Annotated in this window: 37 protein-coding genes, 1 other RNA gene and 1 pseudogene; 25 read left to right on the top strand and 14 right to left on the bottom strand. The window is 38.3% G+C overall.

Annotated features, from left to right (window positions below; translation table 11 throughout):
* Nucleotides 1-108: 108 nt before the first annotated feature.
* Nucleotides 109-1,542: pseudogene (locus tag H6G68_RS21500) on the top strand (FAD-dependent oxidoreductase); the annotation flags it as partial.
* A 101-nt stretch (nucleotides 1,543-1,643) separates the two neighbouring features.
* A complete protein-coding gene (gene patX / locus H6G68_RS21495; RefSeq protein ID WP_071189122.1) occupies nucleotides 1,644-1,880 on the top strand; it encodes a heterocyst-inhibiting protein PatX in 237 nt (78 codons plus the stop codon).
* A gap of 562 nt (nucleotides 1,881-2,442) precedes the next feature.
* Here the strand turns inward: patX and H6G68_RS21490 are convergent.
* Nucleotides 2,443-3,501, bottom strand: coding sequence for a class I SAM-dependent methyltransferase (locus tag H6G68_RS21490; RefSeq protein WP_190908460.1), 1,059 nt, complete (start codon nucleotides 3,499-3,501; stop codon nucleotides 2,443-2,445).
* A gap of 463 nt (nucleotides 3,502-3,964) precedes the next feature.
* Between H6G68_RS21490 and gifA the strand changes: the two genes are divergently transcribed.
* Complete coding sequence (gene gifA / locus H6G68_RS21485) at nucleotides 3,965-4,165, top strand: glutamine synthetase inactivation factor IF7A (RefSeq protein ID WP_127056145.1); 201 nt, start codon at nucleotides 3,965-3,967, stop codon at nucleotides 4,163-4,165.
* 93 nt (nucleotides 4,166-4,258) lie between these two features.
* Here gifA and glnA read toward each other — a convergent pair whose 3' ends face one another.
* Nucleotides 4,259-5,692, bottom strand: a complete 1,434-nt coding sequence (glnA, locus tag H6G68_RS21480; protein ID WP_190908459.1) for a type I glutamate--ammonia ligase — start codon at nucleotides 5,690-5,692, stop codon at nucleotides 4,259-4,261.
* Between the two features lie 362 nt (nucleotides 5,693-6,054).
* On the opposite strand from glnA, the gene apcB reads away from it, so the two are divergent.
* The 5 genes from apcB to H6G68_RS21455 all read left to right on the top strand — a co-directional run bounded on the left by apcB (nucleotide 6,055) and on the right by H6G68_RS21455 (nucleotide 10,784).
* Nucleotides 6,055-6,564 carry an allophycocyanin subunit beta gene (gene apcB / locus H6G68_RS21475; RefSeq protein WP_190908458.1) on the top strand — a complete coding sequence of 170 codons (510 nt, stop codon included), beginning with the start codon at nucleotides 6,055-6,057 and terminating at the stop codon, nucleotides 6,562-6,564.
* A gap of 205 nt (nucleotides 6,565-6,769) precedes the next feature.
* The gene (locus H6G68_RS21470) at nucleotides 6,770-7,246 is read left to right on the top strand and encodes a hypothetical protein (RefSeq protein ID WP_190908457.1); all 477 of its coding nucleotides are present in this window, start codon (nucleotides 6,770-6,772) and stop codon (nucleotides 7,244-7,246) included.
* Nucleotides 7,243-9,420, top strand: coding sequence for a Z1 domain-containing protein (locus tag H6G68_RS21465; RefSeq protein ID WP_190908456.1), 2,178 nt, complete (start codon nucleotides 7,243-7,245; stop codon nucleotides 9,418-9,420). Before H6G68_RS21470 ends, H6G68_RS21465 begins: the two co-directional genes overlap by 4 nt.
* 110 nt (nucleotides 9,421-9,530) lie before the next feature.
* Entirely contained in the window at nucleotides 9,531-9,965 is a 435-nt protein-coding gene (locus H6G68_RS21460; protein ID WP_190908455.1) for a DUF29 family protein, read from the top strand.
* Nucleotides 9,966-10,784, top strand: a complete 819-nt coding sequence (locus H6G68_RS21455) for a TlyA family RNA methyltransferase (protein ID WP_190908454.1) — start codon at nucleotides 9,966-9,968, stop codon at nucleotides 10,782-10,784.
* A 126-nt stretch (nucleotides 10,785-10,910) separates the two neighbouring features.
* Here H6G68_RS21455 and H6G68_RS21450 read toward each other — a convergent pair whose 3' ends face one another.
* The 3 genes from H6G68_RS21450 to H6G68_RS21440 all read right to left on the bottom strand — a co-directional run bounded on the left by H6G68_RS21450 (nucleotide 10,911) and on the right by H6G68_RS21440 (nucleotide 14,170).
* Nucleotides 10,911-11,186, bottom strand: coding sequence for a Calvin cycle protein CP12 (locus H6G68_RS21450; RefSeq protein ID WP_190908453.1), 276 nt, complete (start codon nucleotides 11,184-11,186; stop codon nucleotides 10,911-10,913).
* 283 nt (nucleotides 11,187-11,469) lie between these two features.
* Complete coding sequence (locus tag H6G68_RS21445; RefSeq protein WP_199332682.1) at nucleotides 11,470-12,873, bottom strand: GTP-binding protein; 1,404 nt, start codon at nucleotides 12,871-12,873, stop codon at nucleotides 11,470-11,472.
* A gap of 964 nt (nucleotides 12,874-13,837) precedes the next feature.
* A complete protein-coding gene (locus H6G68_RS21440) occupies nucleotides 13,838-14,170 on the bottom strand; it encodes a hypothetical protein (RefSeq protein ID WP_190908452.1) in 333 nt (110 codons plus the stop codon).
* Between the two features lie 673 nt (nucleotides 14,171-14,843).
* Here H6G68_RS21440 and H6G68_RS21435 point away from each other — a divergent pair.
* Nucleotides 14,844-15,776 (top strand): cobalamin-binding protein, encoded by a 933-nt coding sequence (locus tag H6G68_RS21435; protein ID WP_190908451.1) that lies wholly within the window; start codon nucleotides 14,844-14,846, stop codon nucleotides 15,774-15,776.
* Nucleotides 15,777-15,857: 81 nt separating this feature from the next.
* Here H6G68_RS21435 and H6G68_RS21430 read toward each other — a convergent pair whose 3' ends face one another.
* A complete protein-coding gene (locus tag H6G68_RS21430; RefSeq protein ID WP_190908450.1) occupies nucleotides 15,858-18,134 on the bottom strand; it encodes a RelA/SpoT family protein in 2,277 nt (758 codons plus the stop codon).
* A 297-nt stretch (nucleotides 18,135-18,431) separates the two neighbouring features.
* On the opposite strand from H6G68_RS21430, the gene patD reads away from it, so the two are divergent.
* From patD to H6G68_RS21400, 6 genes are all read left to right on the top strand, one after another.
* Nucleotides 18,432-18,785 carry a heterocyst frequency control protein PatD gene (gene patD, locus H6G68_RS21425; protein ID WP_190908449.1) on the top strand — a complete coding sequence of 118 codons (354 nt, stop codon included), beginning with the start codon at nucleotides 18,432-18,434 and terminating at the stop codon, nucleotides 18,783-18,785.
* 183 nt (nucleotides 18,786-18,968) lie between these two features.
* The gene (locus H6G68_RS21420; protein ID WP_190908448.1) at nucleotides 18,969-20,210 is read left to right on the top strand and encodes a hypothetical protein; all 1,242 of its coding nucleotides are present in this window, start codon (nucleotides 18,969-18,971) and stop codon (nucleotides 20,208-20,210) included.
* Nucleotides 20,211-20,409: 199 nt separating this feature from the next.
* Complete coding sequence (locus tag H6G68_RS21415) at nucleotides 20,410-22,059, top strand: dipeptide ABC transporter ATP-binding protein (protein WP_190908447.1); 1,650 nt, start codon at nucleotides 20,410-20,412, stop codon at nucleotides 22,057-22,059.
* Between the two features lie 62 nt (nucleotides 22,060-22,121).
* Entirely contained in the window at nucleotides 22,122-22,841 is a 720-nt protein-coding gene (locus tag H6G68_RS21410) for a class I SAM-dependent methyltransferase (protein ID WP_190908446.1), read from the top strand.
* Between the two features lie 180 nt (nucleotides 22,842-23,021).
* Nucleotides 23,022-23,534 carry a GNAT family N-acetyltransferase gene (locus tag H6G68_RS21405; protein WP_190908445.1) on the top strand — a complete coding sequence of 171 codons (513 nt, stop codon included), beginning with the start codon at nucleotides 23,022-23,024 and terminating at the stop codon, nucleotides 23,532-23,534.
* 38 nt (nucleotides 23,535-23,572) lie between these two features.
* Entirely contained in the window at nucleotides 23,573-24,553 is a 981-nt protein-coding gene (locus H6G68_RS21400; protein WP_190908444.1) for a magnesium transporter CorA family protein, read from the top strand.
* 115 nt (nucleotides 24,554-24,668) lie between these two features.
* Here H6G68_RS21400 and H6G68_RS21395 read toward each other — a convergent pair whose 3' ends face one another.
* Nucleotides 24,669-25,895, bottom strand: coding sequence for a DUF4336 domain-containing protein (locus tag H6G68_RS21395; protein ID WP_190908443.1), 1,227 nt, complete (start codon nucleotides 25,893-25,895; stop codon nucleotides 24,669-24,671).
* 392 nt (nucleotides 25,896-26,287) lie between these two features.
* On the opposite strand from H6G68_RS21395, the gene H6G68_RS27345 reads away from it, so the two are divergent.
* Nucleotides 26,288-27,076, top strand: a complete 789-nt coding sequence (locus H6G68_RS27345) for an S-layer homology domain-containing protein (protein ID WP_242045353.1) — start codon at nucleotides 26,288-26,290, stop codon at nucleotides 27,074-27,076.
* A gap of 3 nt (nucleotides 27,077-27,079) precedes the next feature.
* A complete protein-coding gene (locus H6G68_RS21390) occupies nucleotides 27,080-28,972 on the top strand; it encodes a WG repeat-containing protein (protein WP_242045352.1) in 1,893 nt (630 codons plus the stop codon).
* Between the two features lie 171 nt (nucleotides 28,973-29,143).
* Here H6G68_RS21390 and H6G68_RS21385 read toward each other — a convergent pair whose 3' ends face one another.
* The 4 genes from H6G68_RS21385 to H6G68_RS21370 form a co-directional block, all read right to left on the bottom strand.
* Nucleotides 29,144-30,124 (bottom strand): aldo/keto reductase, encoded by a 981-nt coding sequence (locus tag H6G68_RS21385; RefSeq protein WP_190908442.1) that lies wholly within the window; start codon nucleotides 30,122-30,124, stop codon nucleotides 29,144-29,146.
* A 153-nt stretch (nucleotides 30,125-30,277) separates the two neighbouring features.
* Complete coding sequence (locus H6G68_RS21380) at nucleotides 30,278-30,685, bottom strand: hypothetical protein (protein ID WP_190908441.1); 408 nt, start codon at nucleotides 30,683-30,685, stop codon at nucleotides 30,278-30,280.
* A 20-nt stretch (nucleotides 30,686-30,705) separates the two neighbouring features.
* Complete coding sequence (locus tag H6G68_RS21375) at nucleotides 30,706-31,581, bottom strand: hypothetical protein (protein WP_190908440.1); 876 nt, start codon at nucleotides 31,579-31,581, stop codon at nucleotides 30,706-30,708.
* Nucleotides 31,582-31,751: 170 nt separating this feature from the next.
* Nucleotides 31,752-32,243: a deaminase domain-containing protein gene (locus H6G68_RS21370; protein ID WP_127056165.1), complete on the bottom strand. Its 492-nt coding sequence runs from the start codon at nucleotides 32,241-32,243 to the stop codon at nucleotides 31,752-31,754.
* 136 nt (nucleotides 32,244-32,379) lie between these two features.
* On the opposite strand from H6G68_RS21370, the gene H6G68_RS21365 reads away from it, so the two are divergent.
* Complete coding sequence (locus tag H6G68_RS21365; protein ID WP_190908439.1) at nucleotides 32,380-34,275, top strand: GTPase family protein; 1,896 nt, start codon at nucleotides 32,380-32,382, stop codon at nucleotides 34,273-34,275.
* A gap of 269 nt (nucleotides 34,276-34,544) precedes the next feature.
* Here the strand turns inward: H6G68_RS21365 and H6G68_RS21360 are convergent, their stop codons facing one another.
* Nucleotides 34,545-34,868 carry a slr1957 family protein gene (locus tag H6G68_RS21360; protein ID WP_177176138.1) on the bottom strand — a complete coding sequence of 108 codons (324 nt, stop codon included), beginning with the start codon at nucleotides 34,866-34,868 and terminating at the stop codon, nucleotides 34,545-34,547.
* Nucleotides 34,869-35,596: 728 nt separating this feature from the next.
* Between H6G68_RS21360 and H6G68_RS21355 the strand changes: the two genes are divergently transcribed.
* The 7 genes from H6G68_RS21355 to H6G68_RS21325 all read left to right on the top strand — a co-directional run bounded on the left by H6G68_RS21355 (nucleotide 35,597) and on the right by H6G68_RS21325 (nucleotide 41,933).
* Nucleotides 35,597-36,085: a pentapeptide repeat-containing protein gene (locus H6G68_RS21355; RefSeq protein ID WP_190908463.1), complete on the top strand. Its 489-nt coding sequence runs from the start codon at nucleotides 35,597-35,599 to the stop codon at nucleotides 36,083-36,085.
* Nucleotides 36,076-37,224, top strand: a complete 1,149-nt coding sequence (locus H6G68_RS21350; protein ID WP_190908438.1) for a 5-(carboxyamino)imidazole ribonucleotide synthase — start codon at nucleotides 36,076-36,078, stop codon at nucleotides 37,222-37,224. Before H6G68_RS21355 ends, H6G68_RS21350 begins: the two co-directional genes overlap by 10 nt.
* A 50-nt stretch (nucleotides 37,225-37,274) precedes the next feature.
* Nucleotides 37,275-37,458, top strand: a non-coding RNA gene (gene ssrS, locus H6G68_RS21345) — 6S RNA.
* 663 nt (nucleotides 37,459-38,121) lie between these two features.
* Nucleotides 38,122-39,363, top strand: a complete 1,242-nt coding sequence (locus H6G68_RS21340) for an insulinase family protein (protein ID WP_190908462.1) — start codon at nucleotides 38,122-38,124, stop codon at nucleotides 39,361-39,363.
* Between the two features lie 62 nt (nucleotides 39,364-39,425).
* Nucleotides 39,426-40,700, top strand: coding sequence for a M16 family metallopeptidase (locus tag H6G68_RS21335; RefSeq protein ID WP_190908437.1), 1,275 nt, complete (start codon nucleotides 39,426-39,428; stop codon nucleotides 40,698-40,700).
* 75 nt (nucleotides 40,701-40,775) lie between these two features.
* Nucleotides 40,776-41,552: a peptidoglycan-binding domain-containing protein gene (locus tag H6G68_RS21330; RefSeq protein WP_242045351.1), complete on the top strand. Its 777-nt coding sequence runs from the start codon at nucleotides 40,776-40,778 to the stop codon at nucleotides 41,550-41,552.
* A gap of 27 nt (nucleotides 41,553-41,579) precedes the next feature.
* Entirely contained in the window at nucleotides 41,580-41,933 is a 354-nt protein-coding gene (locus H6G68_RS21325) for a phage holin family protein (protein WP_190908436.1), read from the top strand.
* A 237-nt stretch (nucleotides 41,934-42,170) separates the two neighbouring features.
* Here H6G68_RS21325 and H6G68_RS21320 read toward each other — a convergent pair whose 3' ends face one another.
* Together H6G68_RS21320 and H6G68_RS21315 are read right to left on the bottom strand one after the other, a co-directional pair.
* Complete coding sequence (locus tag H6G68_RS21320; protein ID WP_190908435.1) at nucleotides 42,171-42,623, bottom strand: cobalamin biosynthesis protein; 453 nt, start codon at nucleotides 42,621-42,623, stop codon at nucleotides 42,171-42,173.
* Nucleotides 42,624-42,986: 363 nt separating this feature from the next.
* On the bottom strand, nucleotides 42,987-44,270 hold the full coding sequence (locus H6G68_RS21315) for an ankyrin repeat domain-containing protein (protein ID WP_190908434.1): 1,284 nt from the start codon (nucleotides 44,268-44,270) through the stop codon (nucleotides 42,987-42,989).
* Between the last annotated feature and the right edge of the window lie 202 nt (nucleotides 44,271-44,472).

Raw genomic sequence — 44,472 nt, 5'->3', positions numbered from 1 at the left:
GGAATCTGTTTACTTCTGTTATCCGTGAGCATATTTTTGCCAACATTGGCAAGGATGCCATTATTTAGAATACATAGATGATCTTTTTTGTCAATGCGTAAGTCCTAGGAATTACCTAATCTCCAATGGATATCAGGAAAAGTCCCTTTAGAAGTTTTGCGAACAGAAGACTGTATTACAGGTGTACGCTTTGCAGACTTCACCGTCACCGCCAAAATTATTGTCGATGGTACAGAATTGGGTGATTTATTAGCTTTAGGGGAAGTACCTTATCGTTGGGGTTGGGAACTAAAGTCAGAGTGGGGAGAACCTAGCGCCCCAGAAAGTTTTAACTCTCTCACCGAAAAATACCCTGTACAAGCGCCAACTTGGGTGGTGGTAATGCAAGATTTTGGGGAACCTGTCGCCCCACAAATTCCACCTGCCCCTAACTATAATTCATCATTGTTTACAGGCGCTTGGGATGACTATGGGGCGGAGAAATTTTTAAATTATGGTCGCTTACCAGGAGGTCGGTTTATGATTAATTGGCCTATTTGTGGCAACGACTACGGCCAAAAAGCTAACCGTTTGATAGAGTCAGATTTAACTAGACGTGAGTTTGTCCAAGAATGTTTCTGGCATAGTCAAAACTTTGCCCATTTTATCCAAACTCAGCTTGGTCGGCGTTACGGTTTAGCAGAAGGTGTTTTTCCTAGCCTCTCTCCAGCTTTTGCGCTGCATCCCTATTATCGAGAAAGTCGCCGTTTAAAGGGACTTGTTACTGTCTGTGAGCAGAATATTCTGCCCTTAGCAGGTAGTAGTGTCGCAGCTAAATTTGATGATACGGTTGCTATTGGTAACTACGCCAACGACCACCATTATCCTGGTGATAAGTTCTCACTGCAACCTAAATCTATCCGCTGGGGTGGACGTTGGACTGGAACGCCCTTCACTATTCCCTATCGTTGTCTGATTCCAGTTGCTACGAATGGTTTGCTGGTCTGTGAAAAGAATATTTCTGTGTCCCACATCGCTAATGGGGCTACCAGACTACAACCAGTAGTGATGGGTATAGGTCAAGCAGCGGGTATGGCAGCTGCTCTATGTTGTGAGTTAGAATGTCAACCCAGGGATTTGCCAGTTAGGACGCTGCAAGCAGCTTTATTAACTGATGAGCGATCGCCTGCCGCAATTGTTCCCCTGTTTAACTTATCAACCAATCATCCAGAGTGGCTCAACTGGCAAATTCATTATTTGGACAACCCAGAAACATATCCCACTAGTGGTAATTGTCCTGGTTTATTGGTTAATCCGTATGATTACTTGAATCTTGATTGTTTCATAGGCATTTTTAATCGCCTAGACCAACAACACTACACATTTACTATCACAAACCCAACTGAATTTTCACCGAAAATTTGGCAGATTGTGACTTTGCAATCCCATATTGATGAGCAACTGCAAGCCCTTCCTGCTAAAGAAAAGCTCACTCTCTGGGGAAGGACAAATTCATCTGGTAACTGGCTACTCGTTGAATATATCGACGAAGTATCAAATTGATTTTTTTGCAGTCAAATACAATACTTTTTAATAAATTGTCCGGATGATCATATAAAAGTTAAGTATCAGTGAATTGGAGAGTTCTAAAATAGACATCTACTATGCGTGCTGCCATTTCACTTTTAGTATCGAGTCTGGTATTCGGCTCCTTAGCTTTTAACTGCGAAGCGGTACTGACTCGCCTTTCCTACCTGCTAATTGCTACTTCTGGTTCACAACAGCTACTGGCTGAAAAACCTCAAACTAGTCCTAACCAACCAGAAACGCCAGCACCTCATCGCGGTAGTGGGCGCAAAGAGTCCTTGGGATATTCCAGAAATATCTATTCTGTTGTTTAAAAACCCCAGCCTCAGACTGCTTGTAGGAAAATTAGTTGCCAACAAGGGAATCAAATTACCGGATAAATGGATGTTTAACATCCTTGACACAATTTGTCGAACAGAGACATAGACAGTTAAAGCACTACACAGCTAATCAACCGTTTTCAATGTCATCTTCTTTGACAGAGATATAGACAGTTAAAGCACTACACAACCGTTCCAGATTTAATCTTCTCTGACTACAGACTTAGACAGTTAAGCCACTACACAACTACACCACTCAGCAACCGTTTGGTATTTTCTAAAAACATCTGGTAATTGCGGTAAACCTGACGTGTATTGGTGAATAAGTGACTCATAATATATGTGCTAGTCCAGCCTTCTTTAACCACTTCGGCTTTGCACGGCTTGCGTCTACAGGTTGGGAAGGCCAATGGCAAGTAGGTTGAGCAGGAAAAACGGGTAAGCAGAAGGAACAGGGGGAGAATCAGACTGTTCTTTCTGTAATTAACCCGTAAATATCAGTGTGTTGGAGTGCTAGGAGTCATCAGCCTGAATAAATGAGTATTTATGCGTGACTTTAAGCTGGCTTATGAGCAATAAAATACTTGCTTACAAAGTGAACTTGTGTTTTGATATTCTCAAATCCTGCTTGCTCTAAACGCGCTACCAAGTCATCAGTGATGTAATGGTTATAGTAAGGTTCATGGAACATTTTGGAGAAGTTATTCATTATAGGAGCCAATTCCGGTGAATCACTCATCTGAATCGAGTCACAGATAATAAAGACTCCCCCTGGTTTTGTTACTCGGAAGCATTGCTCTATCACAGGTTGACGTATTGATGCAGGTAACTCATGAAAGAGAAACACAGAAGTTACAGCATGAAAATAGTGATCGAGATAAGGTAATTCTTCGGCATTGGCTTGCAGAAGTTGGGGCAATTCTCCCGGAATCTGCGATAGTAGCTCATTGGCTTTACGCAAATAAGCTGGTGATAAATCTGTACCAAATAAAGAGGCTTGAGGCAAAGCTGCTCGAATCAACTTCAAAGTCCGCCCAGTACCGCAAGCTATATCTAAAATTTTGGTTTGCTTTTGGGGAAGATCATTGAAAATTTCCAACCCATGTTTTAGGGGAGCGAGAATGCGCCTCCGCATAATATCAGCTGCACCACCAAACAGAATTTCCACCTGCAAGTCATATAAATTGGCTGATAGGTCGCTTAAATAGCCATTGGTTTGATGATGGAAGTTCTGCACATAATAGCTGGGATAACCATCTTTCTCTATTTCCTGTGCAAAATCTTGATATCTATTCTGTGTGAGCCGCTCCCAGGTTAGGGGCAAATCTAACCAAAGCATCGGATAATAGCGCAAAAATTCTTCCCACGGGTTGTCAAACAATAAGCTGTGGGGATAGATTCCTTTTTCTCCATCTTGCCAGTCTGTTTCTAGTAGCTGATTTAATCGGTCTTCTAGCCCCACTATTAGCTCTTTGGATATGGGTTGGCTGGTTTGCCCAAGTGTGGGATGTATGAGGTCTCTGAGGCGTAAACTGAAGATTTTGTGCGCCAGACTAAAGTAATTTTTGCTCTGTTGAAGAGTCTTATAGGTCAATTTAGTTAAGGTGTCAGACATAAGTAGGCGTAAATAATTATCGTTGGCATCAGGCAGGGAGCTTTCTAGCAGGGAGAAAAAGGGTTTTAGCCTTGTTTTCCTTTCGTCACATAGTTTGGTTTTATTGTGCTGACTTACTTAAACAATGAATTAAGATTTATTAACCTTTTTTATTTTATGTAAATAAAAGTCAGAAATAAAGCGTTGTATCAAAATCAATACTCATTTTAAGATAAAAAATCTGAAAATTTGGTTGATAATTCCAGAGTTTGGACATCTTGACTAGTATGGGTTTTCCCTATGCTTTTCTTTTTGCTCTAGGTTGTGAAAATAGCGATCGCTATTTCGATTCAATATTTCGATTCAATTATGAATTTATATTAAGAAAATAAATTCCGTAACATAAGCTACAGAATTTTTGCTATATTGGGAAGTGAAAGAATAGTTAACCATATATCAATAAAAAATACAGAGGAGTGTAGTTATGTCTATTCAAGAAAAATCCCGCGCGTTAATGGTGCGTCAACATCAACAAGTTAAGAACCGTCAACAATCAATGCTGATGCGTGCGGCACAAGAACTTGGTCTTCCCGAAGAACTATCCCATTACTGGAACCCCATCCAAGGGAAGATAGATCCTACTACTCAGAGCCTTTATAGCAGCAGTCATGCTTCCATGAGCTAAGGTTGTGCATTTAGTCTGATTCCCAAATGACGATATGCAGAAAAAGCCACCTTGAAGGTGGCTTTAAAATTGACTAATTTTACGTAATTGCCATTAGCAATCGTAGTACAAGAAGAATTCGTAAGGATGAGGACGCAATTGCATCTGCTTAACTTCGTTAGCCAGCTTGTAGTCAATCCAGTTTTGGATGAAGTCTTCTGAGAACACGCCTGTGTCTGTTAAGAAAGCGTGATCATTTTCCAGTGCTTCCAAAGCAAGTTCTAAAGAACCTGGAGTAGAAGGAATCTTCGCCAATTCTTCTGGAGAAAGTTCATAGATATTTTTATCTAAGGGTTCACCAGGATGAATTTTGTTCTTAATACCATCAATACCAGCGCAAAGCATGGCAGCAAAGGCTAAGTAGGGATTAGAAGTAGCATCTGGACAACGGAACTCTAACCGCTTGGCTTTGGGGTTATTACCAGACAAGGGAATCCGCACAGAAGCAGAACGATTACCTTGGGAATAAGCCAAGTTTACAGGTGCTTCATAGCCCGGAACTAGACGCTTGTAAGAATTTGTAGTGGGGTTAGTGATAGCCAACAACGCTGGAGCGTGCTTAAGAATACCACCAATGTAGTATAGTCCCATTTCGCTCATGCCAGCGTACTTGTCACCTGCAAACAAAGGTTGACCACCTTTCCAAATAGATTGGTGACAGTGCATACCAGAACCGTTATCGCCAAAAATGGGTTTTGGCATGAAGGTGACGGTTTTGCCGTATTTTCTAGCAACGTTCTTGATCACATATTTGTAAGTCATCAGCCAGTCAGCAGCTTCGATTAACTTACCAAATCTAAAACCAAGTTCGCACTGACCACCTGTCGCAACTTCATGGTGTTGCTTTTCAATCGGTACGCCACATTCTTTCATTGTTAGCAGCATTTCTGTCCGCATATCTTGAAAGCTGTCAGTTGGTGGAACTGGGAAGTAACCTTCTTTGAAGCGGGTTTTGTAGCCCAGGTTAGGACCATCTACTTCACCAGTTTTACCCTTTCTACCAGTGTTCCAACGACCTTCAACGGAATCTACATGATAGTAGCCTTCGTTGGCGGTTTGGTCGTAACGGACATCATCAAAGATGAAGAATTCAGCTTCAGGACCAAAGAAAGCAGTGTCACCAAGTCCTGTAGAAGCAAGATAATCTATTGCTTTTTGAGCAATAACACGGGGGCAACGGTTATACCATTCGCCTGTGCGGGGTTCTTTAATACTACAAATGATACTTAGAGTTGGCTCTTGCATGAAAGGGTCGATCCAAGCGGTGTTGGGATCGAGTACCATTGTCATGTCAGATTCTTCGATACCTTTCCAGCCCCGAATACTAGAACCGTCGAAAGGAACACCATCAGTGAATGAACTTTCATCAATTTGATCCTGGTACATGGTCAAATGTTGCCAAGTCCCTGGTGTATCGATGAATTTCAGATCAATCATCTGAATGTTTTTGTCTTGAATCATCTTCAAGACTTCTTTTGGTGTTGTCATTGTTACTCCTTCTGTACCCAATTTCCTAAAGTAAAACGAAAATCTGCCAAAGCATCTTCAGCCTGCTATGCTAACCCAAGTTGTGACACACCACCTGGAATATCGTAAATACTTGACTTGAGGTGATTTTGTAGTGTTTGTTACAGATGATCTGGATTACAGGTTATATTAACCTTTCTTCATCATCTGTACAAAACTGGAAATATCATCTCATGGGGGTCAACTTTGGCATAGAATCCTTAAATAGCGGATGGATCGTTTTTGTGCCGCATCTATTGTTTATGGCACAAAAGTTTACTGGTGCATAATTGCAGCCAAATAAATATCAAACCATAGATAGTTAATGATTGGGAGAAAAAAGAATGCGCGATGCAGTTACAACTTTAATTAAGAATTATGACGTAACCGGCCGTTATTTTGACCGGAATGCGATCGACAGCCTCAAGTCTTACTTTGAAACCGGTACAGCAAGAGTACAAGCGGCAGCTGCGATTAATTCTAATGCAGCAGCAATAGTTAAACAGGCTGGTTCTAAGTTATTTGAAGAACTACCTGAATTAATTCGTCCTGGTGGTAATGCTTATACAACTCGTCGTTATGCGGCTTGTTTGCGGGATATGGATTATTACCTGCGCTATGCTACTTATGCCTTGGTTGCTGGCAATATGAATGTGTTGGATGAACGTGTGTTGCAAGGACTACGGGAAACCTACAATTCTTTGGGTGTACCTATTGGTTCAACAGTTCAGGGTATCCAGATTATGAAAGATATTGTCAAGGCGCAAGTTACAGCTGCGGGTGTGGCTAATACTGCTTTTGTGGATGAGCCTTTTGACTATATCACTCGTGAGTTGAGTGAGATTGATGTTTAATAAAAGTCCCGGCGATTAGAAATCGCTGCTACACAACTAAAGTCCGCCGACGCGGACTTAATAGCGATCGCACTTTGGCTTTTTTGGCAAGGTGCGTTTACTTTTTTTTAAAATAAAAATAAGTTACGCCTTCGCCAATATAAAAATGCTGAATACTTTAATGGTAAAATGTATCACGTAACAGATGATTTTTGGCGATACTTCCATGAGTATTAATGATCTAGAATTTTTACATGGTGCAGCTTTTCTTCGACTACTAAAAGGAACATCTGATGTATCTATAAGTTATTTATCTTCCATTCATTCATCTCTTTATATTATAAAAAGCTTAAATACAGTATCTGCTATCCTATTTAAAATATCAAAAAAACCTACTTCTTCATGGTCATTTAGTTTCGGTGAACAGGAAGAAATTGCACTCACAAAGTTTCATCAAACATATCCAGATATCAGACTTTTTATAGCATTAATTTGTCATCGGGATGGTGTTTGTTGTCTATCACAAGAACAACTAGGGACAATTCTTGATTACAGTGAAGGTTTAGCCAATCAGCGTGTTTCTGTAAAAAGGGAACAAAGAGGTAGTTATTATGTTAAAGGTACAGGGAGAGTTCCCTTAGAACGGACAATACCCCAAAATAACTGGCCTGACGTAATTTTATCAAAATCAAATAACCTATGACACATATTCCTATTGAAATTAATGGCGACTGTATTGATAGATTAATTAAAAGATTAGAGAAACAAATTGGACTAAAAGAAGCAAAGCAACTTAAAGAAACTGCTATTGAAGTTGTACAAAATTGTGTCAAAGTTTATTCGGAAAATTTTGGTGATGGTGATGTAGGAAAAAATAGTACAGGATTAGTCAGCCAACCTTACAAAGGAATAAACCCTATTCCTAATGGTACAACAGGACTTATTTATGGTCGAGTTCAAAGTGGTAAAACTAATACAACTATTGCAACTTTAGCACTAGCACATGAAAATAATTTTCGTTGTTTTATTGTCTTAACTTCTAATAATACATGGTTAGGAGAACAAACTGCTAATCGGTTTAATAATCAAATTCAAGGAGGCCCTGTTATTTTTGATTGGGAAGCCTGGAAAAAAGATCCTGTCTATTTTGCCAAAACTAAGGTTATACCCTATATAAAAGATACAGGTGTGGTTTTAGTTACTACAAAAAATGTTTCTCATCTAAAGAGATTATTGATAGTTTTAAAAACAGCTAAAGTTAAAAATTTTCCTACATTAATTTTTGATGATGAAGCTGATAATGCTAGTTTAAATACAAATGAATCTAAACAATCTAAACAAGGGAAAGAAACAATTCCTGATAGCTCAACTTTTGAGCAAATACACAGCAATATTCGTCAAGAAATTCCTAATCACATTTATATTCAAATTACTGCAACTCCCCAAAGTTTATTATTACAAAATCTACCACATCCTTGTAAACCTAAGTTTTGTGCAGCGTTACCAGAACCAGGAGATGCTTATATGGGAGGAGATTTATTTTTCTCAGAACAGAGTAAGCATTGTGTTATTATTGATGCTGAAGAAATTAATCAAATTAAAAAACAAAAAGGTGCAATTAATCCTGGCAACAAATGGATAATTCCTGAAGGAATAAGGTTAGCTTTATGTTGTTTCTTTTTAGGTGCAACTTACAAAATTTTATCATCTGATCATGAAGATGCTACTTATTCCTTTCTGGTTCATATTTGTTACAAGCAAGATATCCATGCAAGCTTAGAACAAGTAATTAGTAATTTTGTGATTAATTTAGATAAAGCAATTCGTGAAAAGAGTTCGCGAACAGACTATAAACAAGCCATAAAATGGTTAGAAGAAGCATATAAAGAGTTAGATAAAACAGCAGATAAATTACCAGCACTGAATAAATTAATAGACGAGTTGAAAATTCAACTTAGACACGCTATTCCTAAAATTATCAATGCAAATAATCCCGATAAAGAACCTAATTATAACCCTGGAATGAATATACTAATCGGTGGTAATAGATTAGGTAGAGGTGTAACAATTGAGGGTTTAATGGTAACTTATTATGGACGTGATGCAAAACAAAAGACAGTAGATACAGTTCATCAACACGCTCGAATGTATGGTTATCGTCCACAATTGAAAGATGTGACTCGTCTCTTTTTAGCAGAACATATATTAGATGCTTTTCGTTCCATTTACGAAGCAGATGAAGCAATGCGTCAAGCGATAGGAGATGATATTCACAATATTAAAGTTCAACCTGTTTGGATAGGAGGACATCTTAAACCAACTCGATCTAATGTTTTAGATCCTTCTGTTATTAATGTATTAAGACCAGGGAAATTAATTTTTGCACAAGATCCAGCTTATAAAAAAGAGGATATAGAGCCTAATTTCAAAGCAATTGAGAATTTTTTAATTAATTATCAAGATGATGAAGAATATGCTGAGGTAGATATAGATTTTATTATTAAAATCATCAGTCATACCAAAAGTTATTATGTTTCATCTGAAGAATGGGAAGATAATCGTATCATTAAAGCCTTAACAAATATGAAATCCAAAGGTATGGACAAAGGACGTTTAAATGTTCGTAGGGGGAAGAAAAATAATAAAGAAGGATTAGATTTGCTAAGGAAAGATCCTTTTAAATGGATGTTTGGCTTTGGATCAGGTGGTTGGTCAATAGAAGCTCAAAAGAAATATCCTGATGTCGCAACTTTAATTATTTGCTATCAAAAAGGTGAAAAAATTAATGGTTGGGATGATCATCCTATTTATCTACCTATGTTAGTTTTACCTAAACAAAAATTTGTTTTTATGTTTAATTATGATGAGGGTGAGTAATGTGTATAAATAATTACTGATTAAGCCAGTTCATAACTTACATAAAATAAACTAAAACTATATATTACGGTATATTAGAAATATTCATACATTAGAAAAAATATGAATTTATGGAAGAATTATTAACCCTGAAAAACTTGCTTCTGCAAGGGAATGTCCAAGAAGCATTAGTTATAGTTGAAGAATTAGAAGAAATGAGCCGAAATGAAATTATCAAGACAATTCGGAGTTATGCAGTGATTTTATTGTTGCACTTGATTAAACAAAAAGCTGAAAATCGCACAACTCGTTCCTGGGAAGTTACAATTAGGAATTCAATTCGGGAAATTCAACGAGAAAATAAGCGTCGTAAAGCTGGCGGTTATTATCTCACGCGAGAAGAATTAGAAGAAGTACTAGAAGAAGCTTATTTAAATGCTATTGATGAAGCTTCGCTGGAAGTGGCAGAAGGTCGTTATGAATCAGAAGAATTAGAAAAGCTGGTTAATGAAGAAGAAATTATTCATTATGCTTTAGGTTTAATCTCACCAGGAGAGTCAAATTAATTGGTTAAACAAAGATTAGATACTTTATTAGTAGATTTAGGTTTATCTCCCTCCCGTCAGCAAGCACAACGGTTAATTCAAGCTGGGGAAGTGACAGTAAATCAACAGATGATTGATAAAGCCGGAACTGAGGTAGATATAACTGCACAAATTCAAGTTAAAGAACGTCCTCCTTTTGTTTCTCGTGGTGGGGAAAAACTCGCTAAAGCTTTAGAATTTTTTGCAATTCCTGTAGCTGGACGCATTTGTTTAGATGGGGGAATTTCTACAGGTGGTTTTACAGATTGCTTATTACAATCTGGTGCAATTCAAGTTTATGGTATTGATGTTGGCTATGGACAAGTTGATTGGAAAATCAGAACTGATGAAAGAGTAATTTTAAAAGAACGCACCAATTTACGTCAACTCCAACCAGAAGATTTATATGCTGAAAATGCGATACTTCCTGATTTAGCTGTGGTGGATGTGTCGTTTATTTCTTTAAATAAAATTTTGCCTGCTTTATGGCAATTAACGCAAGCACCTAGAGAGGCTGTATTGCTGGTGAAACCTCAATTTGAGGTAGGGAAGTCTCGCGTGGGTAAAAAGGGCGTTGTCCGCGATTTTAAAGACCAAGCTGATGCTATTTTCCAAGTGTTACAAGCAGCTTTGGAATTAGGTTGGAAGTATAAAGGTTTAACTTGGTCGCCCATAACTGGCCCTGCGGGAAATATTGAATTTCTGCTCTGGTTGGGAATGGAAAGTGAGACACCAGCACCAGATTTAGAAGCAATTTTGCAAATGACTAAATCAGCAATTGCTAATTTTCGAGATGCTTAAAATTTTCTGAATTTAAAATATAGAACCGATACATATAAGCGATATCTATACCCAAAAAACTGCGAAAATCTCAAAACTATCCCCAATAGCTCAGTGTAGGGTTGGGTTAAACCCAACCTCACAAATTTAAATATCGTAAATCAAACACTCTAATGCATCTGGATACATTTCGCAGTAGGTTTCTAAAGCTGTTTTACGGTGTTTGGCTTGTTTTTGATGCGCTTTTTCTGCTTGCAATTCTTCAACAATATCCCAAGCTACAGCACAATTAGGGGAATGACTTCCATTTTGCTCGCAGGTTACACGAGCTTCTACAATTGCTTCCAGAATTGCTTGCTCAATGGTTTTAGTGCTATTTTTATCTGAGTTAATAGCAGCTAAAATTTCGTTAAAAGATGTCATGATATTTTCACCTTTGTTGTGGAGTAAGATCAAGATTTACTGCAAAGTCTAATGGGTACTTAAGTATTTTTTACTCAGCACTGTTTGGTTCTTGTTGTATGGGAAGATAGGAATGTAGAGAAAGTATGAGAACCAGTTAAGAAACTATTCTCAACGGTAACAATTAAAAAAAATATTTTTAGTTAATTTATATACTTTTTTAGCCATGATAAAGGAGCAATGGCTAATTTATACCACTTCAAAATTAAAAATTTCGTCTGTATTTGGGGACATCAGAGTATGGTTACTGATGTCCAAAATCCCCAAAATTTCCACCCAATTCTTGCTGTAAACGATACAAAATTGTATTTTTGTCAACTTGTGATAGAATTTCTTGAATGACTGTATCAGCACCTAATTGTCCCCAAGTACAGCCTTTTTCTAGATATATTTGTGCGGCTTTACCGACAGTATAAGCACCATAACCAGCAATACTACCTTGAGCGATACCTCCAGTGAGCTTTGCTAACGCACTCCCCGCAAAAGTAGTAATATTCACAGGACTATCACCACTGACTATAGCAGCGGTACTACTGCCTAAACCTAACATTAAACTACTGCTGATTTCTCCTAACAATAAACCACCAGAACTGAATAAAATGGTTTTTAATAATTTACTAGCTTCATAGCTAGTCATGGGTAAACCATATAATCTAGCTAAAGAACGAATTAAAGCTAAATCGGTAATTAAACCACCAATAATATCTAAAATAGGAATGGGATTTAAACCAATAGCGAGGGCTTTATATTTAGTAAATTTCCAAATGATATCTTCTGCTTCCTGTTGACGAATATCAATGGTTTTACTAGCTATAACTGCTTCTGCTTCCCTTGCTTGAATGAGTGCATTTAAAGCTAAAAGTGATCGCCCTTCCCGATTGAGTATATTCAGAATTGTTTGCTTCAGTTCCTCAACCTGTGGTGGTGGTGTTTCCCATTCATAACTCACAGTTCCATCTGGGTATTCTACTCTAACTTCCATTGATGCAGGTTCAGCTGCTACCATGACAATTTCATCAGGTAGTAAGGGTTTTTCTTGAAGATTTCCTGCACCTAATAGTTGTAAATTTTTGTAAATGGTGTTTCTGTCTGTATCTGGGTATAAATCGATTTTGTTAAAAACCAAAATCAGTGGTTTTTGAGATTGTCTTAATTCTAACAACCCTTGATACTCAGTTCTAGTAATATCTCCAGAAACAACAAACAAGATTAAATCGGCTTGACGAGCTACTTCTCGCGCCATTTGCGCCCTAGCTTCCCCGTCAATTTCGTCTAAACCGGGAGTATCAATTAATTCTACTAATACCTTTCCTCCTGGTTTCCAGCGTACCGAACGAGGCCATTGAGTCACACCGTTAAGGGGGCCAGTTTGGAGAATTTTTTCACCTAGCAAGGAATTTAACACCGCTGACTTTCCGCGACTTACTAAACCAAAAGCAGCTATTCTCACCACGTTAGAGTCTAGCTTGTTGAGTGTGGCGGTTAAAATTTCTATTTCCGGTTTTACCAAACCTGCCAGTTTTGGGTTTGATGATAGCTGTCCTGACTTGCGGAGATATCCATACCAAGATAGAGCCTGTCTAAGACTAGCACGGGCGCGGTTCAAATGAGTTTCTTGCAGGTTTCTCACTGCGTTGGGTTGAGACAAGGTGGAGTAAACAATGGGTTACATATCCATTTATATCGAAATTTCTAGTTTTTTATAAATTAACTTTTAGTACTTCAGATATCTTAATTCAGAACGTAGGACTGTGTTCACTATCCCAGCATTTATTATTTTCCCAACTTCTACCAGAATGTTCACATTGCGATGAGTTGTCTATCCAAGGAATAGAAGTAGGGTGGTAGGAGGTTCCCACATTAGTGAATACAGGAGAAGAGAAAACAGGTAGTACTAGACGCAAAAACGCATAAGTATCAATAGGTATGCTTAGTAAAAACACGTATATCATAATATTATAAACAGTCCAATAACGATTATTTGCTGTAGGTTTAGATTTTTTGTCGTTGTTGAACAAGTAATTCTTTTTGTATAAAAACATGATTAGTACTTTGATGCTGCTCAATCGATAGAGAAGAAATTTATTTCTTGAAAAATCATTATTAAGCATTTCCACTTAAAAGTCAAAAATAAAAATCACAATTACTTTTGTACGCAAATAGTTTTAGCTATAAAAATGACTTACAACTGCGAATATAATAATAAGTAAAATATCTACAAGTCTTGATAATCAAAGATTAAATTAGATACTTAAGTAAAGTAAACTAGAAATAAATAGCAATATAATATACTTTAAATTTGGCGATTTACCTCTCAGTACGTCACTAAGACTTTTCGATAAAGGTAAATGCTCGCTTTTTTGCGATATGTTTTCTATATATGTATATTTTGATATATTAAAAAGGTTTAATTGGAATAAGCAGCAATCCCTTTCCTAGTGAAGAAGGAGAAATTAAAAGCCTCTCCCCTCCCAGGGGAGAGATTTACCATTTAATTAATCCCACCTGACTTGAAAATAAGACCCCACCCCTAACCCCTACCCGCTGTTTCGTGGAGGGGAATAAGAAGTTTTTTTTCATGTGTTCTGGTGTACGCAGTTCATGATGGCTACTTACCACCAAATACGTTCACCTTTCTCATTAACTCGTGCTTGACGAATGACATCAGAAATCTCTTCTGCATCTTTTACATGATGAAGGGCTTTTTTTTCACCTTCGGGAGTTTCTACTACAAAGTAGGTGGGAACTGTAATTTGATCGCCTGTAATGTCAGGGACATCTACAGCTACTTGTTTGGCTTTCTCTTCAATTGATTGTGGTTCATCAGCAATTCTATCTCCTGGGTTTGCGGTTAATTTCCTTTCTTTGACATTTGGTTTTTCTCTCGTAAAGCTATCTTTACTTACTGGCTGATGAATTTGATTGTCTTGATCATTATTAGTCATAACTTTTTCCTCAATTAAAACTTGACTATTACTAATATCAATCTAAACAATCAAAGGTGTAAGTAGCTCTTTCTTTGGAGATAGTTTAAGGTATTGTTGTTGAGTACTGGATATGAGATTTGGAAATGAGACTATAAATAGAAAATATCAGGAATAAAGCAGAATTTAGGAGTCAGGATAAATCTAGGGTGGTTTTATACTAAGGCTGATTGCATAAGCTTTTCACCTGTACTAAGTAGCTTGGTGCAATTAAATATACAGCAGATTGCAGATCAATGAGGTACAGAATCTAAATTGAAACCTAGACACCAAGCCAGTTTTACTCCTGACTCCTGACTCCTGACTCCTGAATTCTGCTGTAAAACCTCGCTTCCATTCCTCTCCCCTACAAGGGGAGAGGCTTAGACTCCCACTTCCCTACCCCTCCCTAACCCTTCCCTACAGGGGAGGGAAAAGGAACAACTTTTGTTATTGAAGGGGGGTTGGGGGTTTAGGTCTATCTTATATTTTTTAACGCCCACTTACTTAGTAGGAAGTAATGTGTATTGACCAATTATTAGCCTAAATTTAGATAACTAGTAACTTGGATTATGTATGCTTCTAAAGAAGGATAATTTACCAGTTATATTGTGCAAGAATAACAATTAGGAACACCTTTTATGTAGGTGGAACCATGACAGATAAAAATATAAGAATTGTTTCTTTAATTCCCAGTGCGACGGAAATTATCGCCACACTGGGGTTGTCGAAAGCTATTGTAGGGCGATCGCATGAATGTGACTATCCTCCAGAAATAGCAAATATCCCCGTATGTACTCAAGCAAGCTTGAACGGTACTGCTCCTAGCAACGCCATTCATGAGCAAGTGAACAGTATATTGCAATCTGCTCTAAGTATCTACAAAATTAAAATTGATGTTTTAGAGAGATTGCAGCCAACGCATATTCTCACTCAAGATCGGTGTGATATCTGTGGTGTCAGATTACCAGACGTTGAAAAGGCTGTCACCGAACTTACCCACAGTTCACCCAAAATTATTTCTTTACAACCTAACACACTACAGGATGTGTGGGGTGATATTGAGCGAGTTGGTCAAACCTTTGGGGTGGACTCAGTAAAAATACTGGAGAATTTAGAAGCGCGAGTCAAAATTTGTCAAAGTAAAATTCAAGGACTTTCTGTAACCGAAATGCCTACAGTCGCTTGTATTGAGTGGACTGAGCCTTTGATGACGGCTGCAAATTGGATTCCTGAATTAATCAATTTGGCAGGTGGACAGACATTGTTTAGCTTTATGGGTCAACCTTCTGCTCATTTGAACTGGGAAACTTTGATTACCACCAACCCCGATGTCATTATTTTCATGCCTCGTGGCTTTGATTTAAGACGAACTCAGCAAGAAGCAAAATTGTTAACTCAACGTCCAGAGTGGCAAAAACTGCACGCTGCTAAAACAGGTAGAGTGTTTGTGACCGACGGTAACGCCTACTTTAACCGTCCTAGTCCGCGACTGGCAGATTCTGTGGAAATTTTAGCAGAAATTTTGCACCCAGACATTTTTCAATATGGTTATAGAGGTATCGGTTGGGAGCCTTTACAAAAGTGAAATCCTCCTACACTGTATGCGTCACCATACAGTGTAGGCTTCTCCACAATTCCGGCTATTGCTATCACAACCGCAGAAAAACTACCCTTGGAACTCCTCAACTTGACCAAGACGGCGGATGTTAAGAATGTCACTCATTTTCTTAATTTGAGCAAACAAGTGTTCTAATTGAGAGCGATCGCGGATATCGATGCCCAAATCCATTAAAGCAGGTTGTCCCACAGCCGTTTTCACGTTAGCATGACGCACATTTATACCTTGGTCACTCAACCGCGATAAAATATCTTTTAATATTCCCACTCTATCAAGAGTCTCAATTTGAATATCAATTGGGTAAGTGTGAGGACGGCCGTGATTTTCTAAAGCTGAGTTCCATCTCACCGGAATTAAGCGTTCACATTCCACATTATCCACATTATGACAGCCTTGACGATGGATAGATATACCTCGTCCCCGCGTTACTACACCAATAATCCCTTCCCCAGGAATCGGCGTGCAACATCCAGCTACATGATAAACCAAGCCTTCTACGCCAAGAATGGGCGAATCACTAGCACGGGAAGTAGTTGGTGGCGTATCCCGTGAAGATTTTGATGTTGGCTCCTTGGGTATAAAGGGTATCACATCAGCCACTGGTTGATCAGCTTTCACCACATCTCGCCAGCGATTTAATACCAGGTTTAAAGTAATCTCTCCGTAACCTAAACCTGCCAGTAAATCTTCCACACTGTGATAATTACATTTTTCGGCAACAGTCTGCATTGCGTCAGATTTGAGCAAATTATCAAAACCAGTTTTACCGAGTTCCTTTTCTAATAAATCTCGTCCCCGCGCCACATTTTCTTCCCGGCGCGATCGCTTGTACCATTGTTTAATTCTATATTTTGCCGCCGAAGTCCTGACAAAATTTAACCAATCCAAACTGGGATGACTATTCTTTTGAGTAATAACATCAACAATATCCCCATTATGCAATCGCGTTGATAATGGCACCATTCGCCCATTCACCCGCGTACCTGCACAATGGTTCCCCACCTCTGTATGAATTCGATAAGCAAAATCTATACTCGTAGAACCGGGACTTAGAGGAACCACATCCCCCTTAGGGGTGAAGACATAAACATCATCTTCAAATAGATTGTCCTTAACACTATCTAAATATTCTTGCGCGTCTTTTAAATCACTTTGCCATTCCAGCAATTGCCGCAACCAAGTAAATTTCTCATCTGAACCCGTTAATTGGTTATTACTGGAACCACCTGTTTCTTTATACTTCCAATGTGCTGCAATCCCATATTCAGCCACATGATGCATATCAACAGTCCGAATTTGCACCTCCAAAGGGCGACCAGTCAAACCAATTACCCCAGTATGCAACGACTGGTAACGGTTAGGTTTAGGCAATCCAATATAGTCTTTAAATCTGCCAGGAATGGGGCGAAAAGCATCATGAACGACTGCCAAAGCCCGATAGCATTCCTCATTAGTTTGCACAATTATTCGCAGCGCCGCCAAATCATAAATTTCATGAAATTCTTTTTGCTGCTTATGCATTTTTTGATAAATGCTATAAAGATGTTTGGGGCGGCCACTGATATCCAAACATTGAACTCCAGCTTGTTGCAAACGCGCCCGCAAAACATTTGTAGCCTTAGCCAATTTTTCTTCCCGCGCAGTCCGTTTTTCAGAAACGTGCTGCTGAATTTCACGGAAAGCGTCCGGTTCCAAATACTTAAACGCCAAATCCTCCAATTCCCATTTCATTCGCCAGATACCCAAGCGATTGGCTAAGGGTGCAAAGATATCTCGCGTTTCCTGGGCGCTGCGGCGACGGCTTGCTTCTGACATATACTGCAAGGTTCGCATATTATGCAAACGGTCTGCCAACTTCACCACAATTACCCGAATATCTTTAGCCATTGCCAAAAACATTCGCCGGAAATTCTCAGCTTGGCTTTCGGTTTTGCTAGTGAAATTGATTTTAGAAAGCTTGGTGACACCTTCCACCAATTGGCGTACTTCTGCACCAAAATGCTCTTCTATTTCTTCAATTGTAACTTCTGTATCTTCAACTACATCATGAAGAAATCCAGCTGCTATCATAGCAGGACTGCCGCCCAACTCGTGCAGCAAGCCAGCTACAGCAACTGGATGGGCAATATATGCTTCTCCAGATTTACGGTACTGACCCTGATGGAGTTGATAGGCAAATTGAAATGCACGACAAATTAAAGCCATATCGCTATGCGATCGCTCATCTTCCGGTTCGCTGTTTTTTGCTGACGTTTCTCGTAAACATTTCTTAAGCCATTCCGGAAGACTGACATCAACTGAAGAATTAAGAAGTAAGCTGCTCATACAAGAGAGATTATAAGTTTTTGGTGGATTAAGTGAGATATAGACGCAAATTACAGCATCGTCCCAAGAAGATGCTGTTGCCCTACAGACGGGTAGAAAAAACAGTGTGAGGATGACTTTCTAATTGCCTGTGATCATCATCCATTGCAGGTGTCGAGGCACATAAGGCAGAATATCGATAGATGGCAAACAAAGCCTCAAAGTATGATTCGAGGCTTTTAGTTTGATTGAGTCCTTAAAAAAGTTTATTGTAGAAGAAAATTTTCTTGACATTAATACTATCTTAACTAGCACTGGATGTCTCTGAATCTTGATAAATATCAGGAATTTGCAACATTACTAGAGCATCTACGCTCTGATGTTACCAAAAATCAACTAGATGCTCCTACCCTACGGCAGCGTCTGGCAGCTTTGCAGCAATGGTTTATCCAACAAATTGTCCCTTTAGCCGATGTAGAATATCGGGAGCAGTCTTATCAAACGGAGATGAGTAAGCAACTGCGTCTCTTGGAAATAGATGTAATGTTTTTCCAAGGTGCAAAGCAGTCCGCAACGGCACAAGCGAGGCTCATAACCATTGAAGAACGCTTGATAACTCTGATTAGATATTGCCATGCCATACTCCAACCAGAGGAGAAAGGGGAAAAATAAATATTACTCTCCTTTTTCTCTATTTAACTACATAATGCCACTTATGAATGACATGAGACTGCTACCAAAGTAACAAGAAAATGGTAGGTTGATTTCAGCAGCAGCTTAACCCAACAACAACTTTGATTTTCAAAATGTTGGGTTGACATCAAGAGACTCAACCTACGTAAGTATAAAATTTATATGTTTAATAGAATACGTCTTTTTTTAAGTCAGTTTTTTCAAAATTCTCGAACAATCAATAATGAACCTGTAAATAAGGTAAGTTTGATTGTGATTATTTTAGTTGATATTTTTATTTTAATCAATGTTTTTACTGGTTTAGATCATATTAGTAGATGGCATCTCAGCCCATATCAAGCTTATCCATGCTATTCAGAATGGAATAGTTACAAAAAACAAACTACTAAGGATAAAGATTTTGAACTTATTAGGAATTCATTGCCATATAATACAACTACTCAACCCAATTTTAGGCAAATCTATCAACAGGAAGAACTAGGACATTTGGGTAAGGTTTCGGAAATATGTTTGAACTATGGTGAAGCTAAAGATAAGACTAATAATTCCGAAAATCGCCAAACTCTGATAGCTATAAATCAGACAAAAGATAATATCAATAAATTAGCACAAGCAAATTTAAATATTCGCAATCAATATGATTCAACGCTGTTAGAAAAAATTGCTGGACAGTCTCCAGGAAATTCTATTAATCAAGTTGCAGCAGAAAAAGCTAAACAAGAATTAGATAATAATAACCGTAAAATTTCTACATTTAAACAGAAAATGGCTAGTCTGCAAAGCCAACTGCTGACGAAACCAGAAATTATTGATTTTTTATCTTTTCTAAAAGATGAAACTAAATTTACGGAAGTTGCAAAAGGCTATCAAAGCGCATCATTTTGGTATCCCAGTATCCAACTGATATTTCAATCTATTTTTCTCCTCCCTTTAATTATTATTGCTTTATTGGTTAATAGATTTAGCCAAAGAAAAGGATATGGACTCGTAGCTTTAATTAGCTGGCATTTACTGGTGATATTTCTAATTCCGTTGATTTTTAAAATATTTCAATTTCTGCAAATTGGTGCAATTGCACAGTTCATTTTAAATATCATCAGTAATTTAGTTGGTAGGTTGCTGTTCCTACTTAACTTTGTTTATATCTTTTTGATTCCTCTGGTTGGTTTTGGACTGATAAAATTCTTACAAACATTTGTTTTTAACACTAAGTTTCAAGCTGCTAAAAGAGTTCAAAAATCACAATGTATTAACTGTGCTAAAACCATTAAAACTCATGATGCCCATTGTCCTCATTGCGGTTATTATCAATATGTTGAATGCCACAATTGCCATAATTTAACTTACAAAAAGTTGCCTTATTGTTATCATTGTGGTGCTGATCAAAATCCGAATCATTCCTAAGTCCCGTTAATAATTTGTAGGCATATATCTATTGTTTATATGCCTCTGCGTTCTCTGCGTCTCTGTGGTTCGTTAATATAACTACCTTAAGCGCAGTAGCAATATCTGTATTGGTAGAACAACTACTTTTGCTAATCTGATAGACTATCCTAAATTTACGATTTTATAAAAGCTGGTAGCGCCAGGCTAATAATTAACTATGAGTGAAGCCTTATTTAATGTTGAAAATCTCTGCGTAGCTTATCCCCAACGCAACAGAGAAGAAGCAAGCTGGGCGGTTGATAATGTATCTTTTTCACTGCACACAGGGGAAAGAATGGGTTTGGTAGGAGAGTCTGGTTGCGGTAAATCTACTATTGGAAGGGCAATCATGCGTTTGTTACCTTCCTCTAGTCGCGTTGAGGGTAAAGTAAATTTTCAGGGACAGCCTGTTTTAGATTTAACACCGCTTCAGATGCAGAAGTTTCGGGGTGAAGCAGTAGCTTTGATTTTTCAAGACCCTATGACGCGTCTTGACCCGTTGATGACGATTGGTAATCATTGTATTGAAACTTTACAAGCCCATTCACCGGAGTTATCAAAACAACAAGCGAAAGAAAAGGCTTTAGCGACTTTGGAGAAAGTGAAGATTCCCGCTAGTCGTTGGAGTCAGTATCCCCATGAGTTTAGCGGGGGAATGCGTCAACGGGTAGCTATTGCACTGGCGCTTCTCCTTAATCCTAAACTCATTGTGGCGGATGAACCCACAACCAGCTTAGATGTCACGGTTTCTGCACAAATCCTGCAAGAGTTAACGCGATTGTGTGCTGAGGAGAATATGGGATTGTTGTTGATTTCCCATGATTTAGCAATGGTGGGGGAATATTGCGATCGCATTGGGGTAATGTATCAGGGTAAAATGGTCGAAATGGGGAAAACGGAAACTGTATTTAAAGAACCCCAACATGAATATACCCGTTCTCTATTAAAAGCGGCTTTGCATATTCAAGCAGTCAATGATAATGAAGAATTGGTAATTGATAATACAGAAACAAGCCAATCACCAATTCTGAAAATCACAGAACTTAAGCAACATTATACCATAGAACCGAATTTTATTGAACGCTTATTTAAAGGAGAAGGACAAACAATTAAAGCTGTAGATGGAATTAATTTAGAATTGTATCCAGGGGAAATTTTAGGATTAGTAGGAGAGTCTGGTTGCGGGAAAAGTACACTTTCTAGAACCATTTTACAATTAATTCATCCTACATCTGGAAAAGTCGAGTTTTTAGGACAGGAATTAACCAGTTTGTCACCTCAAGAAATTCGTTCTTCCCGTAGACAAATCCAAATGATCTTTCAAGATCCCCATGCTTGTTTAAATCCGGCAATGACGGTAGGACAAAGTATAGCAGATCCTTTATTAATTCACAATTTAGCTAATACCATCCAAGCCAAAGAACAGGTTTTATGGATGTTAGAAAAAGTGGGTTTAACACCAGCAGAACTTTATTACCAGCGTTATCCCTCTGATTTATCTGGGGGACAACAACAACGGGTAGCCATAGCACGGGCTTTAATTACTCGTCCCAAACTGGTAATATGTGATGAACCGGTAAGTATGTTAGATGCCAGCGTACAAACACAAGTTCTCGATTTGATGCTGCAACTAAAGGCAGAATTTGAGTTAACTTACCTATTCATTACCCATGATTTATGGTTAGCGCGGTTTTTGTGCGATCGCATAGCAGTGATGAATGGTGGTAAAATTGTCGAACTAGGACAAACAAAACAAATTTTTTCTCATCCTCAACATCCCTACACCCAAACCCTATTAGCTGCTGCACCTTTATTAGCAAGAGCATAATCAAGAGTCAGAAGTAAAGATAGATATTCCCTGTTCCCAATTACCAATCACCAAAGTAATTAATGTCTAAAAATCCGTCTTCTAAACCTTACACAACCAATACTAATCAATCAGATAAATGGCAAGAGAGAGTAGCACAAATAGCATATCGCTTCAATCAACAATATCAAAATCAAAAATTTGAAGTACCAGACGAAGTACAAGCAATGCCAATATTTCGGGAATGGACTACTGGCATATTAACCGATAGAATTGTATCGCCTTTTTGGGAAATTGCTCAACCTCAAAAAAACCAACATTGTCTAGATATTGGCTGTGGTGTCAGTTTTTTAATTTATCCTTGGCGAGATTGGCAAGCATTTTTTTATGGGCAAGAAATTAGTAATATCGCCAGAGATACTCTTAATTCTCGTGGTTCGCAATTAAACTCAAAACTTTTCAAAGGTGTTGAGTTAGGAGCGGCTCATCATTTAAACTATGTTTCTGAGCAATTTGACTTAGTAATTGCAACGGGTTTTAGTTGCTATTTTCCCCTAGAATATTGGAATGCTGTATTGTTGGAAGTCAAACGGGTATTGAAACCAGGTGGACAATTTGTGTTTGATATTCTTAATTCACAACAGCCTTTAGCAGAAGATTGGGCTGTTCTAGAAACTTATTTGGGTGCTGAAGTGTTTCTAGAATCTACGACAGACTGGGAAAAAACAATTAAAGCTGCGGGTGCTAAAGTAGTCAAACGGCAATTAGGAGAATTATTCGAGTTGTACAAAGTCCGGTTTTGAGATCAAATTCAGGACATTTGATAATTATGACTGTGAAGACAAGACTGAGTGATCGCCAGATACGAAACAAGATTTTCTCTCCATTTATATTGAATAAAATCAACAGAAAAGCTGATAACTCTTCCTGTGACAGTGTATTATTTGTGAAGATTTTAACAACAATTTTCCCAAGTAGCAGCAATGATTATTCGCCATGCCAGAGAAACTGATTTACCTGCCATTGTAGGAATTTACAACGCTGCGGTTCCCAGCCGCATGGCGACAGCCGATTTAGAACCTGTATCTGTGGAAAGTCGTCTGGCTTGGTTTAAAGGACGAGTACCTTCACAACGTCCGCTGTGGATAATTGAGACAGAAGATGTAATTGCGGGATGGTTGAGTTTTCAATCATTTTACGGCAGACCGGCTTACCATTCAACTGCGGAAATTAGTATTTACATTTCCCCAGACTTTCAGGGATGTGGTTTGGGAAAGCAACTTTTAAGGAAAGCAATTCATGAAAGTCCAAATTTAGGTTTAAAGACTTTAGTAAGTTTTATTTTTGCTCACAATCAACCGAGTTTAGGATTATTTATATCTTTTGGTTTTCAGACTTGGGGACTTTTGCCTAGAATTGCCGATTTGGATGGAGAAGAAAAGGATTTAATGATTATGGGTTTACGAGTTGGGGACTCAACCACGTCTGCAACATAGTTAAATAAATCTTACCTGGAGTCTGTTAGGATTACAATATGCTAATTCTCCTCACCTTTTCTCAGAATAAACTGGAATTATTTACCACGAGGGATGTTGATGTAGTACTGACAAAGATTGATAATGCCTGCAATATCTGGTTGCGCTGTATTAACTTCCGCGATCGCACTGGAACAGCTAGAATTATCAAGTATTTTGGACTTAATCCATCTCGTGTTGACATGATTTTCAATCATTCCCCTATAGGAATTGATGAAGATATGGAAGATTGTTTATTTAACAGCTATGAAATTCTGACTCATCAAATAAAAAATCGTGAGTTTGAGGTAGCCCGTGGCAGTATTGTGGTGGGAACAAATTTTATCATAACCTTTGAAATCACGGAAGTAAAAATCTTCAGCATCCTCACCAACAATCTTCAAAAGCGAAATTTAGATATTCAAAAGTGGGGAGTTGACTATATTTTATATTTTATTTTTAAAGATATTTTAAATAATTACCATACTGTATTTGACTATATTTCTAGAAAGCTTGATGATTTAGAAGATGAAGTTTTAGATAAATTGGGTGATGACTCAACCTATCAGAAAATTGCCACGATGAGGCAATCTACTCGTGTTGGAAGGCGCAATTTTCAAAGCATCAAGTCACTTTTAGCTATTATGGATTACGAGGATTTCCAATGGATTACCCCACCTGTGAAGGCATTATTTAATCAAGAATTGGTTCATCACATTGATAATCTCTGGCAAGAATATCTGGCTTTGAGAGCGTGGATGTCAGAATTAATGGAAATTCAACGGGATAATGTTGCCAGCAAAACCAGTGAACGAATTAATCGTCTCACTATTCTCTCAAGCATATTTTTGCCACTCACTTTTATTTCTGGCTTCTATGGTATGAACTTCAAATATATGCCGGAATTAGAACAACCTTGGGCTTATCCTGCTGTTATCAGCGTCATGGCATTAATTGTGATTTCTAGTATTGTCTATGCTAAACGACAACGTTGGTTGTAGTCAGCAAGATTGATTACACTGCGGTAGAAATCCAGCTACCATTGAAAATTAGGTAAAAAGTTCATGAAAGAAGATTTTTAATTTTTTAATTTTTTAATTTTTTATTTTTAATTGTTTACACCTTATCTCTGGCTGGTGGCACAATACCAAACCTAGTTAACCCTGTATCAATATCTCTCAACAATTTAAAATCATTTTCTGGTAAAGGATAACTATTACTACTAACTAAACCTCCCATTGGTTGTTTTTCCAAAAATGAAAATGCTTGCCGAAACTGTTGAGGTTTTGCTTTAATTGGGGCATCAAAATGGCAGGAAATAATCCAATTAAAATCCCAATTTACAACTTGATCAGCCCAATTTATTGTTTCTTTTGGTGCGCGATTTAAAATCAAAGTTTGTAAAATTGGTGCAACGAATAAACGTCCGTTTCCACGCAATACATCAAATGAATTTTGCCAATTTTCTTGCCATTGGAAAGGAAAAACTCCAAAATAGGCTTTTCTAGAACGTTCTGGGGCTTTCTGGGCATCCCGGAACACTTCACCCCATGTCGGGATTGCTAACACACTCGGTTGAAAATACAAGGCAAACAAAGTCACACGCTGCCATCCTTTACAACGATTGGCTTGGGTATCTGCAACGATGTCCGAGGCTTTGTCTTTGGCGTGGTACAACAACGGATAGGGATCGAGTTGGACTATGGCTGGTGGGTCTGCTGGCACAGAAATTATGGTATCTGTAAGTAAGAGAGTGTGTGATCGCTTGTGGAAAAAAGCTACCTCTGCAAACTTACCAGGCCCCAAATCAATGGCTCCCAATATGGCATAATCAAAATCATCGGCAAAAGGCGCTTCTTGGCTATTTTCCGGTAATACCTGAGTCCGTTTTCCAGGTAAACCCAACCAACTCAACGGCAAATTTAGGGGAAAACTCCACTGTTCGGGTGCAACAAATACCTGTGCATTGGTAAAGGATCGCGCAAAGGGGCCAACAAATACTTTATGTTCTATTCCCGATATGGTGGGCAAAATAATATACTTAACATCACCGTGTTCTGCTACCAACTCATTTACCAAACGGACACATTCTCCTGTTGGTGCAACAGGTGCATAAACAAGCAAACCGCCATTTTCTAGCTTAACTACAGTCATGCGAATTGGCACAACAACGTAGAAAATCCCTTGTAACTGATCAAAAGTCCAGATGGTATCTTTTACAACCTCTTTACGGATTGTCCGACGTTTACCATAAGGGTAAATTGGCACAACAGGCCAGAAGCGCCATGAAAAGTCCTGGGGATTAACATTTTCTATATTGACTATTTCTTCACTGTTAGTCACTCTGCCAACCTCTCCCAATTCCTGATGCTCAAATTTTGATTTGCACTCTTGAATTTGGAGTTTAGCAAATTATTGAGGTAATAATTCAATTTTTCATTCAATTTTGTCAAAAATCAAAGTAGCATAATATAGCAGCCGCAAAATTGCTATGACTATAATCACTGCTAAATTGACTATTGAAGACTATCATCCAATAATTGCTTCTTGAAATAGCTCCAAATTCTATCCAGGATTTAAACCTTGATAGAGCTATTTTGAATTGTTAACTTGCAGACTTACTTAAGGTTTCACAACTTAACAAAAATTAAGTCAATTTAGCAGACAATTTATCTAAAAATGACTACTGAGGTAGGGAATCTAGTTAATCCAGATTAGGAAAGTTAAAGACATCTATGTTGAACGAGTCTATTTTTGCAGATATTCAAAACCATTGGGCAAAAGCCTCTATTCTTGCGGCTGCTGGGAGAAATATATTAAAAGGTTATCCAGACGGTACTTTTCGCCCAAATGCACCTGTGACTCGTGCTGAATTTGCGGCGATTATTTACACAGCCTTACCGAAACAGCCATCATCTCGTCCGGGTATTACCTTTACAGATGTACCCGCTAATCATTGGGCAGCTAAAGCGATCGCTTCAGCATATCAGACAAATTATCTATCTGGATATCCCAATCGTTCTTTCCAACCCAATCAACCAATCCCCCGTGTGCAAGCTTTAACGGCTTTAGCTTCAGGGTTAAATTATCAGGCGACAGAAGAGCCGATCAATACGTTGAAAAAATATTATGATGATTTTGGGCAAATTCCCAGTTACGCTGTAAGTGCGATCGCAGCCGCAACTGAAAAGGGCATAGTTGTTAACTACCCGAACATCCGACGCTTGCAGCCCAATACAAACGCTACTAGAGGCGAAATAGCCACATTTATTTGTCGAGTTTTGGCAATTCCCACCGTACCTTACAAATATCTTCCTGGTATAGAATTATTTATAATTCCCCCACAATTTGAGTTTGCCGATGTTTTTGTGGAGGGATTGGCACGGGTACAAAAAGATAATTTGTGGGGTTATATCGACAAAACCGGAAAATTTGTAATTCCGCCACAATTTGATGAAGCTAATTCTTTTTCCGAAGGATTGGCATTAGTAAGAGAAAACATAAATAAATCAAGCTCAATCTAATTCATGGAAATTCGAGGTATTTGGATTACTACAACAGCCAGTCAAGTCTTTAACTCCCGACAAAATATTGCCGAGGCTATGGACTTTCTTGCCGAAACTGGATTTAACGTTGTCTTTCCTGTTGTTTGGAATAACGGCACAACAACTTATCCCAGTCAAGTTATGCGGGAAAACTTCGGCATCGAAATCAATCCGCGCTTTCAAGGTAGAGATCCTTTAAAAGAATTAATTGAAGAAGCAAAACGAGTTAATTTAGCTGTTATCCCTTGGTTTGAATATGGCTTTGCTAGTTCCTATCAAAAAAATGGTGGGGCAATAATCGCTAAAAAACCAGAATGGGCAGCGCGTGACTATGCTGGAAATTTACTTAATAAAAATGGTTTTGATTGGCTAAATTCTCTTGATAGCGAAGTGCAGAACTTTCTCCTAAGTTTATTTATAGAAGTTGCTAAAAACTATGAAATTGCCGGCATTCAAGGAGATGATCGCTTTCCCGCTTTACCAAGTGAAGGTGGATACGATCAAAAAACTGTAGAACGCTATCGTCAAGAATTTAATCGACTACCACCAGAAAATTCTAAAGATCCACAATGGTTACAGTGGCGGGCTGATATTCTTTCAAATTTTTTAATTCGCTTCTACCAAGAAATAATTAATATAAATCCTGAATTAATTATTTCCATGTCTCCGAGTCCTTATCCTTGGAGTTATGAAAACTACCTACAAGATTCTCAAACTTGGATTAATCTGGGATTAGTTGATTTAGTTCATCCACAGTTATATCACCGAGAATTAGAATTTTATAAAAGAGATATAGATAGACTCGTAACTACTCAATTTACTAAACAACAATTGCCCCAACTAATTCCGGGTGTTCTTTTAAAAAGTAGTGCATATCGAATTGATACAGAACACTTATTTCAGGCACTAAAATACAACCGTTCTGTTGGTATTCAAGGAGAAATTTTCTTTTTCTACGAGGCTTTACGAGAAGATAATAATGCTTTAGCTAATGTTTTAAAATCTAGTATTTACTCTCAACCCGCTGGAAAATTTGACCCCAAAGAAATTAAGAATTATAGCTTTAACCAGCGGCGAATAAATAATAATTACACTTACATAAATAAATCCCAGTCAATTAGCCTCAAGGCAAAATTTGATTGGGTTGAGTCATTTTCTGATGGTATGGCAGCCGTCAAGATGGGTTACAAATACGGTTACATTGATAGAACTGGTAAACTTGTTGGCAGGCTTCAGTTTGATATTGCTGCACCTTTTTCAGAAGGATTAGCCTTGATAAAAATTAATAATAAATATGGCTATATTGATAAAAGTGCCAAACTGATACCTACATTACAATTTGATGATGCTAAATCATTTTCTGAAGGTATAGCAGCAGTCAAAACCGCTAATAAATGGGGCTACATTGATAAAAAAGGTAAATTTGTTGTTGCTGCTAAATTTGATGATGCTAAGTCATTTTCTGAAGGCATAGCATCTGTGAAAACCGCTAATAAATGGGGATTTATTGATAAAACAGGAAAAACTATAATCCAATCTCAATTTGATGATGCTAACAATTTTTCCGAAGGTTTTGCATTAGTTAAAATTGGTAATAAATGGGGATATATTGATAAAACAGGAAAATTGATTATCAAGACACAATTTGATGAAGCTGATATTTTTTCAGAAGGGTTAGCTCCTGCTAAAATAGCAGGTAAATGGGGATATATTAATCAGTTTGGTGAGTTTATAATTCCTCCCAATTTTAATTTAGCTAAACCTTTTTCTGAAGGCATGGCATTAGTTAATGGTGGTGGAGAATTAAAACAAGATCAGGAACAAGGTAAAGCATCTTTGATGGGTGGTAAATGGGGATATATTCGTAAACCTTAATAATCCTCAATTGCCATAACTAGTAGTCTATTAAATAAATTTTGACGGATAAGGAAGAGAAACAAACCGCGAAGAGCGCAAAGAGCGCGTTCGCGTTAGCGTTGCGTAGCAAAGGAAGAAGGAAGAAGGAAGAATAAAAATTGAAAGATTTATTTACCCGTCAATTCTACTTCACTTAGTCTGAAAAATATTTTGCACCATTTTCTTCTCCACCCTATCAGCAGCATTATCCAACTCTATCATCTCACCATCACTTAAAAACCAACCCAAAGCGCTCATATTCTCTTTCGCTTGTTCCACATTCTTAGCCCCAGGAATGGGAATTGTACCTTTACTAATACACCAATTAAGAGCAACTTGAGACATTGTTTTATTTCTAGTATTTGCTATTTCCTGCAAACATCCTAAAAGCGGTTTCATTCCTGGTAATAATTGTCTACACAACAAACCGCGAATACCTTTAGGAAAAGTACCTTTTTCGGAAAACTTACCTGTTAATAAACCCAATGCTAAGGGACTATAAGCGATTAATTTAATTCCCAAATCATCACAAACTTCTTTTAACCCTAATTCAGTCACTGGATAAGTAGATAAAAGGGAATATTGCACCTGCAAAGTTTTAATTGGTATTCCTCGTTCCTGAAATCTTTTATGTACCCATTGCAGTCGTTTTGTACCGTAATTAGATAATCCTACACCTTTCACCAAACCTTGCTCATACAAATCTGCTAAACCATCTAATAAACCAACTTCTTGCCAAGGTGCATAATTAGCTGTAGACCAATGCATTTGCACTAAATCGACATTTTTACCCAACCGTTTTGCAGAAGCATTACAAGCTGATATAATTGATTTTCTTGTCCATCTCCAAGGATAAGCAGCAAGCTTAGTGGCAATGCAAATATTGTCTTTATTTATCCCGTCGTATTCGCTTGCAAAACGCCCTAAAAGTAACTCACTACGTCCGTTTAATCTTCCCGTTCCGTAAGAATCACCAGTATCAAACATGGTGACACCATTACTCACACACAGGTTAAATACCTGTTGCAATTGGTCATCCATGCTTTCATTGTATCCCCAGAGGAGTTGGTTTCCCCATGCCCAAGTCCCACAACCCATAGCAGGAAGGGAGAGTTTTTCATTAGTTTGCATAGTTACTGGCTATAAAAACTGCATATATTAGCAGTTTAGTATAGTTGGGGTGAGCGATGCCTGCGGCGGGCGTAGCCATCGCACTAATAGTTAGGATTCAGTTAAATCTAAGTTACATGATGATGCAGATTTTATCTTGTATCTTGATTTAATTTAGTAAGCCTCAAATCTTCTACTATCGTAGTAAAAAGTTAGAAAAGTATCATCATCAAACAACAGCCCTAAGATGATATCGAGGTTTTCGCGAAAATAGGGACTACCAGATTCTTCGTCATTACTAATGATAGGCTCATCCAGTATTTCTACAACAATAGCTGGCTGATTTATATAAGGATATTTTCTATTCTTGAGATTTGCTTTCCATTGCACTAATTGTCCTACTTGAAAAGAATCTTTTTTGAGGAAATTATTGCAAGCTGTCTGTAATTGAGTTATGTATTCTTCTCCATAACTTTCTTTTTCTGTGGCAATTTCTTCTTCGTCTTCTTCAAAGTTACCATTTTGGAGAGATTGTACCAATGCACCTATTAAGTCTTGGTTATTGTCTTTTTTTTCACTCATACGAATTATTATTTAACTTTCTATCTAGTAGTATAAGCTAATTGAGGATTTTTATACGGATATTGTATTTTAGCACTCTTTGTAAATGAACCACAATTGATTTTTTTAGGACTGGGAAAGATATAATCCTTGTGTTTATTTGATTCTAACTCTTGTAGAGCAGACCTGATTTCTTTGCTGATTTTTTCTAACAGCCGAGTTTGACGCAATCTAATTTCTTCTTTATTTTTTACTCCCTCTACTACATAAAATATTTCAGGAGGTGATAACTTATAACTAGCAGGTACAACATGGAACAACCACCAGTCAAACAACTCACGTCTACCATAAGAACCTGGAAAAATGGCATCACCTTCTAAGCAATCTTCTAAAATTTCTAAAATTGCTTCTACAGATTTATCATAGTTAAGAACCCGAATTGCATTATAAAAGACATCTAATGCTTCGCTAATTGCTTGAAAATTCGCTCCTCTTTTCTGAAAATAAGATTCATGAGACTTAAATATCTCATTAATAAATTTATCAAGCTTATTCTGATTTATCCTATTAATTGAACCTTTAATAGATTGATATAAAAAATTTTCCATTAATTGAATAACTATTTTCGGTAAATTATTATTTGGATCATAATATTCTAAAGTAGGTTGTACAGCTAAACTGATGATAAGCGTCATCCATATATATCTAATATGGTTGATTGACTGATTTTCATTACCAAAAATTTCTAAAACAGCTTGTAAATCATCTTCTAATGAATCTGTAGTATCATTATACCCTTCATATAATTCATCATAATGTTGTGACTTGATTTTATTAGATAACCACTGAAGTTCAACAGGAATTTTCGTGAATAGTTCCCGTTGACACTTTTGATTATGAATTATTGTTGATATCATATAAATCACCTCTTTATTAATTGGACATCTGAACTAAATAGTTGGCCTTAAAAATTGTCGTTATGATAAGGAAGGAGGCAGAAGGGAAGAGATTTTTGGGCAACCTTACTTTTTGTTACATACTTCCGTTTTTTTTGAGCCTTTCTACTTGTATAAATAAAACATTTTGACTATGGAGGATAAGGGTAGTCCCAAAATACTTCTACCTTCATATTTGGAAACTTTTCCTCAAACTGTCTTTTAATATCTTGACAACTTTGGCAAGGGTGTCGCTCTGTATAAAGATAGATATACCCTTCTATTTGCAGATTGTAGTTCATTTCGAGAATCTTCGCAATTTCTGAGAATAGTTTATATTCAGAACAAGTATCCATAATACGTCCACTGTAAGAGTCTGGCCCTGGTTGAAATTGTCCTCCTTCTGATTTTGCTGTAGGTTTAGGAATTGGACTTTTATAGTGAGATGTTGCTTCTTGATGAAAAATTACATCTTCTATATGTATTTCAGCCACTGCAACATTGTTTTTAATTCGGAGGAATGGTTGCGTAAGAATGGGCTTATTGGGGAGCAAAATCTCCCTAATTTTAGCAGCAGATTCTCGTAACCTTTTCTTGATTATATTTTCGTCTCCATCGTTAATATTATCTTGTGTATCTGTCATGTAATGATATTAACATCTGTGTAGTATGTTATTTCCCTGGTAACATGAATGGTAAAGCATCAATCCACCATCCACAATACCAGTATTACCTTCACAATAGAAATATACAAAATACAAACAGAACAGGTATTGAAAAATGATACGTTTAAAACTCTGGCAATGGATCATCCTCATCTCACCAATTGCGATAATTGTCTCCTTCCTACTCATCTCCGCAGGAATGCAAATTCACACCTGGGGATTAAGTTGGATTTGGGCATTATTCACCCTTATATTTGTCGGTTGGCGTTGGTTGCTGGTACACTGGACTAAACCGGCTGTAAATCAAATCGAAGCTGTCTTTGCAGAAGTGCAGGAAGAATTGGAATCTAGCAACGACAATAATATAAATGTGTCAACAGGAAGAGATACAGCTACTCAAGTAGAAGCAGAATTACAAAAAGTTATTATCGCAGCACAAAATGATTCCCCCATTTGGGAAGACTGGCAAACTTTTTGGACAAGATGTCAAGATTTAGTAGTAGCAATTTCCCATATCTATAATCCCGAAGTAAAATATCCCTTACTCAACATCTACATTCCCCAAGTTTACGGTTTAATTCGTGGAACTGTAGATGATATGGATCAATGGATGCAAAAATTATCACCAGTCCTCAATCAAGTTACAGTTGGACAGGCTTATCAAACATACCAAGTCTACCGTAAGTTAGAGCCATCTGCTCGTAAATTCTGGCAAGCTTGGAATTGGGCGCAATGGGTATTAAATCCTGTTGCAGCAGTAGCAAAAAAAGCCAGTGCAGGTGTTAGCAATCGTGCTTCTCAAGAACTACTGATAAATTTGAGCCAACTTTTACGAGAAGCAGCCTTGCGGAATTTGTGCAAACAAGCGATCGCACTCTACGCAGGTACTAAAATTGAATTACCTACCCCCACCCTACCCCAAGCTAAAACTCAAACCCTGCGTGACATTCTTACCCAAGCTGAACCTCCAGAAACAGTTGAGCAAAAACCCCTTAATATTCTCATTATCGGACGCACAGGTGCAGGTAAAAGTAGTTTAATTAATACTATTTTTCAAAATGAACTTGCAGCAGTTGATGTGTTACCGAGTACAGATAAAATTCAAAATTATCATTGGGAAAGCGAAAGCGGAGAAACTCTCAATCTTTGGGATACTCCCGGTTATGAACAAGTCAAACGTGATGATTTGCGGGATTTAGTCATTGATTATGCCAAAAATGCCGATTTGTTGTTATTAGTTACTCCCGCACTTGATCCCGCATTGCAGATGGATGTAGACTTTTTACAAGATATCAAATCAGAAATCGCAGATTTACCCATCATTACTATTGTTACTCAAGTAGATCGTTTGCGTCCTATTCGTGAATGGGAACCTCCTTATAATTGGGAAATGGGAAATAAACCCAAAGAAATTTCTATTCGAGAAGCGACAGAATATCGAAAACAACTTTTAGCAAATTTCTGTAATTTAGTTTTACCCATTGTCACCGGTGATATCAAAACTGGTCGTCATGCTTGGGGTGTAGAAGTGTTATCTTGGGGATTAGTAGAAGCCATATCTCCCGCAAAACAATTACGTCTTACCCGTTTTTTGCGTAATCTGGAAATCCGCACGGTTGCAGCAGCTAAAATTATCGATCATTATACCTTTCAAATGGCAACCACTCAAGGACTTACCGCACTTCTTAAAAGTCCAGTTTTGCAATTTATTTCTACTCTATCAACCGGTTCTCCTACTCTTGCTTATCTTCTCGCAGAAAAAATTCCCGTCGAACAATTACCTATAGTCATTGGTAAATTACAAATGGCTTATGAACTTTTTCCCCTGTTCAATCCTGATAATTCCCAATCACGCAATTTTGATTTACTATCTCTTTGGCCTTTGTTATTGGAAAATAATACCACACCAGACCGCAACGCCGAAGCATTTGGTCACGCTTTAATAGAATATTGGACTCAGAATTTGACAATTGAAGAACTGCGGGAACGATTTGATTATTATCTTCAATAACAACTGCACTTGATATAGCAATCCTATCTGATTTGTGAACAAGAGTCATATACCAAATTTCTCAGGAAAGTTGGGTATCTTCCTGATATATATAGCATTTCCTAATCACATGAGATAAATCATAGCCCCCTCCTCGCTTGCGGGGAGGGGGTTGGGGGTGGGGTTCCTCACTCAACCGAGAACCGATATATCTCCAAAATCCACAGCAAAAAACTACCCTCACCTGTATTCAGAGAGAGCAGTTTTTTATAAATATCCAAACGAATTATTTAGCAATCTTCATTTTCCAAGTTTGCTACTGTCACCGCATTAAGAGCAAAAGCTAAAACTAGCGGCATGGGACACTTGTAGATAAATGTATAAATAACAGCTACAATGGTGATAACTACAGCCGTGATTGACCAGAAAAGTTCCTGATTAGTTAATCCATTCTCTTCTTTAATCACTCTCAAAACATGAACTGGAATTGGTTCTGGCATTACTCCTCCTGGAGGAAATGCCCAGTAGTTACCACGTCGCTCGACAAATAAATCTGTCCAGCCGTTTTCCATGCACCATGCTTCAATCCATTGAATAGAGTAATGATTCATCATCGGGATACAATTCCAATTGTGCAATTTGTGTAGTTAGTGAATATAAATCGATAGAAGATTCATGACCAGCTAATTGATAGCTATAAGATTAACGCTAATTCCATATTTGTTAACTTTAGTTAAGCAGTTAAGACATAAGTTTAAAACATATAAATTATGCTCAAATGCTGCTTCCCTTAATTAAAAGACTAACAGGCTATAGCCGCTATTTCTAGCAAAAGATAATAAACTTTACTTGAAGTCAGCTATGTAAATGAATGTAAAGAAGCCTGTGAGTCATTGCTAAAATCTTAAGTAATTCTAAAATTATCCAATATCTAACTTAAACATCAACTTTTCAAGTTTAGAAATATAAAAATCTCAACAATTACTGATTGACTCATTTGAATTGATTTTGATTTAAATTCAACTAGGTTTATATCCAGAATGCTTATTTTAAAGGCTTTAGGCAGCATTGCTATTGCCTCAAATATTACTAAAATGGAATAGTAAACATGATCATAACATCAGTCTAAAGTAAGAATTTAGTAAATGTTTTTCAGATAAATCCAGGTATTGATGACAAAGTTTTAATCAAAAGCAACCAGCTACTTACAGCAGATTTCAGGTTGCAGGAGGTACAAAATTTAAGAATAAAGCTATATAAAAATAGAGTTTCAACCCTGTTCCCTGCTGTAACAGAATAGGGTATGCTGAAAATGCATGAAACACTAAATTGGCTATTAAATATGTATTGGCGACAAGGGTTAGCATTACTGTTGGGAGTTATTATCTGGTGTGTGACATCTCCAGCACTAGCAGACTGGAGTCACCCCCTATCATTTAGCAATGCAGAGTTGGGAAGACACGATTTTTCGGGACAAAGTTTGCAAGCTGCGGAGTTTTCTAACGCTAACTTAGAGATGACTAATTTTACAGGTGCTGACTTGCGGGGAGCCGTTTTGAGTGCTTCCGTCATGACACAAGCAAATTTACATGGAGCCGATTTAACTAATGCAATGGTTAATGAAGTAAAATTGAATGGCGCTGATCTCAGTGATGCTATTTTGTTAGAAGCTCTTTTACTCCGTTCCGTCTTTACTGATGTCAACATCACAGGTGCAGATTTTACGGATGCTATTTTAGATAGAGCGCAAATTAAAGAGCTATGTGAAAAAGCCAGTGGTATAAATTCCCAAACTGGTGTAGAAACTCGTGAGTCGTTAGGATGTCGATAAAACTTGGTATAATTGGTGGTGGACAACTCGCTTGGATGATGGGAGATGCAGCCCAGAAGCTAGGAGTAGAATTAATAGTACAAACTCCTAATCAAGATGATCCAGCTGTATCTATTGCTCAAAAAACGGTTTTTGCAGCAGTTGACGATGCAGCAGCTACGGAAATTTTAGCTTCACAATGTGATGTGATCACCTTTGAAAATGAGTTTGTCAATTTAGATGCTTTATCTTTGTTAGAGAAACAAGGTGTTTGTTTTCGTCCCAGATTAGCAGCTTTATCGCCGTTATTAGATAAATATCATCAACGTTGCTATTTACAGGATTTAGGATTACCAGTTCCTCAGTTTTTCGCTGTAGAAAAATCAGAAGATATTGAATCGAAAATAGAATATTTAGGTTTTCCCATCGTTGTCAAAGCCAGACGACATGGTTACGATGGACAAGGGACTTTTATTATTCATGATTTAGCTACTTTGTTAACAGTAGTCAATCAAAATAGTACACAGTTTTTAGTCGAAGCATTTGTTCCTTTTGAAAGAGAACTAGCGATAATTGCAGCACGTTCTGTGAATGGGGAAATTGTCACTTATCCAGTTGTGGAAACTCAACAAGAACAACAGGTATGTCGGAGAGTAATTGCCCCAGCAGATATTACACCCCAACAAGCAGCAGAAATTCAAGTGATCGCGCATACACTATTAAATAGCCTACAAGCTGTGGGAGTTTTTGGCATTGAGTTATTTATCACCGCCGATGGTAAAATTTTAGTCAATGAAATTGCACCTCGCACCCACAATTCTGGGCATTTTTCCTTAGATGCTTGTGAAACTTCTCAATTTGAGCAACACCTGAGAGCCGTTTGTGGTTTGCCTTTAGAAGATACCCAGTTAAACTGCACCAGTGCAATTATGGTAAACCTTTTGGGGTATGAAAGCTCACACAGCGACTACCAAAACCAGCGCCAACAACTAGCAGAGATTCCCCACTCTCACTTACACTGGTACGGAAAAACAGAATCTCGTCCAGGACGTAAACTTGGACATCTTACAGTCTTGCTAGAGCAGCAAAACCAACATACAGCGCTCGATATCACACACAAAATAGAATCTATCTGGTATCCTCCAGAAAAAATTTCCTAAAAATTTCCCTATTCAACACACAAACTATTTTTGAAGGCTATAATGAGTTAGTTACACTACGACGTTGGTGACTGCCCACAAGTTTTTTGATCTATGTCTTTAAGAAACTGGGAGCCAAATAGTTCTTGTGGCAGTATACCGGGCTTGTACCCGGAAACTTTAAACGAGCAACATCCGTTCCCACCTGGTATAACCAGGTCATAAACTTAGGCAAAACGGCGTCGCGGTGAACTCAAAATTTTTAGCTAACCAGCAGAAGCCTCTCACCTAACCGATAGGGAGGTGATGAGATGAATGCACAGCGTGCCTTAGGCTTGTGAGTGACGAATTGACCAACAATCTCTCATTGAGCGTGAGCGAAATCAGTAATTTTGGTAGGTGAAGAATGAACACTTTCTTGGTCAATTCTTCTGCCGAATATGTGATACAGTTTCAAGAGATGGGTGGAATTCAATTAAATGCTGAAAAGCAGCCTATCTATCGAAAAAGTTAACCCTTCGGCTCCGCTCAGGGTTAACGGTGAGCGCAGTCAAACCGTTAAAAATTATATCCAAACGTCCCTAGGGCATAGGGCTTTAAAGCTCAGTAAATGTCTTCAAAGAAGAGTCGCTGAGAAACCCACACTCACCTGTTCGCGTAGCGTGCCGCAAGGCATAAAGGAGTGTGTGGAGTATGTCACCTCCCAGGTTAACAGACTTGGGAGTTTTAAATTTTATCGGATTATCGATTATTCTCAAAAGCCAGTAATATTCTCATCGGCTTGGTGTTAAGAAAATTAAGTTGATATAATCTGTATAAATTAACTCTTCTTTAACTAACATCTGGAGTTATAATAGCATAATTGCGTTAAATTGTGGTTAAAACTACAAAAACTTGACAAAATACTTAGCTAAAACAGTGTTCCCAGCCTCGGTTTTTCACCTAGACAACGGTTTAACATTTATTCATCAGGAAATTTCCACTACCCCTGTAGTGGCAGCTGATGTTTGGGTTCGCGCTGGAGCTACTTTAGAACCAGATCCTTGGTTCGGAATGGCGCACTTTTTAGAACACATGATTTTTAAAGGTACAGCAAACCTACCCCCAGGGGAGTTTGATTATAACATTGAAAAGATGGGTGGCGTGAGTAATGCAGCTACGAGTCATGATTATACACATTACTCTCTCACCACAGCTGCCCCTTACCTAGCAGAGACCTTACCCAACTTAGGTGAACTTTTGCTCAATGCCGCAATTGCGGATGATGAATTTATCCGTGAACGAGATGTAGTGCTAGAGGAAATTCGCTCTAGTGCTGATGATCCTGATTCGATAGGATTTGAATCCCTACTCAAAAACGTCTATCAAAACCACGCTTATGGACGTTCTGTGTTGGGTACTGAGCAAGAACTGATGCAGCATTCACCAGAAGCAATGCGCTGTTTTCATCGCTCTCACTACCAACCCGAAAATATGACAGTGGTAATTGTGGGAGGAATTGCTAAAGAACAGGCTTGGGAAATTGTCAATCAATCATTTGCCAATTTTAGCGATCGCTCTAATTGCCCCCCGTCTGAGAAAATAGTAGCACCAGTAATTACAGGAATTCGCCGTCAAGAACTGATTTTACCAAGGCTAGAACAAGCTAGGTTAATGATGGCATGGATAGCACCAGGAGTAGAACAACTCCGGGACGCGCATGGTTTAGATTTCCTGACCGTCTTATTAGCAGAAGGAAGAACTTCGCGGTTAGTCCATGATTTACGGGAAGAAAAGCAACTGGTACAGGCAATTTGCAGTAGCTTTTCCTTACAACGTGAATCGAGTTTGTTAACAATTACCGCCTGGTTAGAACCAGAATATCTAGAACGAGTAGAATCTTTAATTTGCCATCATTTGCACAATTTACAAACTACAGCTATTAGTGAAACTGAGCTTAATCGTATCCGGAGAACACTCTGTAATGAGTATGCTTTTTCAACGGAAACACCAAATCAGCTTTCCAGTCTCTATGGCTACTACAATACCATCGCTCAAGCTGAATTAGCTGTTACCTATCCCCAGCAAATTCAATCCTTTAATGCTCAAGAACTGCAAAAATTAGCGCAGCAGTATATTTCTTGTCAGAACTACACAGCTACAATTCTTAAACCCTATTAGTCATTAGTCCAAAATTAGTACCAATGACCAATAAATAATTACCAATGACCTATAACTAAATAATGCAAACTATAGATAATTCTAATTCCCCTATCCATCGCACCATATTAGCCAATGGCATTGTTGTCTTAGTGGCAGAAAATCAAGCTGCGGATATTATTGCGGGACGGATTTTTGTGCGTGCTGGTAGTTGTTATGAAAACCGCGAGCAAGCTGGGTTAGCACATTTGCTATCAGCTGTGATGACAAAAGGTTGTGATGGTTTATCTAGCTTAGAAATTGCCGAAAAAGTCGAGTCTGTAGGAGCAAGTTTAAGCACAGACGCTGGAACTGATTATTTTCTGCTGTCTTTGAAAACAGTAACTGCCGACTTTGCAGAAATTTTAACATTATCGGGGCTGTTATTGCGATCGCCCACATTTCCCGAAACCCAAGTGGAACTAGAAAAGCGATTAGCAATACAAGATATTCGCTCCCAAAAAGAGCAACCCTTTAGTGTTGCTTTTGAGCAAATGCGACTAGCAATGTACCAAGAACATCCATACTCGATGTCCGTTTTAGGTACTGAAAAAACTGTTAGCAGCATTACTCGTGCAGACTTGGTACAGTTTCACCAAACTCATTTTCGTCCAGATAACGTGGTAATTAGTATTGCTGGACGCATTACACCCTCAGCAGCATTAGACTTAGTCGCAGAAGTTTTTGGTGACTGGGTTTCTCCAGCCGAACCACGTCATATACTGGATTTACCAGCAATTCCTGTCAAACCCCAATCATGTCTCAAACCCTTAAATACACAGCAATCAATCGTCATGCTGGGTTATATGGGACCATCGGTGAGCGCCCCAGGATATGCGGCACTCAAATTGCTGTCTACGTACCTGGGAAATGGTCTTTCTAGCCGCTTATTTGTGGAATTACGGGAAAAAAGAGGTTTGGCTTACGAAGTATCTGCCATTTACTCTACACGCCTCTTTCCCGCCTCATTTGTGGTTTATATGGGTACAGCCCCAGAAAATACTAGTATCGCTCTCCAAGGACTACGCCAAGAAGTAGAACGACTATGTACTACTGAACTATCGGCAGAGGAACTACAAACAGCGAAAAATAAAATACTGGGTCAGTATGCCTTGGGTAAACAAACTAACGGGCAAATTGCTCAAATCTATGGCTGGTACGAAATTTTAGGTTTAGGAATTGAATTTGACCAAGAATTCACCGAACTGATTAATAAAGTTACTGCTAAATTAGCTATGACAGCCGCTCATCGGTATTTACAGGAACCATATTTGTCTTTAGTTGGTCAAGAAGAAGCAATTCAATCAGTTAATATTTAACAGTTTGACTTCCACAAAGAAGCAATAGAGCGATCGCATCGCCCGCCTTCGGCATCCTGCCAAGGTAAGATAAGTATGAGAAAATTTCCACAAATCGGTATGTTGTATTACTTACTTTTATTCATTGCCACACCTGTGCTGATTGGCTCCTCAGCGATGGTATCAACGGCAGCACCAGCCAAAATCGCCCAAGTCAACGCAGTAGGCAACATCAACCGCCCTACCCTGAAAATTGGTAGCCAAGGTGAACGTGTCTCTGAACTTCAAGCAACCCTCAAATTGTTGGGCTTTTACACAGGTACAGTTGATGGCATTTATCAACAAGCTACAGCCACTGCTGTTTCTAAATTTAAACAAGCTGCTGGCTTAAATCCAGATGGTGTTGTAGATCCCATCACTTGGCAAAAACTTTTTCCTAATGTATCGCCCGTTGCTGCTACTATCTCTTCCTCTCCTCCACTGCCACCTATCTCAGCCAATAGTTTAACCGTTCCTACCCAAACCACTGGAAGCACCAGAATCAACAACACACCTGCACCAAAACCAACTTCCCGGAATCAGCCTAATGTAAATTTTCAGCCCACTCCGCGAAATCAGCAAAATCCTAGTATTCAATACACCCCAGAAGGGTGGGCAATTTTGCGTTTAGGTAACCGTGGTTCAGAAGTGATAAAGTTACAAAAACTACTACAAAATCTGGGCTTTTTGAAAGGTAGTATGGATGGAGACTTCGGTATCACCACTGAGGCAGCCGTAAAAGCTGCTCAAATCCGCTATGGGTTACAACCAGATGGGATAGTTGGTGGTGCTACTTGGCAGGCTTTCTTACGGCGATTACCCCAACAACGTTAGGCTGATACAAAAATATGGCTAATTGATATGAAACACTTTTTCTTAACTTGGCTTGGTACTGCGATCGCGTTATTAATTACGGCTAAAATTGTTCCTGGATTCATTATCAAAACTTTTGTAGCTGCCTTAGTTGCTGCTATTGTCATTGGTTTGGTAAATGCCATTATTCGCCCATTTTTGAGTTTGTTAACATTTCCCATTACCTTAATTACCTTTGGGTTATTTACATTTGTAATCAACGCTTTAACTCTTTGGCTGGCAAGCGCCTTAACTCCAGGTTCTGATTTTATAATTCAGGGTTTTGTCCCGGCTTTTTTTGGTTCAATTGTGCTGGCAATTGTTTCTAGCATTATTAACTATTTTCTGCGAGTCGTTGATTGAAGGAAGCAGTATGACTCAGAAGTCTGCCGGATTTTGCTTTGTTTGTATTATTAAGGAATGTGAATTAAATGATGTACAACTCTGGATTTATATAATCTAATGTTTGGTTACGCTGTCGCTTTACCCAACCTACAAAGAATTGTAAGTTAATAAATCCACGTTCCTAAGTTATATCAAGTCCGGCTAATTGCTTATCAAAAGAACTCTCCGCGTCTCTTCATCTCCGTGTCAGCCTAATTATAAGTTTTTAACCGGACACGATATTACAGCTTGGGCAACAGCTATTGTCACCGTTCCCACTTCCCCTGGTAAGCGAAAAATTTGTTTAGGAACTAATAACCTTACACCTACAGAAGTAATTTCACTAGCGGCCAGAATCGCAGATGCTTCTGCAACACTGGGCGTTCCCATTCTTTGTTCAACAATTTTAGCAGGGTGAGGAACACAGACATTGCCCAGATTCTCTGCTGTGAAGGTTTTTAGAGGCAAATTATATACCTGACAAAAGTCCTTTAAACCCATTTCAGTCGCTTTAGATTCAATTGTAGCAATACCGGAAATCTCACATCGGCTAAGTTGATTTTCTCGAAAAATTTTCTCAATTGCAGTGTTAATTAACAGTGATGAAATCCCTTTTTGACAACCAATACCCACCCATAAGACTCGTAGAAATAATAAATCTATTTGCATAATTTACTCATTCAATGGTATTCAATTAAATTTAATATTTTCTATATAATCTCGCAAAGAGCCTATAAATAGGCGTAAAATCACACCAAAGTCTGATTGATTTTTGATAAATGTGAATTTTGATACATCAAAAATGATAAGTTTAATACTTTCGCTAAAAATAAAAACCGATATATTTAGTACATCTAGCACAGTAGGAAACATCGAGGGAGAAACAAAGCAAAGGTAAAAGGTAAATTACGTCTTCATGTTTACTTTTTTTCTACCCTTGTAGCGTAAGCATTTCATCTTGATGTTTCACTTTCTTCTTTCTCCGCCGTCACAAACTCTCAACAGTTACGGCGGAGTTTTGCTGTCTGATTTTTACTCCTGCGCTCCAGCTAGTCTTAAAATCCGCACAATTCCCTGATAGTTATTAAATTCGGCAATCATTAAAGCTGTATAACCACCTTTATTTCTTAAATTCACGTCCGCCCCAGATGTAAGTAAAATCTGCACAGCTTGACTATAACCCTCTGCGGCTGCCCACATTAAAGCCGTTGCCCCAGATGAGTCTTGAAAATTCACATCTGCGCCTTTTGCTAATAGCAGTTTGAAAACTTCTGGATGGTTGCTGGCTATGGCTTTGACTAAAGCAGTTTTACCATCATCTGCCACGGCATTGATATTAGCACCATAGTCAATTAGTACTTTGACTGTTTGGGTGTGTCCTTGAGATACTGCCAATGTGAGGGCAACTTCACCAAAGTTTTTTTTATGCATATCTGCCCCAGAATGCAACAAAGCTGCAACTATTTCGCTGTGTCCCTGGAATGCGGCTACCAGTAGCGGTGTATCACCCAGATGATTTCTAATTTGGACATCTGCACCCCGTTGGAGTAATACTTGCACTACATCAAGGTAGCCTTCGACAACGGCAAAATGCAAGGCTGTTTCACCTTCTTTATCTTGGTGATTAATTTTTGCACCTCCATCTAACAAAGCCGTAACAATATTACTGTTTCCTATGGCAGCAGCAGCTAACAGTGCAGTACCACCATCAGAGTTTTTCAAATTAGCATCAGCCCCATTTGACAACAGTGTTTGCACGATTTCTAAATTTCCCAAGTCTACCGCTGTCATTAACGGTGTCTCACCTTCTGCATCGTGGATATTGACAACGGAGCTATTTTGTGATATTGCTTTGACAACTTCTGTCCAGCCATGCTTGATTGCTAGTTTTAAAGCAGTATCATCATCTTTATCGGTAATATTTGCTTTGGCACCCGCAGCTAATAAGCTTTGCACTGCATTGAGATGACCTTTCACTGCCGCTGCCATTAAGGCGGTGCTACCATCTTCATTAATAGCATTTACATCTGCACCTCTGGATATTAACAGCTTAACAATATCAAGTTGATTGCTACTAGCTGCCAACATTAACGCCGTCAACCCATAAGTTTTTCTGGGTAAGTTGAGATTAGCGCCAAAATCTAAGAGCGATCGCACTATTTCTGTATAACCTAAATTCGCAGCCAACATTAATGCAGTCGTGCCGCTGCGATCGCACACATCCACCTCAACACCACTAGCTAGTAGCTCACACAGACTTTTGATATCACCACTTTTGGCAGCTTTTAGTAGGAAGTTATCTTTGTTTTCAGTCATAAAGGAAATCCCGCTTAAACGTATATTCTTTAATTTATAGCCGTGGACAGGGTGGTTAGGACATCAATTGATCATAAAACTCCCAATACAAGAGGGTTTTACTTCTGACTCCTGACTCCTGACTCCTGACTCCTGACTCCTGACTCCTGACTCCTGACTCCTGACTCCTGACTCCTGACTCCTGACTCCTGACTCCTGACTC

It is taken from the genome of Anabaena catenula FACHB-362 (assembly GCF_014698735.1).
Taxonomy (GTDB): Bacteria; Cyanobacteriota; Cyanobacteriia; order Cyanobacteriales; family Nostocaceae; genus Anabaena; species Anabaena variabilis_A.
The sequence above is the reverse complement of the archived record's forward strand: the minus strand, read 5'-3'. Positions and strand labels throughout refer to the sequence as shown.

Bases quoted from the DNA above. Each gene is read 5' to 3' on its own strand.
- patX (WP_071189122.1), top strand. From the start codon at position 1,644: ATGCGTGCTGCCATTTCACTTTTAGTATCGAGTCTGGTATTCGGCTCC.
- H6G68_RS21490 (WP_190908460.1), bottom strand. From the start codon at position 3,501: ATGTCTGACACCTTAACTAAATTGACCTATAAGACTCTTCAACAGAGC.
- gifA (WP_127056145.1), top strand. From the start codon at position 3,965: ATGTCTATTCAAGAAAAATCCCGCGCGTTAATGGTGCGTCAACATCAA.
- glnA (WP_190908459.1), bottom strand. From the start codon at position 5,692: ATGACAACACCAAAAGAAGTCTTGAAGATGATTCAAGACAAAAACATT.
- apcB (WP_190908458.1), top strand. From the start codon at position 6,055: ATGCGCGATGCAGTTACAACTTTAATTAAGAATTATGACGTAACCGGC.
- H6G68_RS21470 (WP_190908457.1), top strand. From the start codon at position 6,770: ATGAGTATTAATGATCTAGAATTTTTACATGGTGCAGCTTTTCTTCGA.
- H6G68_RS21465 (WP_190908456.1), top strand. From the start codon at position 7,243: ATGACACATATTCCTATTGAAATTAATGGCGACTGTATTGATAGATTA.
- H6G68_RS21460 (WP_190908455.1), top strand. From the start codon at position 9,531: ATGGAAGAATTATTAACCCTGAAAAACTTGCTTCTGCAAGGGAATGTC.
- H6G68_RS21450 (WP_190908453.1), bottom strand. From the start codon at position 11,186: ATGACATCTTTTAACGAAATTTTAGCTGCTATTAACTCAGATAAAAAT.
- H6G68_RS21440 (WP_190908452.1), bottom strand. From the start codon at position 14,170: ATGACTAATAATGATCAAGACAATCAAATTCATCAGCCAGTAAGTAAA.
- H6G68_RS21435 (WP_190908451.1), top strand. From the start codon at position 14,844: ATGACAGATAAAAATATAAGAATTGTTTCTTTAATTCCCAGTGCGACG.
- H6G68_RS21430 (WP_190908450.1), bottom strand. From the start codon at position 18,134: ATGAGCAGCTTACTTCTTAATTCTTCAGTTGATGTCAGTCTTCCGGAA.
- patD (WP_190908449.1), top strand. From the start codon at position 18,432: ATGTCTCTGAATCTTGATAAATATCAGGAATTTGCAACATTACTAGAG.
- H6G68_RS21420 (WP_190908448.1), top strand. From the start codon at position 18,969: ATGTTTAATAGAATACGTCTTTTTTTAAGTCAGTTTTTTCAAAATTCT.
- H6G68_RS21415 (WP_190908447.1), top strand. From the start codon at position 20,410: ATGAGTGAAGCCTTATTTAATGTTGAAAATCTCTGCGTAGCTTATCCC.
- H6G68_RS21410 (WP_190908446.1), top strand. From the start codon at position 22,122: ATGTCTAAAAATCCGTCTTCTAAACCTTACACAACCAATACTAATCAA.
- H6G68_RS21405 (WP_190908445.1), top strand. From the start codon at position 23,022: ATGATTATTCGCCATGCCAGAGAAACTGATTTACCTGCCATTGTAGGA.
- H6G68_RS21400 (WP_190908444.1), top strand. From the start codon at position 23,573: ATGCTAATTCTCCTCACCTTTTCTCAGAATAAACTGGAATTATTTACC.
- H6G68_RS27345 (WP_242045353.1), top strand. From the start codon at position 26,288: ATGTTGAACGAGTCTATTTTTGCAGATATTCAAAACCATTGGGCAAAA.
- H6G68_RS21390 (WP_242045352.1), top strand. From the start codon at position 27,080: ATGGAAATTCGAGGTATTTGGATTACTACAACAGCCAGTCAAGTCTTT.
- H6G68_RS21385 (WP_190908442.1), bottom strand. From the start codon at position 30,124: ATGCAAACTAATGAAAAACTCTCCCTTCCTGCTATGGGTTGTGGGACT.
- H6G68_RS21380 (WP_190908441.1), bottom strand. From the start codon at position 30,685: ATGAGTGAAAAAAAAGACAATAACCAAGACTTAATAGGTGCATTGGTA.
- H6G68_RS21375 (WP_190908440.1), bottom strand. From the start codon at position 31,581: ATGATATCAACAATAATTCATAATCAAAAGTGTCAACGGGAACTATTC.
- H6G68_RS21370 (WP_127056165.1), bottom strand. From the start codon at position 32,243: ATGACAGATACACAAGATAATATTAACGATGGAGACGAAAATATAATC.
- H6G68_RS21365 (WP_190908439.1), top strand. From the start codon at position 32,380: ATGATACGTTTAAAACTCTGGCAATGGATCATCCTCATCTCACCAATT.
- H6G68_RS21360 (WP_177176138.1), bottom strand. From the start codon at position 34,868: ATGATGAATCATTACTCTATTCAATGGATTGAAGCATGGTGCATGGAA.
- H6G68_RS21355 (WP_190908463.1), top strand. From the start codon at position 35,597: ATGTATTGGCGACAAGGGTTAGCATTACTGTTGGGAGTTATTATCTGG.
- H6G68_RS21350 (WP_190908438.1), top strand. From the start codon at position 36,076: ATGTCGATAAAACTTGGTATAATTGGTGGTGGACAACTCGCTTGGATG.
- H6G68_RS21335 (WP_190908437.1), top strand. From the start codon at position 39,426: ATGCAAACTATAGATAATTCTAATTCCCCTATCCATCGCACCATATTA.
- H6G68_RS21330 (WP_242045351.1), top strand. From the start codon at position 40,776: ATGAGAAAATTTCCACAAATCGGTATGTTGTATTACTTACTTTTATTC.
- H6G68_RS21325 (WP_190908436.1), top strand. From the start codon at position 41,580: ATGAAACACTTTTTCTTAACTTGGCTTGGTACTGCGATCGCGTTATTA.
- H6G68_RS21320 (WP_190908435.1), bottom strand. From the start codon at position 42,623: ATGCAAATAGATTTATTATTTCTACGAGTCTTATGGGTGGGTATTGGT.
- H6G68_RS21315 (WP_190908434.1), bottom strand. From the start codon at position 44,270: ATGACTGAAAACAAAGATAACTTCCTACTAAAAGCTGCCAAAAGTGGT.